Annotated in this window: 51 protein-coding genes (1 of these 51 running past the window's edge); 13 read left to right on the forward strand and 38 right to left on the reverse strand. The window is 66.1% G+C overall.

The window, feature by feature from the left end; all coding sequences use genetic code 11:
• Window positions 1-1,304, reverse strand: a 1,304-nt coding sequence (locus AB3X98_RS32745) for an ESPR-type extended signal peptide-containing protein (protein WP_368610372.1), incomplete at its 3' end; no start/stop codon positions are given.
• 576 nt (window positions 1,305-1,880) lie between these two features.
• On the opposite strand from AB3X98_RS32745, the gene AB3X98_RS32750 reads away from it, so the two are divergent.
• Window positions 1,881-2,066, forward strand: a complete 186-nt coding sequence (locus tag AB3X98_RS32750; RefSeq protein WP_368605680.1) for a hypothetical protein — start codon at window positions 1,881-1,883, stop codon at window positions 2,064-2,066.
• 65 nt (window positions 2,067-2,131) lie between these two features.
• Here the strand turns inward: AB3X98_RS32750 and AB3X98_RS32755 are convergent, their stop codons facing one another.
• The 9 genes from AB3X98_RS32755 to AB3X98_RS32795 form a co-directional block, all read right to left on the reverse strand.
• A complete protein-coding gene (locus AB3X98_RS32755) occupies window positions 2,132-2,554 on the reverse strand; it encodes a CopD family protein (RefSeq protein WP_368605681.1) in 423 nt (140 codons plus the stop codon).
• Window positions 2,555-2,629: 75 nt separating this feature from the next.
• On the reverse strand, window positions 2,630-3,901 hold the full coding sequence (locus tag AB3X98_RS32760) for a glutamate-5-semialdehyde dehydrogenase (RefSeq protein ID WP_368605702.1): 1,272 nt from the start codon (window positions 3,899-3,901) through the stop codon (window positions 2,630-2,632).
• Window positions 3,902-4,101: 200 nt separating this feature from the next.
• Entirely contained in the window at window positions 4,102-5,295 is a 1,194-nt protein-coding gene (gene holA / locus AB3X98_RS32765; protein ID WP_368605682.1) for a DNA polymerase III subunit delta, read from the reverse strand.
• Between the two features lie 43 nt (window positions 5,296-5,338).
• Complete coding sequence (gene lptE, locus AB3X98_RS32770) at window positions 5,339-5,902, reverse strand: LPS assembly lipoprotein LptE (protein ID WP_069268423.1); 564 nt, start codon at window positions 5,900-5,902, stop codon at window positions 5,339-5,341.
• 100 nt (window positions 5,903-6,002) lie between these two features.
• A complete protein-coding gene (gene leuS, locus AB3X98_RS32775; RefSeq protein WP_069268422.1) occupies window positions 6,003-8,597 on the reverse strand; it encodes a leucine--tRNA ligase in 2,595 nt (864 codons plus the stop codon).
• A 166-nt stretch (window positions 8,598-8,763) separates the two neighbouring features.
• Entirely contained in the window at window positions 8,764-9,195 is a 432-nt protein-coding gene (locus AB3X98_RS32780; protein ID WP_342950335.1) for a biopolymer transporter ExbD, read from the reverse strand.
• 12 nt (window positions 9,196-9,207) lie between these two features.
• Window positions 9,208-9,936 (reverse strand): MotA/TolQ/ExbB proton channel family protein, encoded by a 729-nt coding sequence (locus AB3X98_RS32785; RefSeq protein WP_368605683.1) that lies wholly within the window; start codon window positions 9,934-9,936, stop codon window positions 9,208-9,210.
• A 53-nt stretch (window positions 9,937-9,989) separates the two neighbouring features.
• Window positions 9,990-10,787 carry a 4-hydroxy-tetrahydrodipicolinate reductase gene (gene dapB / locus AB3X98_RS32790; protein WP_110385363.1) on the reverse strand — a complete coding sequence of 266 codons (798 nt, stop codon included), beginning with the start codon at window positions 10,785-10,787 and terminating at the stop codon, window positions 9,990-9,992.
• A 173-nt stretch (window positions 10,788-10,960) separates the two neighbouring features.
• A complete protein-coding gene (locus tag AB3X98_RS32795) occupies window positions 10,961-11,896 on the reverse strand; it encodes an outer membrane protein assembly factor BamE (RefSeq protein WP_342950334.1) in 936 nt (311 codons plus the stop codon).
• Between the two features lie 136 nt (window positions 11,897-12,032).
• On the opposite strand from AB3X98_RS32795, the gene fur reads away from it, so the two are divergent.
• Complete coding sequence (gene fur, locus AB3X98_RS32800) at window positions 12,033-12,461, forward strand: ferric iron uptake transcriptional regulator (protein WP_069268417.1); 429 nt, start codon at window positions 12,033-12,035, stop codon at window positions 12,459-12,461.
• A gap of 103 nt (window positions 12,462-12,564) precedes the next feature.
• On the opposite strand, the gene AB3X98_RS32805 is transcribed toward fur, so the two are convergent.
• From AB3X98_RS32805 to AB3X98_RS32815, 3 genes are read right to left on the reverse strand one after another with little or no spacing between them, the layout of a single operon-like run.
• Window positions 12,565-13,077, reverse strand: coding sequence for an ureidoglycolate lyase (locus AB3X98_RS32805; RefSeq protein ID WP_368605684.1), 513 nt, complete (start codon window positions 13,075-13,077; stop codon window positions 12,565-12,567).
• Between the two features lie 13 nt (window positions 13,078-13,090).
• Window positions 13,091-14,110, reverse strand: coding sequence for an allantoicase (gene alc, locus AB3X98_RS32810; protein WP_368605685.1), 1,020 nt, complete (start codon window positions 14,108-14,110; stop codon window positions 13,091-13,093).
• Between the two features lie 60 nt (window positions 14,111-14,170).
• A complete protein-coding gene (locus tag AB3X98_RS32815; RefSeq protein ID WP_368605686.1) occupies window positions 14,171-15,514 on the reverse strand; it encodes a C4-dicarboxylate transporter DctA in 1,344 nt (447 codons plus the stop codon).
• 265 nt (window positions 15,515-15,779) lie between these two features.
• On the opposite strand from AB3X98_RS32815, the gene AB3X98_RS32820 reads away from it, so the two are divergent.
• The gene (locus AB3X98_RS32820) at window positions 15,780-16,505 is read left to right on the forward strand and encodes a FadR/GntR family transcriptional regulator (protein WP_069268413.1); all 726 of its coding nucleotides are present in this window, start codon (window positions 15,780-15,782) and stop codon (window positions 16,503-16,505) included.
• 52 nt (window positions 16,506-16,557) lie between these two features.
• Here the strand turns inward: AB3X98_RS32820 and gap are convergent, their stop codons facing one another.
• Window positions 16,558-17,568, reverse strand: a complete 1,011-nt coding sequence (gene gap, locus AB3X98_RS32825) for a type I glyceraldehyde-3-phosphate dehydrogenase (protein WP_069269122.1) — start codon at window positions 17,566-17,568, stop codon at window positions 16,558-16,560.
• A gap of 137 nt (window positions 17,569-17,705) precedes the next feature.
• Window positions 17,706-19,748, reverse strand: coding sequence for a transketolase (gene tkt / locus AB3X98_RS32830; protein WP_069269123.1), 2,043 nt, complete (start codon window positions 19,746-19,748; stop codon window positions 17,706-17,708).
• Between the two features lie 379 nt (window positions 19,749-20,127).
• On the opposite strand from tkt, the gene speE reads away from it, so the two are divergent.
• From speE to AB3X98_RS32845, 3 genes are all read left to right on the forward strand, one after another.
• On the forward strand, window positions 20,128-20,991 hold the full coding sequence (gene speE / locus AB3X98_RS32835; RefSeq protein ID WP_368605687.1) for a polyamine aminopropyltransferase: 864 nt from the start codon (window positions 20,128-20,130) through the stop codon (window positions 20,989-20,991).
• A gap of 106 nt (window positions 20,992-21,097) precedes the next feature.
• Window positions 21,098-21,526 carry a glyoxalase/bleomycin resistance/extradiol dioxygenase family protein gene (locus tag AB3X98_RS32840; RefSeq protein ID WP_069269125.1) on the forward strand — a complete coding sequence of 143 codons (429 nt, stop codon included), beginning with the start codon at window positions 21,098-21,100 and terminating at the stop codon, window positions 21,524-21,526.
• Window positions 21,527-21,530: 4 nt separating this feature from the next.
• A complete protein-coding gene (locus AB3X98_RS32845) occupies window positions 21,531-22,271 on the forward strand; it encodes a 16S rRNA (uracil(1498)-N(3))-methyltransferase (RefSeq protein WP_368605688.1) in 741 nt (246 codons plus the stop codon).
• Between the two features lie 86 nt (window positions 22,272-22,357).
• On the opposite strand, the gene AB3X98_RS32850 is transcribed toward AB3X98_RS32845, so the two are convergent.
• From AB3X98_RS32850 to AB3X98_RS32860, 3 genes are all read right to left on the reverse strand, one after another.
• Window positions 22,358-22,915 (reverse strand): barstar family protein, encoded by a 558-nt coding sequence (locus tag AB3X98_RS32850; RefSeq protein ID WP_069269127.1) that lies wholly within the window; start codon window positions 22,913-22,915, stop codon window positions 22,358-22,360.
• A gap of 7 nt (window positions 22,916-22,922) precedes the next feature.
• Window positions 22,923-23,354 carry a ribonuclease gene (locus AB3X98_RS32855; RefSeq protein ID WP_083245699.1) on the reverse strand — a complete coding sequence of 144 codons (432 nt, stop codon included), beginning with the start codon at window positions 23,352-23,354 and terminating at the stop codon, window positions 22,923-22,925.
• 273 nt (window positions 23,355-23,627) lie between these two features.
• Window positions 23,628-25,922 (reverse strand): NADP-dependent malic enzyme, encoded by a 2,295-nt coding sequence (locus AB3X98_RS32860; protein ID WP_368605689.1) that lies wholly within the window; start codon window positions 25,920-25,922, stop codon window positions 23,628-23,630.
• A gap of 189 nt (window positions 25,923-26,111) precedes the next feature.
• Between AB3X98_RS32860 and thiL the strand changes: the two genes are divergently transcribed.
• The 5 genes from thiL to AB3X98_RS32885 are packed head-to-tail and all read left to right on the forward strand — an operon-like array spanning window position 26,112 to window position 32,158.
• Complete coding sequence (gene thiL, locus AB3X98_RS32865; protein ID WP_368605690.1) at window positions 26,112-27,101, forward strand: thiamine-phosphate kinase; 990 nt, start codon at window positions 26,112-26,114, stop codon at window positions 27,099-27,101.
• Entirely contained in the window at window positions 27,091-27,675 is a 585-nt protein-coding gene (locus AB3X98_RS32870) for a phosphatidylglycerophosphatase A (protein ID WP_368605691.1), read from the forward strand. Before thiL ends, AB3X98_RS32870 begins: the two co-directional genes overlap by 11 nt.
• Before the next feature lie 34 nt (window positions 27,676-27,709).
• Window positions 27,710-28,210, forward strand: coding sequence for a CinA family protein (locus AB3X98_RS32875; RefSeq protein ID WP_069269131.1), 501 nt, complete (start codon window positions 27,710-27,712; stop codon window positions 28,208-28,210).
• Window positions 28,211-28,265: 55 nt separating this feature from the next.
• Window positions 28,266-28,814, forward strand: coding sequence for a cupin domain-containing protein (locus AB3X98_RS32880; protein ID WP_368605692.1), 549 nt, complete (start codon window positions 28,266-28,268; stop codon window positions 28,812-28,814).
• 29 nt (window positions 28,815-28,843) lie between these two features.
• Complete coding sequence (locus AB3X98_RS32885; RefSeq protein WP_368605693.1) at window positions 28,844-32,158, forward strand: ATP-binding protein; 3,315 nt, start codon at window positions 28,844-28,846, stop codon at window positions 32,156-32,158.
• Window positions 32,159-32,256: 98 nt separating this feature from the next.
• Here AB3X98_RS32885 and pyrF read toward each other — a convergent pair whose 3' ends face one another.
• The 14 genes from pyrF to AB3X98_RS32955 form a co-directional block, all read right to left on the reverse strand.
• Window positions 32,257-33,072, reverse strand: coding sequence for an orotidine-5'-phosphate decarboxylase (pyrF, locus tag AB3X98_RS32890; RefSeq protein ID WP_368605694.1), 816 nt, complete (start codon window positions 33,070-33,072; stop codon window positions 32,257-32,259).
• Window positions 33,073-33,247: 175 nt separating this feature from the next.
• Window positions 33,248-34,324 (reverse strand): aldose 1-epimerase, encoded by a 1,077-nt coding sequence (locus tag AB3X98_RS32895; RefSeq protein ID WP_368605695.1) that lies wholly within the window; start codon window positions 34,322-34,324, stop codon window positions 33,248-33,250.
• 417 nt (window positions 34,325-34,741) lie between these two features.
• Complete coding sequence (locus AB3X98_RS32900) at window positions 34,742-35,662, reverse strand: SMP-30/gluconolactonase/LRE family protein (RefSeq protein ID WP_368605696.1); 921 nt, start codon at window positions 35,660-35,662, stop codon at window positions 34,742-34,744.
• A complete protein-coding gene (locus tag AB3X98_RS32905) occupies window positions 35,659-36,471 on the reverse strand; it encodes an SDR family NAD(P)-dependent oxidoreductase (RefSeq protein WP_368605697.1) in 813 nt (270 codons plus the stop codon). The genes AB3X98_RS32900 and AB3X98_RS32905 overlap by 4 nt, the downstream gene beginning before the upstream one ends.
• A 33-nt stretch (window positions 36,472-36,504) precedes the next feature.
• The gene (araH, locus tag AB3X98_RS32910) at window positions 36,505-37,533 is read right to left on the reverse strand and encodes an L-arabinose ABC transporter permease AraH (RefSeq protein WP_342949485.1); all 1,029 of its coding nucleotides are present in this window, start codon (window positions 37,531-37,533) and stop codon (window positions 36,505-36,507) included.
• Between the two features lie 23 nt (window positions 37,534-37,556).
• Entirely contained in the window at window positions 37,557-39,068 is a 1,512-nt protein-coding gene (gene araG, locus AB3X98_RS32915) for an L-arabinose ABC transporter ATP-binding protein AraG (protein WP_069269140.1), read from the reverse strand.
• 105 nt (window positions 39,069-39,173) lie between these two features.
• Entirely contained in the window at window positions 39,174-40,175 is a 1,002-nt protein-coding gene (locus tag AB3X98_RS32920) for an arabinose ABC transporter substrate-binding protein (protein ID WP_069269141.1), read from the reverse strand.
• Between the two features lie 152 nt (window positions 40,176-40,327).
• Complete coding sequence (locus tag AB3X98_RS32925) at window positions 40,328-41,107, reverse strand: SDR family oxidoreductase (RefSeq protein WP_368605698.1); 780 nt, start codon at window positions 41,105-41,107, stop codon at window positions 40,328-40,330.
• On the reverse strand, window positions 41,104-41,781 hold the full coding sequence (locus AB3X98_RS32930; protein ID WP_368610373.1) for a 2-dehydro-3-deoxy-6-phosphogalactonate aldolase: 678 nt from the start codon (window positions 41,779-41,781) through the stop codon (window positions 41,104-41,106). Before AB3X98_RS32930 ends, AB3X98_RS32925 begins: the two co-directional genes overlap by 4 nt.
• An 89-nt stretch (window positions 41,782-41,870) precedes the next feature.
• On the reverse strand, window positions 41,871-42,896 hold the full coding sequence (locus AB3X98_RS32935; protein ID WP_368605880.1) for a 2-dehydro-3-deoxygalactonokinase: 1,026 nt from the start codon (window positions 42,894-42,896) through the stop codon (window positions 41,871-41,873).
• The gene (locus tag AB3X98_RS32940) at window positions 42,893-43,840 is read right to left on the reverse strand and encodes an IclR family transcriptional regulator (RefSeq protein ID WP_368605879.1); all 948 of its coding nucleotides are present in this window, start codon (window positions 43,838-43,840) and stop codon (window positions 42,893-42,895) included. The genes AB3X98_RS32935 and AB3X98_RS32940 overlap by 4 nt, the downstream gene beginning before the upstream one ends.
• A gap of 500 nt (window positions 43,841-44,340) precedes the next feature.
• Window positions 44,341-44,730, reverse strand: a complete 390-nt coding sequence (locus AB3X98_RS32945; protein ID WP_069269146.1) for a RidA family protein — start codon at window positions 44,728-44,730, stop codon at window positions 44,341-44,343.
• 84 nt (window positions 44,731-44,814) lie between these two features.
• Window positions 44,815-46,296: an amidohydrolase family protein gene (locus AB3X98_RS32950; protein WP_069269147.1), complete on the reverse strand. Its 1,482-nt coding sequence runs from the start codon at window positions 46,294-46,296 to the stop codon at window positions 44,815-44,817.
• A 34-nt stretch (window positions 46,297-46,330) separates the two neighbouring features.
• A complete protein-coding gene (locus tag AB3X98_RS32955; protein ID WP_368605878.1) occupies window positions 46,331-47,263 on the reverse strand; it encodes a MurR/RpiR family transcriptional regulator in 933 nt (310 codons plus the stop codon).
• A gap of 127 nt (window positions 47,264-47,390) precedes the next feature.
• Between AB3X98_RS32955 and AB3X98_RS32960 the strand changes: the two genes are divergently transcribed.
• Entirely contained in the window at window positions 47,391-48,671 is a 1,281-nt protein-coding gene (locus tag AB3X98_RS32960; RefSeq protein WP_368605877.1) for an amino acid deaminase, read from the forward strand.
• Window positions 48,672-48,694: 23 nt separating this feature from the next.
• Here the strand turns inward: AB3X98_RS32960 and AB3X98_RS32965 are convergent, their stop codons facing one another.
• Window positions 48,695-49,171 (reverse strand): MarR family transcriptional regulator, encoded by a 477-nt coding sequence (locus AB3X98_RS32965; protein ID WP_342949490.1) that lies wholly within the window; start codon window positions 49,169-49,171, stop codon window positions 48,695-48,697.
• A 74-nt stretch (window positions 49,172-49,245) separates the two neighbouring features.
• Entirely contained in the window at window positions 49,246-50,841 is a 1,596-nt protein-coding gene (locus AB3X98_RS32970) for an MDR family MFS transporter (RefSeq protein ID WP_368605876.1), read from the reverse strand.
• Between the two features lie 123 nt (window positions 50,842-50,964).
• Between AB3X98_RS32970 and AB3X98_RS32975 the strand changes: the two genes are divergently transcribed.
• Window positions 50,965-51,840 carry an EcsC family protein gene (locus AB3X98_RS32975; RefSeq protein ID WP_342949492.1) on the forward strand — a complete coding sequence of 292 codons (876 nt, stop codon included), beginning with the start codon at window positions 50,965-50,967 and terminating at the stop codon, window positions 51,838-51,840.
• Here AB3X98_RS32975 and AB3X98_RS32980 read toward each other — a convergent pair.
• The 4 genes from AB3X98_RS32980 to AB3X98_RS32995 form a co-directional block, all read right to left on the reverse strand.
• Entirely contained in the window at window positions 51,810-52,778 is a 969-nt protein-coding gene (locus tag AB3X98_RS32980) for an alpha/beta hydrolase (RefSeq protein WP_368605875.1), read from the reverse strand. The two genes, AB3X98_RS32975 and AB3X98_RS32980, sit on opposite strands and share 31 nt — an antisense overlap.
• Before the next feature lie 143 nt (window positions 52,779-52,921).
• Complete coding sequence (locus AB3X98_RS32985; RefSeq protein WP_069269154.1) at window positions 52,922-53,356, reverse strand: CHRD domain-containing protein; 435 nt, start codon at window positions 53,354-53,356, stop codon at window positions 52,922-52,924.
• Window positions 53,353-53,703, reverse strand: coding sequence for a hypothetical protein (locus tag AB3X98_RS32990; RefSeq protein WP_342949494.1), 351 nt, complete (start codon window positions 53,701-53,703; stop codon window positions 53,353-53,355). Before AB3X98_RS32990 ends, AB3X98_RS32985 begins: the two co-directional genes overlap by 4 nt.
• Before the next feature lie 240 nt (window positions 53,704-53,943).
• Window positions 53,944-57,671 carry the 3' portion of a transporter substrate-binding domain-containing protein gene (locus AB3X98_RS32995; RefSeq protein ID WP_368605874.1) on the reverse strand. 838 nt of this gene lie beyond the right edge of the window, so 3,728 of the gene's 4,566 nt are visible here — the last part of the coding sequence; its start codon lies off the right edge, out of view; its stop codon occupies window positions 53,944-53,946.

The raw sequence follows: 57,671 nt of genomic DNA on the forward strand, positions 1-57,671 counted from the left end.
ATGTTCGTGATGTCGCCTTGCAGGTTCGTGATGTCGGTCGTGTTCTGTGTCACGCGGGCATCCAGGTTCGTAATCGCCCCACCTACGCTGTTGTAGGTGTCTCCACCCACGTTATACGTCGGGTTCGAGATCGAGCCATCGCTGTTCACCGTCGAGCCGCCGCCGAACGAATCCGCCGTCGAACTGGCCAGGTTGTACAGCTGAGAGCCGTTCACCGCGTCGAAGCTCGTCGCCGAGACTGCGCCCGCCGCCACGTTGTGCAAGGCCACCGGCGTGGTCGCATCCGTGCCGCCCAGCGTCACCGAGTCGTGCGTCGACGTGTCGTACATCACCGCATCGGCCAGCTGGCCGTTGATGTTCGTGACGTCGCCCTGCAGGTTGCTGATGTCGGTTGTGTTCTGCGTGACCTGCTGGTTGGTCGCGAACAGTTCCGAGCCATTCACCGCGTCGGTCGACGCAGCCGTCAGTTGGCCTGCCGCGACGTTGGTGAGCGTGCGCTCCTTGCCCGCCGAGCCCACCGAGATCGTGCTCTTCGCGTTCGTGCCTGCGAACGAATAGCTATTGCCGCCGATCGTCACGCCCGCCGTGTTCACCACGGTCGCTGTGGTCGCACCACCGCCCAGCGCCACGTCGTTTGCATTGGTCGCGACGGCACTCCTGCCTATCGCCACCGAGCCATCACCGACTGTCGTGGAGTAGCTGCCGATGGCAACCGATTTGTCGCCAGTCGCAGTTGTCGACGCGCCCATCGCGACCGACGCATAGCCCAACGCCTTGTTGTAACTGCCCATTGCGGCAGAAAAATCCCCGCTTGCTACTGTCAGGTAACCCAGCGCGCTGCTGGCGGTGCCGGCTGCCGTTCCGAGCGAACCCACCACGGTTCCAAACGCGCCCGTAGCGGTGGCGCCGAAGCCAACCACACCCGCATTCTGGCCACTGGCAAGCGTGTATTGGCCGATTGCCATTGTTCCCGCGCCTGTTGCGCTGGCACTGGCGCCGATAGCAAGGTTGTACTCCCGCAGATGGCGACCATCCCCTGGAATCAAATACGTACTTGATGTGTCAGCCGCATAGGCGTTCGATCCAATCGCAAGGTTCGAGTCAATGCCACTGTCGTTCGGAGCGGTGTTGCCACTCCCGCCGGCGACATAGGCGTGCGCCTGACTGGCCACGCCCAGCACCGCGACGGCAATGACCATCGCCTTCACGTTGCCCTTGCCCTTGCGCTTGCCTTTTGCGTTTTCCGCCGCTGCAACCCAAGTTCTTGTGATCTCGTTCCAGACTGATTTGTATGTCCTGTTCATTCCTGGCCCTGGTGAATCGAGGGAGTACCGACCGAGTGATACCCGCAGGCGTCACAACCCGATGCGCGCGGCAATCTGTCGGCAATTTCCTTCTATAAAGAAAATCATCTGGCCCATTAAAGCCAACGATCTGCGTCGAACACACCATGGCTCGATAATTCCGACAACTGAGGGATTCCCTACAGCTTTATCGGACCAATATGCGATTACAGGAGCAACTTTACGAATTCGAAGTCACAGGGAGAATAAGAGAACTCTTAAAGCAAAAAGGTCGATGAAAAAGGGCCGAGGCACACAATCAGAAAAGGCAATAGCAACAGTTCGCAGGAGTCAGCGATGTTCTCAAAGGTCGAGATAAGAACCGCAGAGTCAGCAGGAAATTTCCATTTATTTTCGCCAATTACACGGAATCGAATTACAGAAAAACAGCCCTTGTCTTTATATGAAAAAAATCTCCTACGCCTTTTAAGAAATCCTACAAATCAATCCCAATTGCATCCGCAATTGTCAGGTATTTTTCAATAAATATTAAACTTCAGGCTATCCGCCGGGATTTATCGGATACCGGGGGCGCACGTGCTGAGCGACGCGGGTTTGCAGGTGCTCGACAATATCGCCGTGGCGAGCGGCATCAACGGTTACACACCTGCGGCAGGCCTGGAGGCGATCGAGTATCGCTTCACTGACGTGCTCGTGAAGCAGGCGTACAGCGGGCGTGTCGTAGCGGCCCGCATGCGCCGCGAGACAGCGGGCGCTATCTGACGGCGCCCGCGCGCGGGAAAAAGCTGAATTACGGGCCGCAGTGGCGGCGTGAGTGCGTCAGTGATTCAGAACGGCTTGATGACAGCCAGCGCCACCGCAGCCAGCATGCCGAGCACGGGAAGCTCGTTGAACATGCGATACCACTTGTCGGAGCGGCGGTTTTCGCCGCGCTCGAAGGTCTTGAGCAAACGTCCGCAGTACGCGTGATAGACGATGAGCAGCAACACCACGCCCACTTTCGCGTGGATCCAGCCCTGGCCGCGCCCAATGCCCACCACGAGCCACAGCCACAGTCCGCATAGCAGCGCGGGCACGGCGATCATCGTCATGAAGCGGTAGAGCTTGCGCGCCATGATGAGCAGACGCTTGACGGCCGCAGGCTCGGTTTCCATCGCGAGATTCACGAAGATGCGCGGCAGGTAGAACAGGCCCGCGAACCACGAGGCGATCAGCACGATGTGTAACGTCTTGACCCAGAGCATCGACATTATTTTTTCTTCTTCGTGAGCGATTGTGCAACGAGGCGGGGCGCTACGCCGTGCGCCGCCCCGTGCGATGCGTGACTATTGACGGCCTTCGCCGTGGCCGAGCACGACGTACTTCAACGAGGTCAGCCCTTCCAGGCCGACCGGGCCGCGCGCATGCAGCTTGTCGTTCGAAATGCCGATCTCCGCACCGAGGCCGAACTCGAAGCCGTCGGCGAAGCGCGTCGAGGCGTTCACCATCACGCTCGCCGAGTCGACTTCGCGCAGGAAGCGCATGGCGCGGTCGTGGTCTTCGGTGACGATCGCGTCGGTGTGGTGCGAGCCGTAGGCGTTGATGTGCTCGATCGCGTCGTCGAGCGTGTCGACCACCTTCACCGCCAGCACCGGCGCAAGATACTCGGTACGCCAGTCCTCTTCGGTCGCGTCCACGAGCGGACCTACGCCCGCGTCGGCGAGAATCGCGCGCGCCGCAGCATCCACGCGCAGTTCGACTTCCTTCTCGCGATACAGGCGGCCAAGCGGCGGCAGCACGTCGTGCGCAATGCCGCGCGCCACGAGCAGCGTCTCCATCGTGTTGCAGGTGCCGTAGCGGTGCGTCTTGGCGTTGTCGCACACGGTCAGCGCCTTCGCGAGATCGGCGCGGTCGTCCACGTACACATGGCAGATGCCGTCCAGGTGCTTGATCATCGGCACGCGCGCCTCTGCCATCAGGCGCTCGATCAGGCTCTTGCCGCCGCGCGGAACGATCACATCCACGAATTCCGTCATCGTGATGAGCTTGCCCACGGCCGCGCGGTCGGCAGTCTCGACCACTTGCACCGCATCCTGCGGCAATCCCGCCGCAGCCAGCCCTTCGCCGATCAGCTTCGCGAGCGCCGTATTGCATTCGAGCGCCTCGGAGCCGCCGCGCAGAATCGTCGCGTTGCCCGACTTCAGGCACAACGCGGCCGCGTCGATCGTCACGTTCGGCCGCGATTCGTAGATGATGCCGATCACGCCCAGCGGCACGCGCATCTGCCCCACCTGAATGCCGCTCGGGCGGAACTTGAGGTTGCTGATTTCGCCGATGGGGTCGGGCAGCGCCATCACCTGGCGCAGGCCTTCCACCATCGTCTTGAGCGCCTTGTCCGACAGCGCGAGGCGGTCGATGAACGCCGCGTCGTGGCCCTTTTCCTTCGCACGTGCGAGGTCGCGTGCGTTCGCATCCTTCAACTGCTGCGCGTCACGCTCGATGGCTTGCGCCACTGCTTCGAGCGCCGCGTTCTTCGCGGCCGTCGTGGCTCGTGCCATCGCGCGCGAAGCGTTGCGTGCGCGGCGGCCGAGGTCGGTCATGTACTGGTCGATATCCATAGTGTCTTTCGTCATGCGGCGCGTGAGGCGCAGTCAGATGAGCTGCCCAGGCGCGGTTCGATTCAAAGCGGTTCAGGCCGATTTTAAGGCCAGCCGCCAAGGTTTGCTGGACGTGGCCGGGCGGCCCGGCAGGTGCACCGGCCGCGCGGCGCGGCATGAGGCAGGCGCCGACGCGCCGGTTCAGGCAAGCGCGGAACGCTTTATCCCGGCCGGCGCGACGGCCCTGCGGTGCGCGGTCGGGCCGCGGCCGCTGCGGCGGCTGCCGCGGCTGGGCCAGCTGGCTGAGCACCCGGCTGCGCGCGTGGTGGCGCTCCAGCGGCGCGCGCCTGCGGTGCGCCTTCGCGTGGCGCGGCCACGGTCATGGCGAGTTCGAAAAGGCCGTCCCAGGCATCGGGTGGCAGCGCATTGCGCCAGTCCGCGCGCGATTGACCCGAAAGCCCCTTGACCTGGCGGTCGAGACGCGCCGCGAGCGCGAGACCGCGCTCCAGCGTCGCTTCGCTCAGGCGCGACAGCGCCGGCCCGATGAGCCGCTCGCGCGGCCCCCACACGCGATTCTCGCGCAGCAGCATGGCGAGCGGCTTGCCCGCCGCCACGCCGCGCTTGATGCGCAACAGCGTGCGGATTTCCTCGACCACGGCCCACAGCACCAGCACCGACGCCTCGCCTTCGCCCTGCAGCCCGTCGAGCATGCGCGCGAGACGGCCAACGTCGCCTGTGAGCATCGCTTCGTTGAGCTTGAATACGTCGTAGCGCGCGACGTTGAGCACGGCGTCGTGAATCTGCTCGAAGCTCAGCACGCCTTGCGGATAAAGCAGCCCAAGCTTCTGAATTTCCTGATGCGCCGCCAGCAGGTTGCCCTCCACACGCTCTGCCACGAATTGCAGCGCGCGCCGGCCGTCCTCGCCTGGCGCCACGCGCTGGCCTTGCAGCGCCAGACGCTGGCCGATCCAGTTCGGCAGTGCCGTGCGCTCGACGGGATCGATCTTCAGCGCGACGCCGCTGTCAGCCAGCGCCGTGAACCATGCAGACTTCTGCGTGGCGGCGTCTAGGCGCGGCAGCGTAACGAGCATCAGCACGTCGGGATTCGAGGCAGCGGCGAGCGTCTTGAGCGCGTCCGCGCCTTCCTTGCCGGGCTTGCCCGACGGAATACGCAACTCCACCAGCTGGCGGTCGCCAAATAGCGACATCGACTGGCTCGCGCCGAGGAGCGAGCTCCAGTCGAAGCCGCGCTCGACGGTGAACACCGAACGGTCGGTGAAGCCCGCCGCGCGCGCAGCCGCACGGATGCGGTCGCACGCCTCCTGGGCGAGCAGGTGTTCGTCGCCATAGACGACGTACAGGCCGGCCAGCCCTCGCGCGAGGTGCGGTTCGAGTGCGTCGGGTCGCAGTTGCATGGCGCTCGGTCGAAGGTCGCTCAGTAGATGGAAACCGCGCGCATTACAGCGGCGGCGGCGGCAGCGGTGCGCGCGGCGCGACACCCGGCACGACCTGATCGGGCGTCGGGTTGATCGTTCTGAGCACGGCAAGGCGCCGCATGAGCTGGTCGACGGCGTCGTTCTGCATGTCGGTGAACAGCAGATCGGCTTCCTGCGTCTTGGCGGTCGAGAACTGATCGCTGTACGTCATCGCGCGATTCAGCGAAATGGCGCTCGGCTGGATCAGCACGCTGCCATCCGGTCTGGTCAGCGTATAGTTCAGCGAATAGTTGACCTGATATTCCACGACTGCGCCGAGTGAATTGAGCGTGAGCGTGCTGAAGCTGCGCCCTTCGGATATGTGCAGCACGGCGTCGGCGTTGGCCACCGAGTCGACCACCACCGAATCGCTGCCGCCTTCGACCATACGCGAGAGGCGCCCGACGAGCGGCGGCGGCGCGCCGACGACCGCGAGGCGCTTGAAGGCGAAGTTCTCCTCGCCGCGCAGCTGGAAGCCGCACGCCGAGAGGGCCAGCGCGCTGCCCGCCACGAGCGGGAACAACCTGAGAAACGATCTGCGAATCACATGGACTCCCTGGGTTCGCGACAGAGTCGCCGGTGTCGGCTGAGCGGCGCCGCGCGGTGCTGCACGCGCTACGCCGCTCACATGGCCTTGGTTTGTCTCGTTAGACCACGACGTTCACGAGGCGGCCCGGCACGACGATGATCTTCTTCGGTGCACGGCCTTCCGCGAACTTGACGAACATCTCGTGCGCAAGTGCAGCCGCCTCGATCGCGTCCTTCGGTGCGTCCTTGGCCACCGTCACGGCGCCGCGCACCTTGCCGTTCACCTGCAGCACGAGTTCGATTTCGGCCTGCTCCAGCGCCTTTTCGTCGACCTTCGGCCACGGTGCATCGAGCAGCGTGCCGTATTCATCGCCGTAGCCGAGCGCCTTCCAGAGTTCGAAGGCGATGTGCGGCACGACCGGGTACAGCACGCGCAACAGCACGCCGAACGTTTCGCGCTGCACGCCCGCACCCGCACCCTTGGCGCCGTCGATGGCGTTGAGCATCTTCATCGCCGCCGATACGACGGTGTTGTACTGCAGGCGCTGGTAGTCGAAGTCGGCCTGCTTGAGCACGCTGTAGACTTCGCGGCGCAGCGCCTTTTCGACGTCCGTGAGCGCCGCCGCGTCGAACGAGGCACGCGACTGGATCGCTTCGGCGTTCGCGTGGCCAAAGGCCCACACGCGGCGCAGGAAGCGGCTCGCGCCTTCCACACCCGCGCCCGACCATTCGAGCTGCTGCTCGGGAGGCGCCGCGAACATCGTGAACAGACGCGCCGTGTCTGCGCCGTACTGGTCGATCAGCACCTGCGGGTCGACGCCGTTGTTCTTCGACTTCGACATCTTCTCCACGCCGCCCAGCACCACGGCCTGGCCGTCGCTGTTGAGCGTCGCGCCGATCGGGCGGCCCTTGTCGTCGTGCGTGACGGTCACGTCGGCCGGGTTGTACCAGGTCTTCTTGCCCGCAGCGTCTTCGCGATAGAACGTTTCGTTGAGCACCATGCCCTGCGTGAGCAGGTTCTTCGCCGGCTCGCCGAACTTCACGAGGCCGAGGTCGCGCGAGACCTTCGCCCAGAAGCGCGAGTACAAGAGGTGAAGGATCGCGTGCTCGATGCCGCCGATGTACTGGTCCATCGGCATCCAGTAGTCGGTGCGCTCGTCGACCATGTTCACGGCATCCGGCGCAGCGTAGCGGTAGAAGTACCACGACGAGTCGACGAAGGTGTCCATCGTGTCGGTTTCGCGCTTCGCGTCGGCGCCGCAGGTCGGACACTTGCAGTTCAGGAAGGCTTCCGACTTCGCGAGCGGGTTGCCCGTGCCGTCCGGCACGAGGTCTTCCGGCAGCACGACCGGCAGGTCCTTTTCGGGCACCGGCACGTCGCCGCAGCTCGGGCAGTGGATGATCGGGATCGGCGTGCCCCAGTAGCGCTGGCGCGAAATGCCCCAGTCGCGCAGGCGCCACGTGACCTGCTTGTCGCCGAGATCGAGCGCCTTGAGGTCGGCCGCGACGGCGTCCACGGCCGCCGTGTAGGCGAGGCCATCGTATTTCCCGCTGTTCACGCAAACGGCGCGTTCCTTGTCGCCGTACCATTCCTGCCAGCCGTCGAGCGAGTAGGTCTCGCCTTCTGCGGCGATGACCTGCTTGATCGGCAGGTTGTACTTCTGCGCGAACGCGAAATCGCGCTCGTCGTGGCCCGGCACGCCCATCACGGCGCCTTCGCCATAGCTCATAAGCACGTAGTTGCCGATCCACACCGGCACCTGCTCGTGCGTGAGCGGGTGCGTCACGGTAAAGCCCGTGGGCACGCCCTTCTTTTCCATCGTCGCGACGTCGGCTTCCGCCACGCCGCCGCGCTTGCATTCGTCGATGAACGCCTGCAACTCCGGCTTGCCTTGCGCGAGACGCGTGGCGAGCGGATGCTCGGCCGCGATCGCCGCAAAGGTCACGCCCATGATCGTGTCGGCGCGCGTGGTGAACACACGCAGCAGCTTCTTCTCGCCATCCAGCTCGTACGGGAAGCCGAAGTTCACACCGAAGCTCTTGCCGATCCAGTTCTGCTGCATGATCTTCACGCGCTCGGGCCAGCCGAGGCCGTCGAGGTCGTTCAGCAGTTCGTCGGCGTACTGCGTGATGCGCAGGTAGTACATCGGGATTTCGCGCTTTTCCACCAGCGCGCCCGAGCGCCAGCCGCGCCCGTCGATCACCTGCTCGTTGGCGAGCACCGTCTGATCGACCGGGTCCCAGTTCACCGTGCCGGTCTTCTTGTAGGCGATGCCCTTCTCGAGCATCTTCAGGAAGAACCACTGGTTCCACTTGTAGTAGTCGGGCTTGCAGGTGGCGATTTCACGCGACCAGTCGATGGCGAGACCCATCGACTGCATCTGGCCCTTCATGTATTCGATGTTGTCGTACGTCCACCTGGCCGGCGGCACGCTGTTGGCCATCGCGGCGTTTTCGGCGGGCATGCCGAACGCGTCCCAGCCCATCGGCATCAACGTGTTGTAGCCGTTCATGCGCAGGTAACGGTACATCACGTCGTTGATCGTGTAGTTCCGCACGTGGCCCATGTGCAGCTTGCCCGACGGATACGGCAGCATCGAGACGCAGTAGAACTTGGGCTTGTCGGTCTTCTCGGCCGTCCGGTAAGCGTCGGTGGCGCGCCATTCGCCTTGCGCGGCGGATTCGACGTCGGAGGGAACGTATTTTTCGAGCATGGTGTGGATGGTGAACGCTGGAAACGGGCCGTTTCGGTGCCGGATGCACCGGGCCGGCCGTTCACGATACCGGCAGATTGCGGCGGTTTCGCTGGGCCCGTTTTTAAAGGAAACGTTGATTATACCGTTGACTGGCGCGCGCTCAGCGGCGTGCGCAGTGGCGTCTTCAGTGAGCGCCGGCGGGCGGCTCGGTCACGAAGCCTAAGCGCGTGAGACCGGCCTGCTGCGCGGCACCCATCACCTGCGCGATCACGTCGTAGCGCGTCTCGCGCGCGGCGCGCAGTTGCAGCTCGGGCTGCTGCGACTCGGGCTCTTTGCCCGCTGCCGTGAAGCGCGCGCGCAGTTCGTCCAGCGTGATGGGCTGGGCGTTCCAGTAGAGCTTGCCGGCGGCGTCGATGGAAAGCGTGACGGTCTGCGCCGTTTGCTGCGCGGGCTCGGCGGCGACCTTCGGCAAATCGAGCCGGATCGCGTGTGAGAAGAGCGGCGCCGTGATGATGAAGATGACGAGCAGCACGAGCATGACGTCGATGAGCGGCGTCATGTTGATTTCCGACATCGGTGCCGTATCGCGCTTCTTTTCGAGTCCGCCGAATGCCATACGCGTTGCCTCCTACGACTCGGCGCGCGCGCCTTCGCGCATCGCGCCGTGCGCACCTTCGCGGCGCAGCGGCGCGCCTTCGGGCGCACAGGCATAGGCGTGCAGATCGTGGGCGAAGCCGTCGAGATCGTCGCAGAGCTGGCGCACGAGGCGACCCAGCACGTTGTAGGCGAGCACCGCAGGAATCGCGACGACGAGACCGAAGGCCGTCATGATGAGCGCCTCGCCCACCGGGCCGGCCACGTTCTCGATCATCGCCTGGCCGCTCGCGGCAATGCTGCCGAGCGCGTGGTAGATGCCCCAGACGGTGCCGAGCAGACCGACGAACGGCGCCGTGCTGCCCACCGAGGCGAGCAGGACCTGGCCGAATTCGAGGCGCCGCTGCGACGCCTGCAGCGCACCGCGCAGCGCCCGCAGGACGCGCTCGCCGCGATCCGCGCGCGCGAGCATCACGCCGGGCGCGTCGGCTTCCTCGGCGGCGAGCGCCGCCTGAGCCAGCGGCAGGAACACGCGCTCGCGGTCGACCGGACGCATGGCGGCAACGCCGTCCGCGAGCGTGCGCGCCTGCCAGAAGCGCGCAATGGCGCGTGGCCCCTGGCGCTTCGCGCGCAGCAGGATCCAGCTCTTGATGATGAGGAAACACCAGCTCGCGACCGACATGGCGAGCAATACCCACGCAACCGCGTGGGTGACCGCGTCGCCCGTCTGCAGATAGTGAATGACTCCGGAACTCGCTGCCATCGGACCTCGCTCACTGTCGGTCCGGCGCAGGCGCCGGACCGTAGGGGAAACGCTCAGCGCAGGCCGAGCACGTCCTGCATATCGTACAGGCCATGGGCCTTGTCCTGCAGAAAGCGCGCGGCGCGCACGCTGCCCTGCGCATAGGACAGGCGGCTCGAGGACTTGTGCGTAATCTCGATGCGCTCGCCAATGCCCGCGAACAGTACCGTATGATCGCCGACGATGTCGCCGCCGCGAATCGCCGAAAACCCGATCGTCGAGGGGTCGCGCTCGCCCGTGACGCCTTCGCGGCCATACACGGCGCATTCGTCGAGATTGCGACCGAGTGCGTGCGCCACGGCCTCGCCCATCGCAAGCGCGGTGCCCGAGGGCGCATCGACCTTGTGGCGATGGTGCGCCTCGATGATCTCGATGTCGTACCCGGTCTCGAAAAAGCGCGCCGCATATTCGAGCAGCTTGAGCGTGACGTTCACGCCCACGCTCATGTTGGCCGCGAACACGATGCCGACCTTTTGCGCGGCCGCGCCGAGTTGCGCCTTTTGCTGGGCGTCGAAGCCGGTCGTGCCGATCACCATCTTCACGCCGTGGCGCTGCGCCGCCTCGAGGTGCACGAGGGTGCCTTCGGGGCGCGTGAAGTCGATCAGGCAGTCGCTTTGCGCGAAGACCTGCTCGATGTCGTCGGTGATGCGCACGCCGGTGTCCTTGCCGAGGAACGCGCCGGCGTCCTGGCCGACGGCGGCCGAGCCCTTGCGCACGAGCGCGCCGGAGAGCGTGACATCGGGCGAATTCAGGACGGTTTCGATGAGCATGCGGCCCATGCGGCCCGATGCCCCCGCGATTGCGATTTTCATGAGTCTTCCTGCCATTGTGTCGCGGGCCGCGGTGCCGGGTGCTACCAGGCGCCACGCAGCGCCGCCGCCAAAAAACGCGGCGGCCGGTGGTGGTGACACCCCGGCCGCCGGATCGAGGCGTGGCGCGCCTCGCGCACCACGCCCTGCTTGTGTTACCGGCTGGGTCAGCCGGGTCAGTTGCTCGGAGCCGCAGCAGCCCCCGAGGCCGGCACCGTGGGTGGCGCGGCGAGCGACGAATCCCGTGCGGGGCCTGACGGCGCCGCATTGGTATCGCCTGTGCCTTGCGCGCCGGCGGTCGGGCCAACCGGGTTGCTCGGCGGCACGCCCTGGATTTGCGGCTGCGGCTGACGATGCAGCTGAACCTGCGAGGGCATCGTGCCGACGTTCTGCGGCAGCGCCGACGACTGCGGATTGCCCGCGCGCACCGACGGCGTGAAGCCCGACGGGGTTTGCACGGCTTCCGTGGCGCGGTTCGCGGCGGCGGCCGCCTGTGCGTTGGCGTCCTGCGGCAGTGCGTTGGTCGCGGTGCCGAGTTCGGACGACGGCGTGCGCGCCGTGTCGCCAACCGTCGGGCCGGTCGCGCTCGAAGCCTGCGCGGGCGCGCCTGCTGCAGCCGCCACCGGCGCCGAAGCGCCCGAGGCCGGCGCGGCCGCGACGGCCTTCTTGCCGGTGCGGTCGCCGTCGATTTCGGCGAGCAATTCGAGGTTCGAGGGCAGGTCTTCGCCACCCGACCAGCTCGCTACGCGGTCGCCTTCGAACAGCACGACGAAGTCACGCTGCTGGACCACGGCGGTCGAGCCGCGCTTGAAATAGAAGATGTAGTCCCAGCGGTTCGCATGGAACATGTCGGTGAGGAGCGGCGTGCCGAGCAGCTGCTTGACCTCGGCGCGCGACATGCCCACCTTCATCTGCGCTGCGGCTTCCGCCGAGACAAAATTGCCTTGCACGATGGTAATGCGGTAAGGCGTAATGCTCTGGGCGACGCGCTGCGTCACGCTGTCGTATGTTTTACAGCCGGCGAGCGCCGCGAACGCGGCCGCAGCCAGCAGGGTGCACGCCAGGCGGCCGCCGTGCATGCGCCGGCCGATCGTTGTGAATTCTGGAATCATTTCCCTCACCGTGCGGGCTTTTCGCGAAGCCGCGCGTATTCTGTAGAAGATCGTTCGAAGTTCTGGCGAAAATGCCCGGAACGGCAAAAACGCATTAACATAACAACCTAGCATTGTACTCCAGGGACTTATCGTCATGACCAATCCAACCGATCTCAAGAACATCGGCCTCAAGGCGACGCTGCCTCGCCTCAAGATCCTGGAGATTTTTCAGCACAGCCCCGTGCGCCATCTGACCGCCGAAGACGTCTACCGGAACCTGCTGAACGAGGAGCTCGACATCGGCCTCGCCACGGTCTACCGGGTTCTCACCCAGTTCGAGCAGGCCGGGTTGCTCACGCGCAGCAACTTCGAATCGGGCAAGGCGGTGTTCGAGCTGAACGAGGGTAGTCACCACGACCACCTCGTGTGCCTCGACTGCGGCATCGTTGAAGAATTCTTCGACCCCGAAATCGAAAAGCGCCAGCAAATGATCGCCACGGAGCGCGGCTTCAAGCTCCAGGAGCACGCCCTCGCGCTCTACGGCGCATGCACGAAGGAAAACTGCCCGCACCGCAAGCACTGACCGCCGCTTGCGGCTTGCGGGCTGCAGAAAAGGAAACGCCACGGCAGATCTGCCGTGGCGTTTTCGTTTGGGGAGCCGGTATTGGCGAAAAACGGGCCGGACCTCAGGCGGGCACGAGCGGCGTGTCGGCTTGCGCGAGCCGCCAAGGCCGCGCGAGCGCGATCTCGTCGCAGTTCGGCTGCGTGCCGCCGCGATCGATCACGACGAAGTCACTCACGCGCCCGAACGCGAGCAACGGGTGATGCCAGACGCCTTTGGCGTAGTTGACGCCCTGCCCGCGCCCGGCCCAGAACGCCCGCAAGCCGGCCGGATCGAACTCGCCCGCGGGCGCGACCACCACCGCGTAGTCCGCTTCGCCGAGCGGCACGAACGCCTGGCTGCCTAGCGGATGCCGCTCCATCATCGCAATCTCGACGGGCCACGTACGCGGCTGGGCGCGAAACACGCTGACGATGGGCCGGCCGCCCGCCTCGTTCACGTCGATGGCGGCGAGATCGTGAAAGCGCTCGGTCGTGCCGCCGTTGATCGGAAAATGACGCGCGCCTTCGAGTTCGATGACGTCGCCGAACGGCGCGAACGCCTGTCGCGTCAAGGGTTCCATGTGCAGGATCTGCATCGCGGCTCCTCGCTTAAGCCAGTTCGCCCCACAAGCGCAGGCGCGAGACGCCGCCGTCCGGGAAGATGTTGAAACGCACGTGCGTGACCGGGCCGAGCGCCGCGATCCTGCTCTCGAACACGTGCTGCTTGTCCATTTCGAGCTTCTGCTCGGCGAGCAGTTCCGGCCAGAACATCGCCTGGGTGACGAGCGAGTCGTCGGTACCGCCCGTCACGGTCGCCGCCTGCAGCGAGCAGCGGTCCGGGTAGTTGCCCTTGAAGTGCGCCGTGTCCACTTCGACCTTGCGGATGATGCCGGGCCGCGCGAGCGCCACGATCGCCCAGTCGTTGCCCGGCTCCCGGCGGCGGCGCGTTTCCCAGCCGTCGCCCATGTTCACGCCGCGGCCGGGCATCAGGATCGTGGAAGCGAGCCCGAAGTGCTGGTTGTTGGCCGCGACCAGATAAGCGCCGTTTTCGATCGCCGCGAGATCGATGAGGCTGCCGCGCTCCACCGTGTTCCAGTCGCGCCGGGGCTGACCGTACACGCGCAGACGCGCGAGGCCGCCGTCGGGATAGAGATTCACGCGCAAATGCGTGAACGCGCGCGTATCGCTCACTTCGACATAGTGGTGCTGGTTGCCCTGCAAGCTCGTCGCCGGGACGATGGTCTGCCAGTCGGCGTTGTCACTGGGGGTTTCGTCGTCGCCCAACTGCGCGTAGCACGCCTCGATCGAAGCCGCCGGCGGGAAGTTGCCCGTGAAGTGGCTCGTGTCGAGATCGAGGCCGTAAATCACGCCCGGGCGCGCGAGGCGCACGATGCAGAAGTCGTGGCCCGTCGTGCGCTTGCGGCGCGTTTCCCAGCCGTCCATCCACTTGCCGTGGTCGTCGTACTTGCCGGGGATGAAGACCGCCGGCTGCGGATCGAGCATGCGCTCCTTCGGCGCGAAGAACTCGTCGCTCGCGTGGAGCGCGCGGGCGCCCAGACGCGGATCGGCGAGGTTCATGTAGCGGCGCGTGAAGGCGGGGGCATTGGGGTCGAGAGTCGGAATGGCCATGATGGTGTCGTTCGCTTGGGTTGTTCAGTTGATCGAAGGAAAACGAATGCCGAGTGATGGTCAGGCGTGCGCGTGCTTGCCGCCGAGCGCACCGTCTTCGCCAAGCGCCGTATCTGCGTCGCTGTCGCCTGCCGGCACGTAGAGAAAGCCTTCGTCGAGGTTCAGCACACGCCTGGCGCGCGCCTTGTCGATGTCGTGCTCCCACACTGCGACCACCACCGTCGCGACGCAGTTGCCGATCAGGTTGGTGAGCGCGCGAGCGATGCCGACGAACCAGTCCACCGGCAGGATCAGCACCAGGCCGAGCACGGGAATCGCGGGAATGGCGGAGAGCGTGGCGGCGAGAATCACGATCGCCGAGCCGGGAATGCCGTGCGCGCCCTTCGAAGTGATGAGCGACACCAGCACGACCACGACGAGGTCGTGCATCGACAGCGGCGTGTTGGTTGCCTGCGCGATGAAGATCACGGCGAGCGTGAGGTAGATCGAAAAGCCGTCGAGATTGAACGAGTAGCCCGTCGGGATAACGAGACCCACCGTGGAATCCTTCACGCCCATCCATTCGAGCTTGCGCATGATCTGCGGCAGCACGGCGTCGGACGAAGCGGTGCCGAGCACGATCGAGAGTTCTTCGCGCAGGTAGCGGATCAGCTTGAACACGTTGAAGCCCGCCAGCCGCATGACAATGCCGAGCACGACCGCAACGAACACGACGCAGCTCGCGTAGAACACGATCACGAGCAGCCCGAGTTGCTTGAGCGAAGCGACGCCGTAGGTGCCGGTCGTGAACGCGATCGCGCCGAGCACGCCGAGCGGCGCGAGCTTGATGATGAAGCCCATCACGCGGAAGAAAACCTGCGAGAGTTCGTCGATGAGGCTGTTCACGCGCTGCGCCTTCGGGCCGAGCAGCGAGAGCGCGCTGCCGAACAACACCGAGAAAACGAGGATTTGCAGGATGTCGCCCTTCGCGAAGGCGTCGAAGGCGGTGTCGGGAATGATCTTCAGCAGGAAGCCCGCGGTGTCCTGCAGGCTCCTGGCGTGTTCCGTGTAGGTCGCAAGCGAGGCCGCATCGAGCGAGTGCAGATCGACGTTCATGCCCGCGCCCGGACGCGTGACATACGCGAGCACGGCGCCGATCACGAGTGCGACGGAGGTCATCGCCTCGAAGTACACCACCGACTTCAGGCCGACGCGGCCCACCTTCTTCAGGTCGCCCGCGTGTGCCATGCCGCTCACGACCACGCAGAACACGATCGGCCCGATCACCATCTTGATGAGCTTGAGAAAGCCGTCGCCGAACGGGCGCAGCGATTGAGCGAAATGCGGAAACACCGCGCCTACGACGATGCCTAGTACGAGGGCGATCACTACGCGGCCAAACAGCGAATTGAAGAACTTCGTCACGACTGTCTCCTACTGAGCAGGGGTGGAGCAAGCAACTGTTCTGACTGGTCTGACCAGCACTGTTATGGCGGATAGTAGGAAGCCGATATACCGGAGTCAAGGTTGGCAAGCGCGGTGTTTACCCTTGCGCGGTCTGACCAGTTTGCGGGCCGGAGCGCCACGCCTTGTCCCACGGCGCACGGGCGTTGACGCGATGCACCATGCGGGTGCTCCGGACGGGACTACAATACCGGTCAGACCACGCGAAAGCTGCCCGCGCCATCCGATGAAGAACGTTCCGCACACCGTCACCGACGCCGCCATCGCCACGATCCGCGAACGGATCGAGGGCGGCCTGTATCCGGTCGGCAGCCTGCTGCCCGCGCAGCGGCAGCTTTCCGAGGAACTGGCGATCAGCCGCGCATCGTTGCGCGAAGCGCTATCGACGCTCGAAGCGCTCGGCATGCTGTCGATCCGCGCGGGCAAGGGTGTGTATGTGACGAGCGCGCAGGCCACCAACGCTCACCCGTGGCGCTTCGCCGATCAGTCGTCGCTGCCCGACACCTACCAGATGCGCTATGCGCTCGAAGGCTTCGCCGCGCGCATGGCGGCGCTCGCCATCGGCGATGCCGACGTGGCGTGGCTCGAAGCGAACACCGAGGCGCTGCACAGCGCCCTCGCCTGCGACGAACTCGACGAAGCCGCGCAGCTCGACTTCGAGTTCCACATGCGTATCGTGAATCTCGCGGGCAATGCGGCGATCGAATCGATCCTGCGCAGCAGCGCCGACATCATGAAAGAGAGCCAGCGCATGCCGTTCTACCGGCGCGAGCGCGTGCTCTCCACGCATCGCGAACACGGCCTGATCGTGGTGGCGCTGAAGGCGCGCGACTCGGCGGCGGCCGGCGAGGCGATCGAGGCGCACATCGCCAATGCGGCACAGCGCGCGGGCGTGTACTTCCCCACGCCGCCCGCGTTCGCTGCCGCCTCCCAGAGCGCCATCGAAAAATAAGGACGAAAAAAAACCGCCCGATGGGCGGTTTTTCAAGCAGCGCAGAGCGTGCTTACTTCGCGTTCGCGAGCGCCACAGCCGTGTCCAGCATGCGGTTCGAGAAGCCCCACTCGTTGTCGTACCAGCTCGACACCTTCACGAGACGGCCCGAGACCTTCGTGAGCGTGGCGTCGAACGTCGACGACGCCGGGTTGTGGTTGAAGTCGATCGACACCAGCGGCGCGTCGTTGTAGCCCAGGATGCCCTTGAGCGCGCCTTCCGACGCTTCCTTCATGATGGCGTTGACTTCTTCGACCGTCGTGTCGCGCTTGGCGATGAACGACAGGTCGACGATCGAGACGTTGATGGTCGGGACGCGGATCGCGTAGCCGTCCAGCTTGCCGTTCAGTTCCGGCAGCACGAGGCCGACAGCCGAAGCCGCGCCCGTCTTCGTCGGGATCTGGCTGTGCGTGGCCGAGCGCGCGCGGCGCAGGTCTTCGTGGTACACGTCGGTCAGAACCTGGTCGTTCGTGTACGCGTGGATCGTCGTCATCAGGCCGGTTTCGAGGCCGATCTTGTCGTTCAGCGGCTTGACGAGCGGTGCCAGGCAGTTGGTCGTGCACGATGCGTTCGAGATGACCGTGTGTTCGGCCTTCAGCACGTTGTGGTTCACGCCGTAGACGATGGTCGCGTCGACGTCCTTACCGCCCGGCGCCGAGATGATCACCTTCTTCGCGCCGCCCTTCAGGTGCGCGCTGGCCTTTTCCTTGGTCGTGAAGAAGCCCGTGCACTCCATCACGACGTCGACGCCCAGCTCGCCCCACGGCAGTTCGGCCGGGTTGCGGTTGGCCAGCACGCGGATACGGTCACCGTTGACGACGAGGTAGTCGCCGTCGACCTTCACTTCACCCGGGAACTTGCCGTGTGCCGTGTCGTACTGCGTCAGATGCGCATTGGTCTTCGCGTCACCCAGGTCGTTGATCGCAACGATCTGGATGTCGTGCTTCTTGCCGTTCTCGTAGAACGCGCGAAGCGTGTTACGGCCGATGCGGCCGTAGCCATTGATAGCGACGCGAATGGTCATGGTTTATCTCCTAAGGGCTGAAAAATTCTGAAACCAGTGCTGCGCTGGCGCCGACTCCGGGCTGCGGCGGCCCGGCGGGACGCTCAAGGCAGCGGGCCCGCCAGATCTTGCCGATCAGGCGGGCCCGTTACGCATGCTTAGTTGTCGAGCGCGGCCTTGGCCGTCGCGACGACATGATCGACCGTGAAGCCGAAGTGCTTGAACAGCACGCCAGCCGGGGCCGATTCGCCGAACGTGTCGATGCCGACCACGCCGCCTTCAAGGCCCACGTACTTGCGCCAGAAGTCGGTCACACCGGCTTCGATCGCGACGCGGCGCACGCCCTTGGGCAGCACGCGCTCACGGTAGTCGGCGTCCTGCTTGTCGAACACATTGGTCGACGGCATGGACACCACGCGGGCGCCGATACCTTCGCGCTGCAGCGCTTCGACGGCCTTCATCGCCAGTTCGACTTCCGAGCCCGTGGCGATCAGGATGATCTTGCGGCTCGGGATGTCGTCGTTCCAGTCCTTGAGGACGTAGCCGCCCTTGGCGATGTTCGCGATTTGCGCGTCCGTGCGCTCGTTGAACTGCAGGTTCTGACGGCTGAAGATCAGCGACGAAGGACCGTGATGCGAGATCGACTCGGTCCAGGCCACCGCGGTTTCCACGGTGTCGGCCGGACGCCAGAGCGTCATGTTCGGGATCAGGCGCAGGCTTGCGACCTGTTCGATCGACTGGTGCGTCGGGCCGTCTTCGCCGAGACCGATCGAGTCGTGCGTGAATACGAAGATCGACGGGCATTTCATCAGCGCGGCCACGCGCAGCGCGTTGCGGCTGTAGTCCGAGAACGTGAGGAACGTGCCGCCGAACGCCTTGTAGCCGCCGTGCAGGTTAAGGCCGTTGAGCGCCGCACTCATGCCGAACTCGCGCACGCCGTAGTTGATGTGGTTGCCCCACTGGATGCCGGTCTCGCCGGCCTTGGCGGCGCGCACGGGCTTCGAAGCCTTCCAGTTGGTGAGGTTCGAGCCGGTCAGGTCGGCCGAGCCGCCCAGCAGTTCGGGCAGTGCGGCGGCGAGGCCTTCGATGGCCTGCTGCGAAGCCTTGCGCGTGGCGACCGTTTCCTTGCGCGAATCCGCGCCGGCGACGATCGCGGCGGCCTTCTGCGCCCAGTCCGCGGGCAGCTTGTGCGCCATGCGGCGCTCGAACTCGGCGGCTTCGGTCGGGTACTTCGACTTGTACGCGGCGAACTGCTCGTTCCATGCCGCTTCGAACTTCGCACCGGCGTCCTTCGCGTCCCAGTCTGCGTAGACTTCCTGCGGCAGCGTGAACGGCTCCCACTTCCAGCCCGCCGCTTCGCGCCACTTGGCGATTTCTTCGGCGCCAAGCGCCGCGCCGTGCACGTCGTGGCCGCCCTGCTTGGTGGGCGCACCCTTGCCGATGATGGTCTTGCAGCAGATCAGCGTGGGCTTGTCCGAGGCCTTGGCCTTCTGGATAGCCGCGTCGACCGCGTCCACGTCATGGCCGTCCACGTGCGGGATCACGTTCCAGCCGTAGGCTTCGAAGCGCTCCGGCGTGTTGTCGTGGAACCAGTTGACGACGTCGCCGTCGATCGAAATGCCGTTGTCGTCGTACAGCGCGATCAGCTTGTTCAGCTTGAGCGTGCCGGCGAGCGAGCAGGCTTCGTGCGAGATGCCTTCCATCAGGCAGCCGTCGCCGAGGAACACATACGTGTGGTGATCGACGATCTTCGCGTCGGCCTTGTTGAATTCCGCAGCGAGCAGCGCTTCGGCCAGCGCCATGCCGACCGAGTTCGCCAGCCCCTGGCCGAGCGGGCCCGTGGTCGTCTCGACACCCGGCGTGATGCCGAACTCGGGGTGACCCGGCGTCTTCGAGTGCAGCTGACGGAAGTTCTTCAGTTCCGCCATCGGCAGGTCGTAGCCCGTCAGGTGCAGCAGCGAGTACAACAGCATCGAGCCGTGGCCGTTCGACAGCACGAAGCGATCGCGGTCACTCCAGAGCGGGTTCGTCGGGTTATGGCGCAGATGGCGCGACCACAGTGCAACGGCGATCTCGGCCATGCCCATGGGCATGCCGGGGTGACCGGAGTTCGCTTGCTGAACGGCGTCCATCGACAGCGCACGAATGGCGTTGGCCATCAACTGGGTGGTAGCGGGGGAGGCGGAGGACGAGGTCGTCATGTCGAGTCCGGAAGTGTGCAAAAAGCGGCGTGGGCGGCGCAGGTCGCGAACAGCGCAAATTGCGAGGGCAAACTGCGGCGCACACAGCAGCGCGGGAGTCCGGAAGCTCGGCAAATCGCCCGCTCAGGCGCACATGCGGCGCCAGGAGACGCGAAACGGCCGGAGCAAACGGAGAGGGCTGCAAAGCGGAATATTCTAGCAGATCATGGGGATGAACCCTGGCCGTAAGGCGCGCGGTATGCGCCGAGCGCGCCGTCGTCCTCGCGTTGGCCTCTGGCGCGGCCCGGGTCCGGTTCACACCCCTATAATGGCTCTGTTGGCCCTATTTACTGCGGGATTTTCGCGTGCTCAGGCGCAACGGCAACACACCTCGACTTCCGTGACCGACTCCCTCCTCTTCCATCCTGCGGCAGACGCGCTCTACGGTTTTCCTGGCGCGCGCCGCCTCGCCGCGGCCGATACGCCGTGGCAGCGCATCGAGGTCTGGGACACGCCGCAACTGGGCTGCCTGTTCACGCTGGACGGCCGCCCGATGACCTCCGCCGGCGACGAGTTCATCTATCACGAATGCATGACGCACCCGGCCGCGCTCACGCATCCCGCGCCGCGCGCGGCGCTCGTGCTGGGCGGCGGCGACGGCGGCGCGGCGCGCCAGTTGCTGCGCCACCCGGACATCGAGCGCATCGTCGTGGCCGAACTGGACCCGGACGTCGTGCGCCTGACGGGCGACTATCTGCCCGAGGTGCGCGGCGACGCCTTCGAAGATCCGCGGGTGGAACTCGTGATCGGCGACGCGGCCGCGTTTGTCGCCTCCGCGCAGGCGCGCTTCGACCTCGTCGTATTCGATCTGACTCCGCCTGACTCGCCGGCTGCGGGCCTCTATACCCCGACGTTCTATGCGGCGCTCAAGCGCGTGATGAGCGCCGACGCGCTCGTCTCGCTCCATCTGGGCTCGCCGTTCCATCATGCGCAGCGCGTGGGCGCGCTGCTCGGCGGACTGCGCGCGGCCTTCGCCGTCGTGCGACCGCTTGCCGCCTACGTGCCGCTCTACGGTTCACTGTGGCTCATGGCGATCGCGAGCGACACGCTCGACCCCGCCGGAGTCGACGAGTCCACGTTGCAGGCGCGCGCCGCCGGGCGGCAACTCGAAGGCTTGCGCTACTACGACCCGCGACTGCACGTGGCGCTGTTAAAGGGTTCATGCACGGCCCGCGATAAACTAGGCAAATTCCTGCCGCTCTAGGGCTCCTGCCCGTGGAGAACGGCCGGTCCCATAGCGCTTTTGTCCCGCGCGCCCTCGCCCGGAGCGGCACGGCGCATCATCCGAACCGCGAATCTGGAGAGACTCGATGACCGCACCCCGTCCTGCCGGCGTGCCATGGCTGACCCCGTATCTGACAGTACGCGACGCGCGCGCGTCGATGGACTTCTATCGGGCAGCACTCGGTTTTGCGGTACGCGACAGCGTGGAGGACGACGGCGCGATCATGCACGTGGAAATGACTTACCACGATCAGTTGATCGTCATGTTCGCGCCGGAGGGCGCGTTCGGCTCGACCGCGCGCACGCCCAAAAGCGCACAGACTGTCGCGCCGCAATCTTTTTATCTGTATGTCGACGATGTCGACGCGGTTTATGCGCGGGCGCTCGAAGCCGGCGCGAAATCGCTGAGCGAGCCGCAGGACCAGTTCTGGGGGGACCGTTTCGCGCAGGTCGAAGACCTAGACGGTTACCGCTGGGCGCTTGCTCGGCACTTGTCCCGATTCAATGAAAAATAGTTCTATGCCCCGCTTTTTCGTCGGCAACGCGCTGCGATCCGACGAGGTCGTCACCCTTCCCGACGAAGTCACGCGCCACGTCCAGGTGCTGCGCCTGCAGCCCGGCGATGCCATCGTGCTGTTTGACGGTCTTGGCGGCGAGTACAGCGCCGAAATTGTCGGCATGGAGCGCCGCGACACGCAGGCGCGCATCGGCCCTCGCCGCGACTTTGAAGCCGAGCCGCCTTACCGCGTCACGCTCGCCCAGGGCATTGCCGGCAACGACAAGATGGACTGGCTGATCGAAAAGGCCGTCGAACTGGGCGCGACGAACTTCGTGCCGCTCACCGCAGCGCGCAGCGTCGTGCGGCTTTCCGGCGAGCGCGCCGTGCGCCGCCAGGCGCACTGGCAGCGCATTGTGCAGGCCTCGTGCGAACAATGCGGACGCAACCGCCTGCCCGACGTCGCGCCCGCGCGTGACATCGCCACATGGCTGGACTCCTTGCCCGGGCGCCCCCGCGAAGGCGAACTGCGCCTGCTGCTCTCGCCGCGCGCGAACGTCGCGTTCTCGACCTTGCCGGTCGAGCCGCCTTCGGGCGAAGTGACGGTGCTGATCGGGCCTGAGGGGGGATTTTCGTCGCAGGAAGAGGAGGCGGCGCTCGACCGCGGCTTCCTCGCCGTGGGGCTCGGGCCGCGCGTGCTGCGCACCGAAACGGCAGGCATCGCCGTGCTCGCGGCGCTCGCCGCACGCTGGGGCGGCTGGTAAGCGCAGCGGGTAAAAATGACAAAGCCCGCCGGAAGGCGGGCTTGCGATTTTCTGTCGCATGCGCGCGACGGAACGTAAGCCGAAGGTCAGGCGAACGAATAAAAAACGCGGAACGGCACCTTGCGCTCGGCCCAGTATTCCGAAGCCTCGCGAAATACATCGAGCAGCGTTTCCCGCCCGTCCTTGTCGAACTTCTGGGCAATCGGCAGTCCTTCCAGCACGATCACGAAACCGGGCTGCTCGCCGGCTTTCTGCACCAGATCGGTCAGGCAGTCGTACAAACCGTCGTAGTTCTTGCCGAAATGCTTCGGAAACAGAAACGAGGTGGCAATCGTCTCGAGTACTTCCTGCCTGGTTTGCGCATTCGCGCAGAACGCATAGAGGAAATGCTGCTGCAGCCGCTGGGCTTCGTCCGAGAGATCCTGAATGCGAAACGCCCGGATCGACTGGACAATATTCGGCTGCACGGTCGAAAACAGGCTCATGGCCCCCTCGTTCGATGAAAGCCCCGCCTCATCCTGGCGCGCCTCGCTGTCGTGCTTCAACTGCATGACGCGCTGGAACAGGTTGCCCTCCCCGGACGCGAACAGATCGCTCGCGACCCGGGGGTCGTGCGCGTAAACGTTATCGCTCATGCCGCTCATCCCGGTGTCAATCAATAATTCGCCTGAAACTGGCGTAGTGGTCGTCGGAGTAGTAACAGTTGTCGGTCCGCTTGCGTGGACCACCGCAAACGATGCGCTTGGCACCGCGGTTGTGCGCGCCCGGCGTCGGGACCGTGTACTCGTGATAGTAGCCCCGCCGCTGCGGTGGCAATATCCGCTCAAAATTCCCGAAAACGACGCCGTCCTTCTCGAAAGGGAACGGGCCGCCCGCCGCAATCAGGCTCAACGTGCCTACCGCCTCACGCGGAAGTTCGTTGACCGAAATGCTGCCGACCGGATTACCCGCCTCTTCCGGCTGACTCGTGCGCGCCTGAGCGCCACCTGCCGCGAACGCTGCGGTTGCGACCAGCGCCACCGCTGCGGCGCGCCGCAAGCCAGACAAACCGCCGCCGAAACAATGAGTTAGACGAGGCGCCATCACCTGGTTCCCGCTTCCCTGGTTACGTGTTCGACGACCATGAAAGGTGTAAGGGTATCGCTAATGATGCCTGGAAGCAACGTTAGTCAGGCGAGGACGACCACAGCTTGACTCCCCACGAGGGTCAAACTGGTAAATTTTACAATCTCATTTCGCGCGATTTTGCTCGCTCGAGCCGGGTCTCGCGCTCAAAAAAAATCGGCGTGCTCACAGGAGCACACCGATTTTCAGGTCCGCGTCACCGGGCGTCCCCGGCGACTCGCAGGACTGCGCTTAACGTGCCGCGTTCACGTCCGCGACGAGCAGCGCCGTCATGTTGACAATGCGACGCACCGTGGCGGAAGCCGTCAGGACGTGCACCGGCTTGGCTGCGCCGAGCAGGATCGGCCCGATGGCGATGTTGTTGCCTGCCGCCGTCTTGAGCAGGTTGTAGGAGATGTTCGCCGCGTCGATATTCGGCATGATCAGCAGATTCGCTTCGCCTTCGAGCGTCGACTCCGGCAGGATCTCCTTGCGCAGGTTCGCGTCGATCGCCACGTCGCCGTGCATTTCGCCGTCCACCTGCAGGTCCGGCGCGCGCTCCTGGAGGATCTCGAGCAGGTCGCGCATCTTCTGGGCGCTCGGCGCGTTGCTCGAACCGAAGTTCGAGTGCGAGCACAGCGCGATCTTCGGCTCGATGCCGAAGCGGCGCACTTCCTCGGCCGCCATGATGGTGATTTCCGCGAGCTGCTCCGGCGTCGGGTCGACGTTGACGTGCGTGTCGGCGACGAAAATCTGCCGGTTCGGCAGCACGAGCGCGTTCATTGCCGCGTAGACGTTGCAGCCGGACCTCTTGCCGATCACCTGGTCGATGAAGTGCAGGTGGCGGTGCGTCGTGCTGACCGTGCCGCAGATCATGCCGTCGGCTTCGCCCTTTTCCACGAGCATCGAGCCGATCAGCGTGGTGCGGCGGCGCATTTCGAGTTTCGCCATTTGCTGCGTGATGCCCTTGCGCGCCATGAGCTTCGCATAGGTCTGCCAGAACTCGCGGTAGCGCTCGTCATGGTCGGTGTTCACGACCGTATAGTCCTGGCCGGCGTGCAGGCGCAGGCCGTAGCGTGCGATACGCTGCTCGATCACCGACGGACGGCCGATCAGGATGGGCTTCGCGAGCTTTTCGTCGACCACGATCTGCACCGCGCGCAGGATGCGCTCCTCTTCGCCCTCGGCGAACACGATGCGCTTCTTCTCCGGCTCCACGGCGCGCGCGAGCTGGAAGATCGGCTTCATGGTCGTGCCGCTGTGGTAGACGAATTGCTGGAGGTGCTGCTCGTAGGCGTCCATGTCCTCGATCGGACGGGTCGCGACGCCCGAGTCCATTGCCGCCCTGGCCACAGCCGGCGCGATCTTGACGATCAGGCGCGGGTCGAAGGGCTTCGGGATCAGATACTCGGGCCCGAACTGCAGATCCTGGATGCCGTAGGCCGTGGCCACGACATCGCTTTGCTCCTGGCGCGCCAGTTCCGCAATCGCGTTCACCGCGGCGATTTCCATTTCGCGCGTGATGGTGGTCGCGCCCGCGTCGAGCGCGCCGCGGAAGATGAACGGAAAGCACAGGACGTTGTTCACCTGGTTCGGGTAATCCGTGCGGCCCGTGGCGAGCACGGCGTCCGGACGCACTTCGAGCGCGAGCTCCGGCAGGATTTCCGGCGTCGGATTGGCGAGCGCGAGAATGAGCGGCTTGGCCGCCATCTGCTTGACCATGTCCTGCTTGAGCACGCCGCCAGCCGAAAGGCCGAGGAAAATGTCGGCGCCTTCGATCACTTCGGCAAGCGTGCGCGCGTGGGTTTCCCGCGCGAATCGCTCCTTGTCGGGGTCCATCAACTCGGTGCGGCCCTTGTAGACCACGCCCGCCAGGTCGGTCACGACGATGTTTTCGAGCGGCAGGCCGAGGTCGACGAGCAGGTCCAGACACGCCAGTGCGGCGGCGCCCGCGCCCGAGGCGACCAGCTTCACGTCCTTGATGTCCTTGCCCACGACCTTCAGGCCGTTCGTGAAGGCGGCCGCCACTACGATGGCCGTGCCGTGCTGGTCGTCGTGGAAGACCGGAATCTTCATGCGCTTGCGCGCTTCGCGTTCGACGATGAAGCACTCGGGCGCCTTGATGTCTTCGAGATTGATGCCGCCGAACGTGGGTTCGAGCGCGGCGATCACGTCGACGAGCTTGTGCGGGTCCGACTCGTTGAGTTCGATGTCGAACACGTCGATGCCCGCGAACTTCTTGAAGAGCACCGCCTTGCCTTCCATCACCGGCTTCGAGGCGAGCGGTCCGATGTTGCCGAGGCCGAGCACGGCCGTGCCGTTCGACACGACGCCCACGAGGTTGCTGCGCGCCGTGAAGCGTGCGGCGTTGAGCGGATTTTCGACAATCGCCTCGCACGCGAACGCGACGCCCGGCGAGTACGCGAGCGAAAGATCACGCTGATTGATCATCTGCTTGGTCGGCGCGATCGCGATCTTCCCGGGCGTAGGGAACTCGTGATAATCGAGGGCGGCTTCGCGAAGCTTGTTCGTAGCGGGATTCGACATGGGGAGGCAGGACGTGGGTGCGGATTAGAATGACAACTCGAACGCTAAGTTTGACCGATTGTAGCGCCAATCCCTGGCAGCATTCCTTTCAGTTCGGGCGCAAGTCCGGCGACCGCGATGGGGGGAAAAGCCATGCCAGGGTGCCCTATGCGGCGACGGCCATATCCCAACTGACATAACCCTTTCGTCATGCTTTCCGAGTTCTCCCTGATCGACCGATATTTTGCGCGTCGAGCGCGCACGAACACGCAACGCGCCACGCTGGGCATCGGCGACGACTGCGCGCTCATCGTGCCCGCCGCGGGCGAAATGCTGGCCGTCTCGACCGACATGCTGGTGGAAGGCCGCCACTTCTTCCCCGACATCGATCCGCATGCGCTCGGCCACAAGGCGCTCGCCGTGAATCTCTCCGACCTCGCCGCGATGGGTGCGCAGCCGCTCGGCTTCACGCTCGCGTTCGCGCTCCCCAAGGCGGACGAGGACTGGCTAGCCGCTTTCAGCGCGGGCCTCTTCGAGCTGGCCGACCGCTTCGACTGCGAGTTGATCGGCGGCGATACCACGGCAGGGCCGCTGAACTTGTGCCTGACAGTGTTCGGCTCCGTGCGTCAGGATGCCGCACTTCGGCGCGACGCCGCCCACGCGGGTGACGACATCTGGGTCTCCGGCACGCCTGGCGACGCGCGCGCGGGTCTCGGCATGATGCGCGGCGAATGGCCGGTGCGCGAGCAGGATGCCGCGCCGTTGCGCCGGGCGCTCGAATACCCCGAACCGCGCGTGGCGCTGGGCCTCGCGCTGCGCGGCGTGGCCCGCGCGGCGCTCGACGTATCGGACGGTCTGGCCGGCGACCTGCGCCATATCCTGGAACGCTCGCACCTCGCCGCGACGATCGACGTCGACGCCTTGCCGCTCTCGCCTGCGCTCGCGCGCCTGCCGCGCGACGTGCAGCTGCAATGCGCGCTCGCGGGGGGCGACGACTACGAACTGTGTTTCACGGCGGCGCCCGCGCGGCGCGACGCGGTCGAGGCGGCCGCGCAACAGGCGGGGGTGCGCGTCACGCGCATCGGTACAATGACTTCCCGCACTTCGCCGCAAGCCGCCCCCGAGATCGCCTGGCGCGACGCGGGCGGCACGCCGCTCAATCTGACGTTGCAAGGTTTCGATCACTTCCATGCAGACTGATCCCACGCCCTCGCCCGCCGGTCAGCCGGCTCCTCCGGCAGGCTCGGCAAGCAACGCCGCCGCACCCGGCACGGGCGCTCAGGCCACTCGCCCGCGCCGCGCCGACGCGCCGTTCATGCTCACCCATCCGCTGCACATCGTTTCGCTCGGCTTCGGCTCGGGACTCTCGCGCCTCGCGCCCGGCACGGCCGGCACGCTGTTCGCCTGGGCGTCCTTCGAGGTGCTCAACCGCTATCTGACGGTGACGGAGTGGGGACTGCTGATCTTCTTCGGCTTCTTTGCGGGCATCTGGATCACGGCCTTCACGGCGAAGAAGCTGCGCACGGACGATCCCTCGGCCATCGTCTGGGACGAGATCGTGGCGTTCTGGCTCGTGCTGCTCATGATCACGCCCGTCGCTTTCGAGGGCCGGCTGTGGGCCTTCGTCGTCTTCCGGTTTTTCGACATGGTGAAGCCGCCGCCCATCCGCTATTTCGACCGGCGCTTCCAGGGCGGCCTCGGCATCATGCTCGACGACATCGTCGCCGCATTCTTTACGCTGCTCGTCATCGCGCTCTGGCGCATGTCGGTGTAGCGCCACCTCGCCGCCAACCCAACGGATTGCTGCAATGGCTACCGATTCCGTCGTCCACCAACTCGCCATCCGCGTCGGCAACAAGCTGCGCGACGGGCGGCTCATGCTCGCGAGCGCCGAATCCTGCACGGGCGGCATGGTCGCCACCGCCATCACCGACATATCCGGCAGCAGCGTCTGGTTCGAACGCGGTTTCGTCACCTACTCGAACCAGGCGAAAACCGAGATGATCGGCGTGCCGCCCGAACTCATCGAAAAGCACGGCGCGGTGAGCGAGCCGGTCGCGCGCGCGATGGCTGAAGGCGCGCTCAGCAACAGCCGGGCACAAGTTTCGCTCTCCATCACCGGCGTCGCTGGACCGGGCGGCGGCACGCCGGAAAAACCGGTCGGCATGGTGTCGTTCGGCTGGAGCAACCGGCTCCATACGAGCGTCGAGACGCTGGTCTTCAAGGGCGACCGCGAACAGATCCGCGTGCAGGCCGCCGCGCACGCGTTGCGCGGGCTGCTCGCGTTCATCGACGAACAGGAACGCTAAAACCGGCCCGCGCCTCGCTGGAGCGCCGGCCGGGCCCACCAAGGAGGCCCATGCCATGACAGCCGCGAATACCGCAGTCGAAGCATTGATCCGCCGCTTCGGGCTCGAACCGCATCCCGAAGGCGGCTACTACAGCGAAACGTATCGAGCCGACAAGCTCGTGCGGCGCGACGGCGCAGCCGCCGCAGAGGGCACGCGCGCAGCCTCGACGGCCATCTACTTCCTGCTGGCCGAAGGCGCCTATTCGGCATGGCACCGCATCCGCTCAGACGAGCTCTGGCACTTCTATGCGGGCTCCCCCCTCGAGATTCATTCGATCGATGAACGCGGCGTGCTCTCCACGCGCAAGCTCGGCCACGCGCTCGACCATCCGGGCACCGTGTTCCAGGCGGTGGTGCCGGCCGGACACTGGTTCGCGGCACGCTGCTGCGATCCTTCGACCTATGCGCTCGTGGGCTGCACGGTGGCGCCCGGGTTCGAGTTCAGCGAATTCGAGATCGCCGATGTGAACGCGCTCGCCGATAAATACCCGCTGCATCGATCGATCGTCGAATTGTTCCGCAAACCGGCATCCGTTGCGGCTGCAGCCGCGAAGAAAGATTAGGCGCGCGGGGTCCGGGGACGCGGATGCGCATGATGCCCAGCTTCGGCCGCCGCCATGGCGCCCCGCCCACTTCGCCGTACGCCGCGCTCGAGGCGCTCCAGCGCAACCTCAGGCGTGAACGGCGCGTCTTCGCACTGCTCACCGGCCTGCTGATCCTTGCAGCGCTGTGCATGGCCGCCGCCGCGCTCGGCGGCATCGGGTTCAGCGCGCTGCGCGCGCAGGCGCTGGAAGCGAACACCCTCAGTGCGAAGGCCAACGCGCGGCTCGACCGGCTGTACACCCTGCTCGGCAGTGCGGGAGTCGTCCTCGTGCTCGAGACCGCCTCGACATCGAAGGCACCGTTGAGCGCCGAGCCAACATCCCGCTGCGCGACGACCTTCGAAGGCATGGACGGGTCGCCCGATCTGAGGGCGGTGTGCGAGCACATGGCTGGGGTGCTCGAGCGCGTCTCGTCCGCCGTTCCCATCATGTTGCTGCGCGCCGACGGCAGCGCGGCCTATAGCCGTGGTGTCGCCCTCGAGGGGTCGCATTTGCGGCCGACCGAAGCCGCGCGCACGCTGGCCGATGCCGCGCTCCTGCAGATCACGACCCGCGGCCTGGATCCGGTCGCGGCAGCCAGAGGGATCAAGGTCGCCTGGTTCCGCCCACCCGAAGCGCTGGGCTTCCCGCCCGATCTCGTGCTCGGTGCGTTGCCGGTGCTCAGGAACGGTACGCTCTACGCGTTCACGATCACGAGCGTCGATCTCGACTCGCTCCTCATCGCCGCCAGCACCAGCGTCCCGTCGATCACCCCCACGCTGTTCGGCGCCGACGGCATCATGCTTGCCGGCCCGCTGCCGCCTGCTGACGCGCAGTCTCTCGACCGACGCCTTGCGAACCTTGCCCCCGGCAACTTCCACGTACTCCCGCGCTTCGGCGTCGCCTTGCGCGAAGCGCCGCTCGTGCATGGCTTCGGACACTTCATGGTGGCGCTGTCGTGGGGCGAACTCTTCGCGATCACGCACACGCCCGTCATCATCGTCCTGATGCTGACGGCCGCCCTCATCGCCTTGCTCACCCTGCTGTCGCGCTACTGGAATCGCCGGGTGCTGACGCGTACCTACGACGAAGCCACGCGCGCGCTCGAAGGCGAGTTGCTCAATCATCTGCTCGTGCACGCCACGCCGGTGGGTCTGTGCATCGTCCGGCGCAGCAACTTCGAGATCGTCGTGGCGAACCAGATGGTGCGCGATGTTCTCGGGATAGACGCGCACGCCACGCGCTTGCCGAACGCACTGTGTGTCGCGTTCGAGCAGCACGGGCCATGGCCCGGACCCGCGAAACACGATGACGAGACCACGGTGTATGAGTTGCCGTATTCGCTGGAGCGGCCCGGCAAGGAAGCGCTCCATCTCGCCATCACCTATGCGCCGGCCACGATGCACCACGAAGCCGTCCTGTTCTGCGCGATAGCCGACATGTCGGAGCGCTACGAAGCCGAGCGCCTGCTGCGCGAAGCCAAGCGCATGAGCGACGAAGCCGCGCGCGCCAAGGTGAGCTTCTTCGCGGCGATGAGCCATGAGATCCGCACGCCGCTCGCTTCGCTCGTCGGCAATATCGAACTCGTCGCGCGCGGGCCGCTCGCGCCGGAACAGAGCGCGCGCGTGCAGGCCATGCAAAACTCCTCGGCTGAACTGCTGCAGATCGTGAGCGATGTGCTCGATTTTTCGAAAATCGACGTCGGTCAGATGAAGCTCGTCGAAGAACCTGGCTCGATTGCGGCACTCCTTGTCCGCATCGCGCTCGGCCATGCACCGCTCGCCGTGCGCCAGCACCTGCCGTTCTATCTCGTGATGGATCGGGCCATTCCGGCGCGGGTTCGCTTCGACGCCGTGCGCGTCGCGCAGATCGCCAACAATCTGCTCAGCAATGCGTTCAAGTTCACCCGCTCCGGGAAGATCGTCCTGCGTGCGCGCTGGAGCGAAGGTACGCTTGCGATCAGCGTGAGCGATTCCGGCGACGGCATCCCCGAAGACCTCAAGCCACACCTGTTCCAGCCCTTCACACAAGGCGACGCCCATCGACTGACGCAAGCGCGCGGCACCGGCCTCGGGCTTTCGATCTGCGCCCGGCTCGCCCAGTTGATGCACGGCCGCGTCGAACTCGACAGCGCGCTCGGCGTCGGGACGCGCGTGGCGGTGACGCTGCCACTGCACCCCGAAGGCGAAGCCACGGCTGGCGATGAATGGACGCTACCCGATGCGCATCCCGCCATCCTGTGCCGCGCGCCGGAGAATCGCGAGTGGCTGGCCAATCTGTTCGACAGCCGCAGCAGCATGCCGACCTTCCTGAGCCTCGAAGCGCCACCGCGTGACGGCACGTTCGACTACCTGCTCGTAACCGACGAATTCACCGGCGACGACATCGCTTCGCTATGGCCTGATCAAGCGAAAATCATATGGCTGCGACAGGACGGACCACTCGTCCCGCTCGAACTCGACGGCGGCGCACTCGTGGTGAGCCTGTACAGTCTCGCGGGCATACGCGCCGCGACGCAGAAGCGGATTCGCAGCCGTGTGGCAGCAGCGCAAGCACAGCAACCCGCAGCGGACCAGCCCGCGACAGATGAGAATTTCGCATCGCTGACTGCGCTGATCGCCGAGGACAACCGGCTCAATCGCGCACTGCTGCGCGACCAGTTGCGCATACTCGGCGCCACCGTCATCGAGGCGAAGGACGGCGAGGAGGCGCTGGCGCGACTCGACGAGCGGCCAGTGGACCTCATCCTCACGGATCTGAACATGCCGGGCATGAACGGCTACGCGCTGCTGGACGCCGTACGCGCAAAGCGCCCTCATCTACCGGTCTACGCGGTGAGTTCGGATGCGCTGCCTGAGCAGATCGCGCAGGGGCGCGCGTTGGGCTTTAGCGACTATCTCACCAAGCCGGTCGCGCTTGCGGAACTCGTCCGCGTGCTGGCCGTCGTGTCGGCGCAGATCAGCGTCGCGGCGAGCGCGACACTCGCAGAGGATTCCGAATCAGATCCACAAGCCCGGCCGCCCCGTTTCCCGCCGCTGCCTGCCGCGCTCGCCGATATTTTCATCGCGCAGGTGGATCACGATATCGTCGATTACGCGCAGATCGCCTCGCAGCGCGACTTCGCGCGGTTGAACGACTGGGCGCATCGCGTGTCCGGCGGACTGGCGGTGCTGGGTCCTTCGAGGATCAATGAAGCCTGCATGGAGTTACGCGCGACGATGCGCGATGCGGGCGGATGGACTGAGGAGGTCGGCGGACTGGCGGCCGCCGTGGCGGCGGAACTCGAAGCACTGCGGGCGCTCGCGCGGCGCTCGCATTCGGGTTAGCCGCGCGGGCGTCGTCAACGTGACGCCCGCTCGCAAAGGCGGTGACGGTAAAGGCGCGAGCGCTCAGGAGCGTCTACCTGTCACCGCGGAAACCCGTCTCAACGATACGCGTTGATCCGGTCGCGCGTTTCTTTCGCGGCCGTTGCAGCCGCCTGCGCGTAGTCCTCGCCCTTGCTCGCGTAGATGATCGCGCGCGACGAGTTGATGAGCATGCCCGTGCCGTTCGCCGTGCGGCCCGCCTTCACGGTCGCCTCGACGTCGCCGCCCTGCGCGCCGATGCCGGGAATCAGCAGCGGCATGTCGCCTACGATGCCGCGCACGGTTTCGATTTCCTTCGGGAACGTCGCGCCCACCACGAGGCCGAGTTCGCCGCTCGCGTTCCATTTGTTCGCGGCAAGGTCCGCCACCACCTGATACAGCGGCTTGCCGCCGGTCTCGAGGAACTGCAGGTCCGAGCCGCCGGGGTTCGACGTACGGCACAGCACGATCACGCCCTTGCCCTTATGCGCGAGCCACGGCTCGATCGAATCGAAGCCCATATACGGGTTGACCGTGACTGCGTCTGCCTTGAAGCGCTCGAAGGCCTCGCGCGCGTACTGCTCGGCGGTACTGCCGATATCGCCGCGCTTGGCGTCGAGGATCACGGGCAGGCCCGGGTGCTTCTCGTGGATGTGCGCGATCAGCGCTTCGAGCTGGTCTTCGGCGCGGTGCGCGGCGAAGTAGGCGATCTGCGGCTTGAACGAGCACGCGTATGCCGCGGTGGCGTCGACGATCTCGCGGCAAAACTCGAAGATCGCGTCGCTGCGGCCGGCCAGCGCGGCGGGAAACTTCGTGGGCTCAGGGTCGAGGCCCACGCACAACAGCGAGCCGGTGCGCTGCCACGCGGCGCCGAGGGTCTGGATGAAGGAAGTCATGGTGGTTGCTCGCGGCGAGCCAATAAGGGAAAACGGCGCGTATTTTACCCGCCCCGGAAGATGAGGCCGCGCCGCGGCGCCCGAATCGGCCTGCGGCCGGCGCTTCCGCGAGATGAATCGCCGCGAGTGCGTAGCGCGCGTGGTCGACGCGCGCTACGCCCAACTCACGACCATCTTAGGTCCGTGCGCGCGGGCCCTTCCCGCCTCTCGCGCCCGTGCGGCCGCGCGCGCCGGCGCGGTGCGGGCTCGCTGACGCGCGCATGTCCATGCGCTCCACGGTGAAGGAAAAGCGCCGCACGAGCCGCTCGCCGTGCGCGAGCACGGTCATGCCGTGCGCATCGCCGCCGCCAGTCAGATTCACGGCGTTGATCGGATGATCGACGGGTTCGAAGCAGAAGAAGTCTGCGCCGGGAGGCGTGTAGAGCACGTAGTAGTCGGTGTTCGCGCAAATCGAGAGCGAGAGCCTGCGGCGCTCCCACACCACCGCCGCGCGTCCGCTCCAGCCGCTGAACGCATGATTGACGAGTTGCGCAGGCAGCGGATAGGCCACGCCGAACTGCCAAGCGGGCGGCGCGGGCACATGGCGCACCGGCAGCCAGTCCTGGCCCGAGAGCCACAGGCCGCTCGCCGGGGCCGACAGCTCGGTGCTCGTGTCGCGCGCAAGAAACGGATGCACGCCAAGGCCGAACGGCAGCGCCTCGCGGCCCGTATTCTCCACTTCCAGCGTCATCGCGAGCGTCGCACCGTCGAGCGCATAGGTGAGCGCCGCGCGGTACGAATACGGCTCGCCATCGCTGCGGTCGAGCACGAGGCGCACGTTCTCGCGATCGGCGCTTTCGATGCTCCAGGGCGCGAGCCAGCCGTCACCATGGATCGGCAGCGGTTCGCTAGCGCGATTGCGCGGCACTTCGATATCGCGGCCGCCAAAGTGAAAACGCCCTGCGCCGATGCGGTTCGAGTACGGCAGCAGCGGGTAGCACGCGAGTTCGTTCGGGTCCATGCGCGCGCTCACGCGCTCGCAACGACGAAACACGGGCTCGAACGCGCCTTCGCTGCGCCAGTCGAATCGCGTGATTCCGCCGCCCAGTTGGGGCGCGACGTCGAGCCTCAGATACGCGTTCGCGAGCGTCACGCACGCCACGTCGCTCGAGCCCGCCGCGCCGATCGCAACCGCGGAGGTGCTCGGCCCCGGCAAAACCGGATGCGTGGCGGCTTCGAGCCGCGCGCGGCGCGCGGCGGCCGCTGGTGACACGACCGGTGACACAACCGGTGACACAGACGGAGCGGAGGTAGCGGTGGGCGACGCGCTTGCAGCAGCGGCGCCTGCGGAAACGGTGGAACGGGTAGGTCGACGCACAGCGGAATTCGCGACGTTCATAAGATGCTCCTCGAGAGGCATGTTTGATTGCCGCCGCAAAAGGCGGCTCACCGGTGGCCTGTCGACACCGCGCCTATGCGCGGGCCTGTGGCCGCTTCTTGTGTTCGCCCTTCTAGTGGTACTGGCAAAGCCAACTGCACACTATCGATCGACTGCATCTGTTGCCGAACTACAACGACTGGCCGTCTCTTCATGCCGCCTGCCCGCAGCGGCGCTTCGCACTATGCGTGCGCATGTATCGTCTGATGAAAATCCACGCGCGCCTTTGTGCAAGCGCCCGATACCCCGGACTCAAGCGCGCCTGCGCCTCTGAAACCGCGGTTCTTCAAGGCCCTGGCGGCCAATTCGAACCGAAAACACGCCGCCCGCATGCGGCTCGCGCGCGAGGGCCTCCGCCTCCATTTCCTCGCGCGCGCTCGTGACATAAAGCGTGTCCAGAAGCGCACCGCCGAGCGTAACGCAGCTTGGCTGCGCTGTGGGAATCTTTACGCGTTCGGTTTCGACGCCATCGGCGCCATAACGCACCACGCGCTCGCCGCCCCACTGCGCGTTCCAGAGGCCGCCTTGCGCGTCGACGGTCGAGCCGTCCGGCACGCCGGTGTCGTCGGTGAGCGTGACGAAAGTGCGCTCGTTTGCAATCGTTCCGTCTGCGCCGTAGTCGCACGCGCGAATCTCGCGCGTGAGCGTGTCGCAGTAATACATGGTCGATCCGTCCGGGCTGAACGCGATGCTGTTCGAGATCGCGGGCGCGGGCAGCGGCAGACGTTCGAGCGTGAGATCGTGGTTCAGGCGATAGAAACCGCCGATCGCCTGCCTCGGCGTTCCTTCGTATTTCGTGCCGAATACGAAGCGGCCCTGGCGGTCGCAGCGTCCGTCGTTCAGGCGCGTCGGCACGCCGGGTTCGACTTCGACGATGGTTTCAATCGCGCCCGTCTCCAGGTCGAAGAACGCCAGCTGCGAAGCGAGGCCGAGGAGCAGCGTGCGCTCGTCTTCGCACAGCGCGAAGCACGCGAGGCGCTCGGGCATCTCCCACGTGACGTGTTTGGCGCCGGACGCATTCGCGTCGTAGCGTTGCAGGCTTTTGCCCGAAATATCGACCCAGTAGAGCCGGCCGCTGCGCGCGCACCACGTCGCGCCTTCGCCCAGCTCGCATTTCGCGTGGACGAGCAGTTCGGCCACCGCTTCGTTCGAAGCGCTTTCCTTTGCGCTCATGCCCAGCCTCCGTCAACGACGATGTCCTGCGACGTGATCATGCGGCTGTCGTCGGCGCCGAGGAAGAGCGCCATGCGCGCGAGGTCTGCGGGCAGCAGCTCCGCGTCGATGCACTGGCCGCGCTTGATGGACTCGCGGCCTTCGTCGGTGAGCCACAGGCGCCGCTGCTTCTCGGTCATCACCCACCCCGGCACGAGCGAATTCACGCGGATGCCGTACGGGCCGAGGTCTCTCGCGAGACCGCGCGTGAGACCCTGCACCGCCGACTTGCTCATCGTATAGACCGGCATTTCCGACTGCTTGAGCATCCAGCTGATCGAGCCCAGATTGATGATCGAGCCCGCGCGTGCGGCCTTCATGTCCTGGGCCACCGCCTGCGCGGCGAATAGCTGATGGCGCAGGTTCACGGCCACGCCGGCGTCGAACGACTCCGGCGTGACTTCGGCCAGCGTGTGGCGTTTGTCGTTGGCCGCGTTGTTCACGAGCACCTGAATCGGCCCGAACGCCGCCTTCACATCGGCGATGGCGGCGCGCAACGCCGAGATATCGGCGAGATCGACGTTGGCGAAGAGCGGCTTGTGGCGCGAATCGCCGAGTTCGTCGGCGAGCGCCTGGCCCGCGCTCGCGTCGATGTCGAAGAACGCCACGCGTGCGCCCTGCGCGGCGAAGTGCTCGACGAACGACGCGCCGATGCCGGTCGCGCCGCCCGTGATCAGCACCACGCGGTCGGTCAGGCTCGGATAGCGCGCGTAGTTTTCGTGCGCGTGGCGCGCGAGCGCGTTAGCGGGCGAATTTGCGTTGGACGACATCGTTTTGGTTTCCTTATGAAACTGTCAGCGAACTCAATCGCGAGCGCCGCGATTCTTGAGCTGGTCGAGCAGCACCGCCGCGAGCAGGATCGCGCCGCGCACGAGGTACTGGTAGAACGCGTCGATGTTGAGCAGGTTCATGACGTTTTCGACCGTACCCATGATCAGCACGCCGATCACCACGCCCGAGATGGTCGCGCGGCCGCCCAGCAGCGACACGCCGCCCAGCACGCACGCCGAAATCACGTTCAGCTCGAAGCCTTCGGCCGCATTCGGCTGACCCGACGTGATACGCGAGGCGAGAATCACGCCCGCGAGCGCCGTGACCGCGCCCTGGATCAGGAAGATCCACACGCGCGTGCGCTCGACCTTGATACCGGCGAGACGCGACGCTTCCGGATTTCCGCCGATGGCGAGCGTATTGCGCCCGTACACCGTCTGATTGAGCATCACGCCGAACACGATGAAGCAGACGAGCGTGACCCAGATCGGCAGTTGCACGCCGAAGAGCGAGGCCGTGCCCATGGCGATGAACGTGTCCGACGACACGCCCACGGCCTGGCCGTGCGAGGCGATGAAGCCGAGGCCGCGCACGATTTCCATCGTGGCGAGCGTGGTGATCAGCGCGTTGATGCGCAGATACGCGATCACCGCGCCATTCACGAAGCCGATCGCGGCACCCGCCGCAACAGCGGCGACGATGGCGATGAACGTGTTGTTCGTCGCGTTGAGCACCATCGCACAGAGCACGCCCGCGAACGCGACGATCGAGCCCACGGAAAGGTCGAAGTCGCGCGACGCGAGACAGAACATCATCGTGCAGGCCACCATGCCGATCTGCGAGACCGACAGTGCGAGGCCGAGCATGTTCTCGATCGAGAAGAAGTGATCGACGGTCAGCGACATCACGATGAACATGACCGCGAAGATCACGATCAGGCTGTACTCGGTGATCTGCTGCCACCACTTCTGCTTGTCGGTGGGACTCGGAATCAGCGCGTCGGCGACGCTCTTGGCGGCACTGTTGGCAGACTCCGCCGCCAGGTTTTCTCTTGCTTGCATTTCAGTCACTCCTCCCCATCCACTCATGCAGCCTTGGCCTGCGTGCGCTTGGGCAGCGCGAGGTCAAGCACCGCGTGTTCGCTCGCCGCGCTGCGCGGCAACTCGCCCGAAATGCGGCCTTCGCGCATCACCACGATGCGATCCGACACGCCGAGCACTTCCGGCAACTCCGACGACACCATCACGATCGCGCAGCCGCGCGCGGCGAGCTGGTAGATCACGTTATAGATTTCATGCTTCGCGCCGACGTCGATGCCGCGCGTCGGTTCGTCGAGAATCACGACCTTCAGGTCGGGCTCGGCGAGCCAGCGCGAAAGAATCGCTTTCTGCTGGTTGCCGCCCGAGAGAAAGCGGATTTTCTGGCGGCGGCTCGGCGTCTTGATCTTCAGCAGCTTGATGAAGCGGTCCGCCGTTTCCGCTTCCTTCTTGCGGTCGAGGAACATGCCCGCGCGCAAAAAATGGCGACGGCAGCTGATGTTGATGTTCTCCGACACCGTCGCCATCGCAACGATGCCCTGCTCCTTGCGGTCTTCCGGGCACAGCACGATGCCGTGGCGAATCGCGTCGCTCGCGCTTTTCACGCGAATGGTCTTGCCGTCCAGCTCGATCTCGCCCGCGCGCCGCTTGTGCGTGCCGTAGATGAGCTGCATCAGCTCGCTGCGCCCCGCGCCCACGAGCCCGAAGAAGCCGACGATCTCGCCCGACTTCACCTCGAAGCTCGCCGCTTCGTTGAGCGGATGCCCTTGCACGCCGCGTACGGCGAAACGCACGTTGCCGTGCTCGCGCGGCGAATAGTTGTAGATGTCGCTGATCTCGCGGCCCACCATTTCGGCCACGAGCGTTTCGCGCTTCACCGCTTCGAGCTTCTCGTGCGAGGCGACCTTGCGGCCGTCACGGAAGATCGTGCAGGCATTGCACAGCTCGTAGATCTCGTCCATGCGGTGCGAGATGTAGATGAGCGCGCGATTGTCGGCCCGCAGCTCGCGCACGAGCTTGAACAGCACTTCGGTCTCGCGGTGCGAGAGCGAGCTGGTCGGCTCGTCGAGCGCGATCACGCGCGCGTTGCGCAGCAGCGCCTTGCAGATTTCCACCATCTGGCGCTGCGCGATCGAGAGCTTGCGCAGTTTCGCGGCCGGATCGAGATCGACGCCCATCGCGGCAAGGCGTTCGCGCACGAACTTGCGCGCCTCGCCGCGCTTCACCCAGCCGAGCGCATTGGGCAACGCGCCGAGCAGCAGGTTTTCCGCGACGGTCAGGTCGGGCACGTACTGCAGTTCCTGGTGAATCACCGCGATGCCCGCGCCGATCGAGGCCGCCGCATCGGCGAAGTGCACCTCGTTGCCGTCCATCAGGATGCGGCCGGAATCGGGCTGATACTCGCCGCCGAGAATCTTGAGAAGCGTGGACTTGCCCGCCCCGTTCTCGCCCATCAGGCCATGGACTTCCCCTGCATTCACCTCGAACGACACGCCGTCGAGCGCGCGCACGCCTGGGAACACCTTGCCGATATTGTCAAAACGCAGTGTCGCTGACACTTCGGTTTCCTCTCATTCGATACGCTGCGGGCGCGGCCTTCATGCCTTTCGGGCCTGCTGGCCGCCCCGCAGCGGGAAACACCCTAAACCACTACTATCCAGCGCTTACTTCGACGCGAGACCCATCTGCTGACGCACGCTCTCCACGTTGTCGCGCGTGGCCAGCATGCCGGTCGTCAGCGTGAGCAGCGGCGGTTCCTTGCCTTGCGTGATCCACGAGTACATCAGGTCCGAGGTTTCCTCGCCGTGGCGCTTCGGGCTGATGATGACGGTGCCATAGAAGCCCGTCGGCTGCGGCTTCTTGAACTCGTTGAGCGCCGAGTCCGAACCGCCGATGCCGATGCCGATCATGTTGTCGGCCTTGAAGCCGCGGCCTTCCGCTGCGCGCACGGCGCCGAGCACGGCTTCGTCGTTCAGGCCGTATGCCACCCAGTGCTTGTACTGCGGGTTCTTGGTGAGCGCGATGTTGGCGGCGTTGAAGGCGTTTTCCGTGTCGGTCTTCGCTTGCGGCGCCTGGACGATGTTCGCCTTCGGGAAGCCCGCGGCCACGAGCGCGTCGGTCGCGCCCGACGTGCGGTCATGCGCCGTCGGCAACTGCTCGTAGGTCACGTCGATGGCGCCGACGTCCTTCATGTCCCAGCCGCGCTTCTTGATCTCGGCGGCGATGCCGTCGCCCACCTGCTTGCCGATGTTGTACGCCGAGATGCCCATGTGCGGCACCGACTCGATCGGCTTGCCCGCGCCGTCGACGAGACGGTCGTCTACCGTCATCATCTTGAGCTTGTCGGCCTTCGCCTTGGCGACGATGCCCGGTCCGAGCTTCACGTCAGGCGTGCAGATGATGAAGCCCTGCGCCTTTTGTGCGGCCAGGTTGTCGATCGCGCTCATCACCTTCTCACCCGAGGGCGCGCCGATCTTCACCAGCGTGAAGCCCTTCTCCTTCGCGGCCGCTTCCGCGAACTTCCATTCGTCCTGGAACCACGGCTCTTCGGGCTGCTTCACGAGGAAGCCGATCTTCACCTGGTCGGCGGCCTGCGCGACGGGCGCTTGCGCGAACATGGCAGTGGCGGCTGCAGCCACCAGCGTCAGAAAGATGCGTCGTTGCATGTTGCTAGTCTCCTGTCTTCTTCAGTCACGGGAAGGGTATCGGCCGCCTCTTCTTTTACCCGTCGATGCGCGCGGCCAGCGCCTCGGCGGATTCCTGCACATTCGTTCCAAGCTCGTTTTCCATCGTGCTGCGAATTACTTTTTCAACGCGCTCATTCGTGATGGAGCGCCGTGCGGCCGCCATCGATCGTGATACAGCTTGCGTTGATGAACGGCGCTTCGTCCGAGGCGAGGAACACCGCCGTCATCGCGACTTCCTCCGGTCGGCCAATGCGTTTCATCGGCGGCAACTCGAGCGTCGCCTTGCGCGCGGCTTCCGGGTCGGGCTGCGCGTTCCACCAGTCGTGCGTGAGCTGCGTTTCGATGTAACCCGGCGCGATGGCGTTCACGCGCACGTTCTTCGGCGCGTACTCGATGCCGAGTGCGCGCGTGAGCCCGATGACGCCGTGCTTCGCCACCGGGTAAGGGAAGCAGCCCGGAATGATCTGGAACGCGTGCGTCGAGGCGATGTTGATGATGCTGCCCGCACACCGCTCGACCATGCCCGGCAGCACCGCGCGGCAGCCGTTCCACACGCCGTCCAGATCGACGGCGAAGCAGCGGCGCCAGTCGTCGTCGGTCATCGTGAGCGGGTCGGCGAACACGTTGATGCCGGCGTTGTTCACGAGCACGTCGACCGGGCCGAACGCGCGTTGCGCTTCTTGCACGGCGGCGCGCACCGAGGCGGGCTGCGTCACGTCGGTTTGCACGGCGAGCGTTCGCGCGCCTTCATATGCGTTCGCAATCTCGCGCGCCGTTGCACCGGCCGTCGCGCCATCGAGCTCCGCGAGCACGACGGCGGCGCCCTCGGCCGCGAACGCGCGCGCGATCGCCGCGCCGATGCCGCGTCCGGCGCCGGTTATGAGCGCGACCTTGCCCGCGAGGCGATTCACTTTTGCGCTCCTCGCGCAGCTTTCCAGCCTTCGATGAAGGCCAGTGCGTTCGCACGCGTGGCCGCCGCGTCCTGGCCCGGCTTGTAGAGCGCGGAGCCGAGGCCGAAGCCGCTCGCGCCCGCGGCCAGCTGCGGGCCCATGTTGTCCGGCTTCACGCCGCCCACGGGCAGCAGCGGCACGATCGACGGAATCACGGCGCGCCATGCCTTCGTCACAGCCGGGCCGAGCTGCTCGGCGGGGAACATCTTGAGCGCGTCGGCGCCGTGCTTGAGCGCCGCGAACGCTTCGGTCGGCGTGGCGACGCCGGGCACGCACGCGAGGCCCTGGAGCTTGGCGGCGAGGATCACGTCGGTGTCGGCGTGTGGCATCACGATCAGTTCGCCGCCCGCTTCCCGCACGTCGCGCACGCGCTCGGTGGTGAGTACGGTGCCTGCGCCGATCATCGCGTCGTCGGGCAGCGCCTCGCGCAATGCCGCGATGCTGTCGAGCGGCTGCGGCGAATTGAGCGGCACCTCGATCAATCGGAAGCCCGCGTCGTAGAGCGCGCGGCCATGCTCGGCGGCCTCGGCGGGCTTGATGCCGCGCACGATCGCGACCATGCCGCAGGCGCCGAACGCGGCGACGAAGCCGGCGTGCGGCATGTACGGGGCGGGCAGATTCAGTTCGGGTTCCATGTCGGCTTCCTGTTGCCTGGCTTCCTGTTGCCTGGCTTCGTGTCTGGTTCGGTTCAGCGGGTTCGATTCATCGGCCCATCGGCGCGCACTTAGCGCGGCGTGACGAGGCCGGCCTGCACGGCGATGCGCCAAAGCCCGTGTTCGGTCGCCTGGCGCACGAGATGCGCGCCGCTGCATCCGAATGCGGCAAGCGCCATGCGGTAACGCTCGCTCAGCGCCTCGGCGCCGATCAGCTGCGGCGCGCAGCCGGCGAGCGCCACGTCGCGCCGCGCCAGCGCCGCTTCGAGGCCCGCCAGCTCATGGCCGATCACGAGGCCCGAGAGATAGTCGGGCTGCTCGTCGGCGGCGAGCTGGGCCGTGAGGCCGAGCGTGCGCGTGCTGAACGCGGTGGCCAGCAGTCCCACGCAGCCCTGCTCGCGCGCCACGCTCACGCCGCGCAGAAACGCCGCGGTGTCGGGCTCGACGGGATGCTTCATCGTGCGGCCGAGGATCGTATGCGCGCACAGCGCCGCGTAGACCTCACCCGTCATGAAGGTATAGAAGCGCGCAATGCGCTCGCCCTCCACCACCACCCATTTCGCGTGCGTGCCGGGCAGTCCGACTAGCGCCGTTTGCGGCTCGGCGTCGTCACCCGCTGCGCCGAGCGCGCCAAAGATTTGCGTTTCCTCGCCGCGCATCACGTTGGGCAGCGCACCCGGCTCCAGCACGCCCGGGACCACGGCGACTTCGGCGCCGCATGCGGCGCGCACGCGCACGATGCCGGCCACCAGCGCCTGAGCGCTCGCGGGCGTTTCGACATACGGTGCCTGCACCCAGCCCTGGGCGCTGCCGACCATCCCCGCGGCCAGCACGGGCAGCGAGGGGGCTTGCGCGAGCCACACGCCGCACGCTTCGTCGAAGGCGGCGTCGAAGCCGCCTTCTTCGGCGGGCACGGGCAGGTTCATGATTCCCGCCGTCGAAACGCGCGTGGCGATCACCTGGCCCGCCGCATCGAACAGATACGCACGCAGCGAGGTCGTGCCCCAGTCGAGCGCGATGAGCGCGGCTTCGCGAGCGATCGCGGCGTCGCCGGCATCGATCGCCGCGCCGCTTACAGGCTTCTCGCGTGCTTTCATCGACGAATCCTGCGCGTGGTGGGCTGCGGCGCGCGCCAGCCCAGTTCCTGCGAAATCGCGCGTGCCTCGCGCTGCACGACGGGAATCAGTTCGTCCATGCGCTCGAGCGGCATGTAGGGAATCGTGCTCGCCACGGAAAGCGCCGCCACGATCGCGCCGGAAGCGTCGCGCACGGGCGCCGCCACGCAGCGGATCGAAATTTCGTTCTCCTCCAGATCGAACGTGTACCCGCCCGCCGAATAAGTCGCCATGCGCTTGAGGAAGGTATCGGGTTCGAGGCTGTGATCGGGACGGAAGCTCACGCCGGCGAGCGTGCGGCGCGAAGCGTCGAACAGGTCGCGCCACGATTGCGGCGCGAGGTCGAGCATCATCGCCTTGCCGATGCCCGTCGACGCGAGCGGCATGCGGTGCCCCACCCGCGAGCGCATTTCGAGGCCCCGCTGGCCGGGAATCTTGTCGATGTACAGCACGTCGTCGCCGTCGCGCACGCCGAGGTGGATGGTGTCGAGCGTTTCGTCGGCGAGCGCCTGCAGATGCGGGCGCGCAACGGCCGTGAGCGGCATCTGCTCGAGTGCGATGGTGCCGAGTTCGATGAGCTTCGGCCCGAGCAGGTAGCCGCCCTGCACCTGGCGCAGATAGCGCGCCTGCACGAGGCTCGAAACGAGACGGTGCGTGGTGCTGCGCGTCGTGCCGAGCACCGCGCCGAACGAGCGCAGGTCGCGTACGCCGGCGGCGGCCGCTTCGAGGATCGCGAGGCCGCGCAGGAGCGTCTGGGTGCCGGCCTGCTGCATCGAGCCGTCGAGCAACGTGCTCGCGACGCCGATTTCATCGGCGGCGGGGCGGGCTTTCGGCTGCGCTTGCGCGGAGGTTGCCGCGGCGTTTTTTGCGGGCGCGGCCTCGTCGGGGAGATTCGCGGCGAGTGTGGAAGACATCGCTTTGTTCATGGCGAGGGCGATGAAAAGAGACGATCGAAAGGCGCGTGCCGTCAGGCGGCGCGCGAACCGTGCTTCGGGAGACGACCCGCCGCGCGGGCGGCCGGGACTCGGACAGGTAGCGGCGGGCGGCGCGTGGCCGCGCAAAGCGCTGGCTGAAGCATGGCGAACGTCTCCTTTGCGGTCCGGTTCGCTCCGCGTGTTACGCGTGCGCCGGATTTATCTGGGTCTGCCGACGATGTCTGCCGCGCTGTGACAGTCGCGGCTTATCGGATGGACTGATTGTAGGCAGGTTTTTTCGAGTTCTCCAATATGTGATTGGGTCGCTCATATATTGGGAAAATGGACACATGGGAGTGCCATCTGCCGAATGCCTAATGAGGGACAGAACTCAGCACGGAAAAGCCCGTCGGCATGACCAGCAAGAAAAAACGGCTGCCGGATGATTCCGGCAGCCGTTTCGTGCGGCACTCAATGAGGCTTTCGCGTATCGCTCGCCAACAGCCGCGCCCTTACTTCCCCGCCGGCGCCTTGTAAGCCACGCAGTCGACTTCGACCTTGCAGTCCACCACCATGCTCGACTGCACACAGGCGCGTGCGGGCGGATGCTCGCCGAAGTACTCGCGGAACACCTTGTTGAACGAGGTGAAGTCACGCGCGTCGTCGAGCCACACGCCGCAGCGCACCACGTGCTCCGCGCCATAGCCCGCTTCCTTCAGGATCGCGAAAAGATTCTGGATGGCCTTGTGCGACTGCTCGACGATCCCGCCGCTGATCACTTCGCCGCCTTCCATCGGCGTTTGGCCCGAGACGTACAGCCAGCCGTCGGCTTCCACGGCGCGCGCGAACGGCAGATGCTGTCCGCCCTGGCCCTTGCCGCCTTCCGCTCCAATTCGTTTCATCGTTTGCTCCTTTGAGATCGTGCGGCGCGCGCAGCTTTTTGGGCCGCGTACGCCGGGGGTCGAAATTCGATAGATAAAGCCGGTTTAGAAGGCCATTGCCTCGGCCTGCGCCTCGCGTTTGCCGCGCGCGACGAAGTGGCCCGCGCGCTCGCCCGTGGGTTGCCCGTCGCGATACGAAAGCACGCCGTTCACCCATACCGCGTCGATGCCCTCGGCCACCTGCTGCGGCTTCTCGAACGTCGCCGCATCGCGCACGCGCGTCGGGTCGAACAGCACGAGGTCGGCGTGCCAGCCCACATGCACCTCGCCGCGCTGCGAAAGGCCGAAGCGCCGTGCCGAAAGGCCCGTCATCTTGCGCACCGCTTCTTCGAGCGGCAGCAAGGCCGCGTCGCGCGCGTAATGGCCGAGCACGCGCGGAAATGCGCCCCACAGGCGCGGATGCGGCAGCGGATCGTTGGGCAGTCCATCCGAGCCGACCATCGTGGCCGGATGCGAAAGAATGCGGCGCACGTCGTCTTCGGACATGTTGTGGTACACGGCGCCCGCCGGCTGCAGACGCTTGCCCGCTTCCTGCTGCGACACGCCCCACCCGGCCGCGATGTCCTTGATGAGCTTGCCCGCCTGCTCCGGGTGCGGCGTGGACCACGTGATGGTGATGTCGATGTCGCCCGTCACCTGCTTGAGATCCAGCGTCGACGAGCTGCGGCTATACGGATAGCAGTCGCACCCGACCGGCTGATACTTGCGCGCGCTTTCGAGCGACGCGAGCACCTCCGTGCTGCGCCCCCAGTTGGTGGGCCCCGCGCACTTCAGATGCGAGATCACCACCGGCACGCGCGCATGCTGGCCGATGTGGTACGCCTCGTTCATCGCTTCGAGAATCGCGTCGAACTCCGTGCGCATGTGCGTCGTGTAGAGCGCGCCGGCGGCGGCGAGCGGCTGGGCAAGCGAGGCGACCTCTTCGGTCGAAGCCTCGAAGGCCGAGCCGTACGCGAGGCCCGTGGAAAGGCCGAGCGCGCCGTGCGCGAGCGCGTCTTCGAGCTGCGCGCGCATCGCCGCGATCTCGTCGCCGGTGGCGGCGCGCTTCAGGTCGTTCATGTGGTTGTTGCGCAGCGCCGTATGGCCAATCAACGCGCCGACGTTCACGGCGGGTCGCGCCGCGTTGACGGCGTCGACGTACGCGGAGAACGTCGGATAGCTGAACGCGTCGCGCTCGCCGAGCAGGTTCATCGGGTCTGGCGGATCGCCCTTTAACGTCACCGGCGAGGCGCTGATCCCGCAGTTGCCGACCACCACCGTCGTCACGCCCTGGCTGATCTTGGGCAGCATTTGCGGCGCGCGGATCACGTGCGTGTCGTCGTGCGTATGGACGTCGATGAAACCGGGCGCGAGCGCGCGCCCATTGGCCTCGATCACCTCTTCCGCGAGCCAGTTCGACAGGTTGCCGATCGCGACGATGCGTCCGTCGCGCAACGCCACGTCGCGCTCGACGGGCGGCGCGCCGGTGCCGTCATACAGCATCGCGCCGACGATCAGCGTGTCGGCGGCTTCGGGGTGCGAATGCATACGCGTCTCCTCAGGATGGCTCTTGGGTGGACGCTCAGTCACCGAGCGGCTGGCGTTCGCCGCCGCCGCGATGCGCGTCCAGCGTGTGTTTCATGCGGCGCAGCAACTCGCGGCTTTCTTCGGGTTGCGCGAGCGCCAGTTCGGTCACGAGCACGTCGAGTGCCATCATCATCGCGTAACGCGACGACGACGGCTTGTAGATGAAATCGGTCTCGCTCGCGACGATCGGCACGAGCCAGTCGGCGAGCGCAGCGAGCGGCGAAGCCGGCGCGGTGAGCGCGACGAGCTTCGCGCCGTAGTCGCGCGCGATGCGGCACGCGTCGACGAGTTCGGGCACGCGCCCTGTTACGGAAAGCGCGACGACGACGTCTTCGGGCGAAAGCGTGCTCGCCACCATGCGCTGCAGCAGGCTGTCCTGGTACGAAGCCACCGGGCGGCCCAGGCGCACGAGGCGAAAGCGCATTTCGTCGGCGAGCGCACTCGAGCCGCCGCCCATGCCGAACACGTAGATCATGCGGGCCTGCGCCAGCGCCGCGGCGGCTTGCGCAAACGGCGCCTGGCACAGCAGCTCGTGGTTGCGCGCGAGCGCCGTGTGAATTTCGTCGTAGACGCGCGTGGCGAGCGGTTCGGCTTCGCCGTTCGCGTCGGCGGCGCGCGGCTTGCCCGCGCCTTCGGAAGCGCCAGTTGCCGCACCGCGCAGGAAGCGATCGCCCACGGCGGCCGCCTGGGCGAGCCGCAGCTTGAGTTCGCGCACGTCGTGGCAGCCCACCGCCTTCGCAAAGCGCGTGACGGAGGCGATGCTCACGCCCGCGCGCTGCGCCAGCTCACCGATGCTCGCCCGCGCGGCGCTGGCAAGATCGTCGAGAATGAGCGCAGCCACGTCGCGCTCGGCGGGACGCAATTCGGGCACGCATTGCGCGATACGCGCGACGATGTCGAAGCGGGCCGGATCGGCGGCGGTGTTCATTGCAGGGAGTCTGTTAATAAATAACAATTCACGAAGCGATGTTACTTTGTGTACTATCTCCGAGTCAACGCCGGTCCTGAAGATGCCGGTGTAGCGGAGCCGCATGAAGCATATGGAGCGAAGGGAAATGAAAGTTACAAACTATCAGAGTGCAACGATCGACCCGAACAGCAAGGGCCTTGGCAACGTACCGGGCGCGAGCGTGCCGCTCGGGGACGCCGGGCGCCTCGAATGGAATTTACTCGAAGAGGACGTGAGCCTGCCCGCTGCGGTTCTGTATGCCGACCGCGTCGAGCACAACCTCAAGTGGATGCAGGACTTCGTCACGCGCTATGGCGTGAAGCTCGCGCCGCACGGCAAGACGACGATGGCGCCGCAGCTCTTTCGCCGCCAGATCGACACCGGCGCGTGGGGTATCACGCTCGCCACGGCGCACCAGACGCGCGCCGCCTACCGCGGCGGCATCTCGCGCGTGCTGATGGCGAACCAGCTCGTGGGCCGCCGCAACATGGCGATCATCGCCGAACTGCTCAGCGACGCGACCTTCGAGTTCTTCTGCCTCGTCGATTCGGTCGAAGGCGTGGAGCATCTGGGCGAGTTCTTCCGCGCAGCGGGCCGCACGCTGCAGGTGCTGCTCGAACTGGGCGTGCCGCGCGGCCGCACGGGCGTGCGCGACACCGACACGCGCAACGCCGTACTCGCGGCAATCGCGCGCTATCCCGACTCGCTCAAGCTGGCGGGCGTGGAAATCTACGAGGGCATCCTCAAGGAAGAAAGCGAAGTGCGCACCTTCCTGCGCGACGCGCTGAACGTCACCCAGGAACTGGCCGCCGCGGGCCGCTTCGCGCGCACGCCCGCGCTGCTTTCGGGCGCGGGCTCGGCCTGGTACGACATCGTCGCGGAAGAGTTCGCGCCCGCCACGCAGGCGGGCGCGATCGACGTGGTGCTGCGCCCCGGCTGCTACGTGACGCACGACGTGGGTGTCTACAAGCAGGCTCAGTCGCAGATCCTCACGCGCAACCCCGTGGCGCGCGAAATGGGCGTGGCACTGCTGCCCGCGCTACAGCTCTGGGCCTATGTGCAGTCGATTCCGGAGCCCGGCCGCGCCATCATCGGCTTCGGCAAGCGCGACGCCGCGTTCGACGCGGGCTTTCCGGAGCCGTCGCGCCACTATCGCCCCGCGAACGGCGGCGCGCCGCGCGAAGTGGCGGCAAGCGAAGGCTGGGAAGTGTTCCAGATGATGGATCAGCACGCCTACCTGAAGATTCCAGCGGGCGCGGACCTCAAGGTCGGCGACATGATCGCGTTCGATATCTCGCACCCCTGCCTCACGTTCGACAAGTGGCGTCAGGTGCTGATGGTCGATGCGAAATATCGCGTGACGGAAGTGATCGAAACGTTCTTCTGAGCGCGGCGCGCATCGGTGCAGGCTCAGCCCGCTTCGGGCTCGGCCTGCGGAGCCTGCGCGAGCGCGGCCGCCGCCATAGCGGCCTCGCCGATGCGCGCCTCCATCATCCCCAACGCGCTCGACAGCGCCGCGAGCGCATCGTCGGGCAGCGACATCGTCACGTCCAGGAACGCGTTGCGGCGCGGCAGCCCCTCTTCGGTCACGGCGCGGCCGGCGTCGGTCAGCGTCACGTTGGTGATGCGGTTGTCGCGCTCGTCGGCGCGGCGCGCGATCCAGCCGAGCGCCTCCAGCGCTTTCAATTGGCGCGTGAGCGCGCCCGGGTCGACACGCAGCCGCTCGACGAGCCGCTTTTGCGACGACTCGCCGTCCTGCTCGTAAAGCGCGAGCAGAATGCGCCAGCGCGGCAGCGGATGGCCGACCTGCGCCTCGAACGCCGACATGAACGTCCGGTAGGTCCGACCAAACTGCTGCATGACGGCGATGCGATCCTGAATTTCCATGCTTTGTCTTCCTGCCGGCATCATCGCCGCGCGTTTGCCGGGTCCGTGCCGGTGCCCGCCAGGGGCGGAACGTCTCAATCCGCGTGAATCACGGGCTCCAACTTGCGCTGCAGCTTGACGGGCGGCACGCGCCGGGTTTGCCAGATCGACACCACCGCGATCGCCGCCGCCACGGCAATGCCCAGGTGAATCGCGCCCACGAGGGCCTCGCGCGCGGCTTCGAGCAGCGGCGCGCCATTATGCCCGGCGTGCGCGAGATCGGCGATCAGTGAAGCCTGCGCGTCGCGGTTGATGAGGATCTGCGGGTCGGCGAGCTGCGGCAGCCAGTGCGTGGCGTGGTCGGCATCCAGCGCGCGTTGCACGCCGCTCGAGTAGAGCTGCGTGACCATCGTGCCGGTGAGCGCCGTGCCGATCATGCCGCCGATCATCCGCAGCGACTGCAACAGCGCGGTGGCGATGCCCAGATGCTCGCGCCCAGCGGTCTGCTGCGCGAACACCGTGAGGTTCGGCATGACGAAGCCCAAGCCGATGCCAGCCACGATCATGAACGTCATGAGCAGGCCGCGCGGCGTGTTGCGGGTGGCGAGCGCAACGGCGAAGCAGGCCACTGCGAGCATTGCGAAGCCGATGTAGAGCATCAGGCTCGGGTTGCGGATGCGCGAGACGATGCGCCCGTTCGCGATACTGCCGATCGTGATGAACACCACGAGCGGCGTGATGACGACGCCCGCTTCCTTCGGCGTCATGCCGAAGCCGCCCTGGAACAGGAGCGGCGCGTAGAAGAGCAACGAAAACATCGTGAAGCCGCCCAGCACGGCGAGCGTGAAAAGCGCATTCAGGCTCGCGTTGCGGAACATGTCGACGGGCAGGATGGCTTGCGGGCAGCGCCGCTCCCATTGCCAGAGCACCCAGCCAGCCGCCAGCGCGAGGGCGAGCAGGCCGATGGCCGAAGCGGTGAGACCGCGCCCCGGCAGACGTTCCACGAAAAGTTGCAGGCTGCCGAGCGCGACCGCGATGAGGAGCGCACCTGGCCAGTCGAGCCGCATGCGCGCCTCGTGCGCGACGTGGCGCAGATGCGGCAGATACTTCCAGACGAAAAACAGCGAAAGCAGGCCAACGGGCAGATTCACGTAAAACACGGAACGCCAGCCGTAGTACTGCGTGAGAAAGCCGCCGAGCGACGGCCCGACCGCGTTGGCGATACCGAATGCGGAACTCATGAGCACCTGCCAGCGCAGGCGCACGACCGAGTCGGGGAAGAGATCGGGAATGCAGGCGAACGCCGTGCCGACCAGCATACCGCCGCCGATGCCTTGCAGCCCGCGCGCGATCACGAGGAACAGCATGCTGTTGGCCGCGCCGCACAGCACGGATGCGGCGGTGAAGACGACGATCGACGCGATCACGAACGGCTTGCGCCCGTAATAGTCGCCGAGCCGCCCGAAAATGGGGACAGTGATGACCGAGGTGAGCAGATAGGATGTGGCGACCCACGCATAAAGCTCGAAGCCGCGCAGTTCGGCGACGATGGTCGGCAGCGCGGTGCCGACGACGGTCTGATCGAGCGCGACGAGCATCGTCACGAACGAGACGCCGAGCATCGCGAGCAGCGACTCCCGGAACGGCAGAACCTGCCCGCTCGAATGGTGGGCGGCGGTATGAACGGCCATTTTTTGATCCAGCAACGGTTGACGCGTCAAAGATCGACCATCATAGCACGGTCCGATCCACTACACTGGGGCGTCGAACGGCGGCGATGCCCTCGCCGTCGTCGCTGAAAATCCGGGAGCGCCATGGAACCCACGACCGAACCGACCGCCGCAGATCCGGCCCGCACGGGCGCCATCGCGGCCTTCACAGAGGCCGATCTCGACGCGCTGCGGCGCGCCAAACATGAGCTCGAAACGCCGCCACTCGGCATGAAGCTCGCAGCGATCGTGGGTGCGCCGGTAGAAAAGCTGATCGCGCGGCTACCCGGCGTCGCGAACGACAAGGTGACCGAGGCGACGCAAGCCGCGCTGCGCAAGTGTCTGCAGCTCGCGCTGAAGACGCTCGGCAAGCAAAGCGCCCTCTCCACGGCCCAAGCGCGCACGAGCGCGAAGCCGAGCAACCTGCTGCACAAGTTCGCGGTGGCGACCACGGGCGCGGCAGGCGGCGCGTTCGGCCTGTTCGCGCTGCCGGTCGAGCTGCCCGTCACCACCACGCTGATGTTTCGCTCGATCTGCGACATCGCGCGTAGCGAAGGCGAGAATCTGGCCAGCACCGACACGCAGCTGCAATGTCTGACCGTGTTCGGCATGGGCGGCCGCTCGGCCGCCGACGACGAGGCCGACTTCGGCTATTTCATCGCGCGCGGCGCGCTCGCGAAGGCGGTATCGGCGGCGTCGTCGGAAATGGCAACGAAGGGCTTCGCCGCACACGGCTCAACCGCGCTCCTCAAGCTCATGCAGACCGTGGCCGCGCGCTTCTCCGTGCAGGTGAGCGAGCAGGTCGCGGCGAAATCGATACCCGCCATCGGCGCGGTGCTCGGCGCCATGGTCAACACCGTGTTCATCGATCATTTCCAGCAGGTGGCGCATGGGCACTTCACCGTGCGCCGGCTCGAGCGCCGCTACGGCGAAGCCGCCGTGCACGCGGCCTATGACGCGATCGATGTCTCGCTCGATTGAGGCGGCTGCGGTTTCTCGTCGCCGCGCGCCGGCACGGGCGTCACGCGGCGCACGAAGCGCGCGGCGACGTCGAGCGTGCGGCGCGCTTCGGGCATGAACGGCGCATAGATCGGCCAGATATGCGGCATGCCGCTGGCAATCTCGCACTCCACCGACACACCGTCGGCGCGCGCGCGCTCGGCGACGCGGCGCGTGTCATCGAGCAGCGTTTCGGAGCTGCCCACGAAGAGGCTGAGCGGCGGCAAGCCGCGAAAGTCGGCATACAGCGGCGACACGTAGGGATCGGTCGCACTGGCCGCGCCGAGGTAAAACGGCGCGATGCGCTCGAATACCGCGCCGCTGAACATGGGATCGCGCCCGTCGTTCTCGCGTATCGAAGCGCCCGTCGCCGCAAGATCGGTCCACGGTGAAAAGAGCACGGCGCCGGCGGGAAGCGCGTCGCCTGCGTCGCGCAAGGCGACGAGCGTCGCAAGCGCAAGTCCGCCGCCAGCCGAATCGCCGCCAATCACGATCGAGCCGGGCTGCGTTCCTTGCGCCAGCAAATGGCGGTACGCGGCCATTGCGTCCTCGAGCGCGGCGGGAAAAGGATGCTCGGGCGCGAGGCGATAGTCGAGCGAGAAGACGTCGGCGCCGGCGCGCTTGCCCAGACCGAACGAGATCGCGCGCTGCGAACGCGGCGAGCAGAAGTAGTAGCCGCCGCCATGCAGATAAAGGAGCGTGCGATGCGCGGGCGAGCGCTCGCGGAAGAGCCACTCGCCGCGCATCGGAACATCGGAGGCGTCGTACTGCTCGCGCAGGCGCCAGCCGCTCGGCACGCCCGGCGTCCAGATGCGCCTCGCCGTCAGCATGCGCACGCGCGCGACGTTGATCGACTTGCGCGTTTGCGGCCGGAAGGTGCGGCGCAAGAACCTGCAGATCAGCCTGCTTTGCCAGCTCATCGGCTCAGCCCCTCCGCAGCCCTCAAACTGGCCTCGACCAGCACTCGGCGGCGGTCGGTCGATGGCGTCCCGCAATCAGACTTCGATCGCGGGAATGCGCGGCGCGCACGGTGCGGAGAGTGAGGCGAACGATCGAGGGCCGGTCAATTGGCGGGCAGCACCTGACCGCGAATCTCGCCTGACGGGTTCTGCGCCGTATGAATGTTGAAATACCACTGTCCGCCCATCAGCTGGGTGACCTGCTGCTCGTTGAGCGTGGCGGAGCCCTTGATCGGACTCGCCAGTTCGCCCTTCGGAATCGGTACCTGCACGTTGGCGTTCTGTCCGACCGGCGCCGGGCCGTGGAAGTGCGCGGCGGCAGCCGGGCCGGAGAGGCCTTCATAGGTGATCGTCCAGTTCAGCGTTTTCGTGGACGTGTCGAAGGTGGCGTTGAGCATGCCGTGACCCTGGCTCACGCGCGGCGGGACTTCGCTGGACGGTTCGAGATCGGCCTTAAGGGCAACGGTGTCGGCATACGCGGCGCTGGAGGCAAGGACACACAGAGCGAGAGCGAGCTGCAGCGGACGAAGCAAATTCATGGAATTTCTCCTGTTTTTGTGGCGCGCTGCGCCAGAAGGCGCAAAACCGCGCTCTCACATGCTAGAGCAAATCGGCTGGGCGCGTCCGCTGCGCCGATGTCGGCCCAACGTAAGCTGCGTGCAATAAAAAATGCGCCGCAAGCGACGCCTTGCAACCCAGGTACTCCCTTCCTGCCATCGGGTATTGCCACCGAATGCCTGGAAGCGATGGCGAAGAACCGTTCGAGGTGCATGGACGCAACACCGAATTGATTTGCATAGCGAAGTGTCTTGGCGCCATCGTTTGACGAACCACCATTTGACAACGCGCACGTTCCGGCAAAAACACGCTCGTTCATCGATTTCACGGTCGAACCATTTCGCCGCCATGACACCGCGGCAGCAAGCGCGATTACCTGCACTTCCTGTAATAGTTAATTGATCGAAATTGTCTCGATTTCTCGTCGCACGGCGTCTAAGCTACCCAGTGCGAGAAGTGACTCTTCATCGAAGGGTCTCCAAGCTTGAACGCGGCTTCGGCCGCGTTTTTTTTCGCCTGTTTTTCCGCTCTATTGCCCTGCGCCCGTCGATTTCCTGATGTACATCATTCACGCGAGCAGCGCGACCTGCTGCTCGATTCCGACCAGCATCGCCTGGCAAGTGCGGATGAGCGCATAGCCTTCCTCACGCAGTTGACCGGCAGTGTGACCGTTCATATGACCGCGAAACGTCTCGAGCTCCGCGAGCAGCGCAGGGTACTGCAGCACGCCCACCGCACCGGCAAGCCGGTGATGCCATTCGCGCAGGCCCGCGACATCGGCTTGTTCGAGGAGCGGCGGCAAGGCATCCAGGTCGTCGCGCATCGCCGAAACGAACGAGCCGAGCAACGTCTTCACGGTCGCCTCGCCGCCCCAAACCTGGATCATATGCGCGAGATCCAGCGGCTCGAACGCCCGCGCGTTTGCAGGCTTTTCCGCGAGCTTTCCGTCGCGTCCCGGTGAAGGCGACCCGGAAGCCCGCGACGCTGCTTGCCCCGCCCGTTGTCCGTTCGCGCCTGCCTCGCGCACGACTTCGTCCTGCACGGTGCGTTGTATGCCCTCCACGCCGAACCAGCGCGCGAGATGCTCGCGCAGCGTGGCCACGCGCGTGGGCTTGACGAGGCAATCGTCCATGCCCGCTTCGCTGCATTGACTCAGGTTCTCGGGCGCCGTATTGGCCGTGATGCCGAGTATCGGCAAGCGCCGCGCGCCGTGCGCCTTCTGCTCCATTTGGCGTACGCGCCGGGCGAGATCGTAGCCCGATACGTTCGGCATATGACAGTCGGTGATCAGGCAGCCGTATTCGCATTCGGCCAGCGCTTCGAGCGCCTTCGCACCGTCGTCGACGACGTCGCAAGCGAACCCGATCAACGCCAGTTGATGGCGGATCAACTCCTGATTCACGGGATGGTCCTCTGCCACGAGGATGAGACGGCTAGCAGCGCGTTCCTGCTCGCGATCGGGCGCCGGGAGTGTGGTTTCGACATCGGCGGCAGGACGCGACGGGCTGGCAGCCTTGACCGGCAGCCCCGCCAGCGCCAGCGCGCAAACGGCGCTCAAGCCCCGCCAGGATAACGGGTTGACGCTCACGCGCACGCCGCTCTCGACGACGCGATAACCGCTTGGCTTCGGGTTGTCCGTCAGACAAAGCACAGGCACACCGGGTTTGCCCAACTGCTCGGCCAGCGCTTCCGACACGAACACCAGATCGGCCTTGTCCGCGCTTACGGCGCGGGCGAGGTCCGCTGGCGCGGCGCGACGCATTTCCATACCGAGCGCCGAGCCAAAATGCATCAATGCGGCGGCGATGCTCGCGTCCTCGCACGCCACGAGCGCGCGCTTGCCGCGCAGCCCGGCGGCCGTGCCGCTACGCACTTCCACGGGCAATTCGATATGCAGCGTCAGACAGGTGCCGCGATCGACTTCGCTGTTCAGTTCGAGCGTGCCGCCCATCAGCGCCGCGAGCTTGCGGCAGATCGTGAGGCCGAGCCCCGTGCCGCCGAAGCGTCGCGTGGTCGAAGTCTCGGCCTGCACGAACGGCTCGAAGAGCTGCGCCTGCGCTTCGGGCGCAATGCCGATGCCAGTGTCGGCCACCGCGATCGACAGCCGCTGGCAGGCAGGCGCGCCTCCGCGGACGCCGATATCGCACGCGCGAAAGTGCACGCTCACTTCGCCTGCCGGTGTGAACTTGATCGCATTGCTGAGGAGATTGAAGAGGATCTGCCGTAGCCGCACACTATCGCCGCGCAACTGCACCGCGACGTCCGGCTCCACATCCACGCGCACCTTCAGCCCCTTCTCGTGCGCACGCGCGGCCAGCAGCCCAACGGCGTTGTCGACGAGTTCGCGCACGTCGAACGGCTGCGAGTCGATGACGAGATGGCCGGCCTGGATCTTCGAGTAGTCGAGCAGGTCGTCGAGGATTTGCAGCAGCGCCCCCGCCGATTCGTGCACCATGTCGACCATCTGCGCCTGGTCCGGGTTCAGAGGCGTACGTTCGAGCACCTCGACGAGACCCAGCACGCCGTTCATCGGCGTGCGGATCTCGTGGCTCATCATGGCGAGAAAATCGTCCTTCGCACGAGAGGCCGCCTCTGCGATATCGCGCGCATGCTCGAGTTCGTCGGCCCGCGCGTGCTCGACGCTCGCATCCAGCGCATAGCCGCTCCAGACGATCGCGCCGTCTTCGGCACGGCGCGGCGCGAACTCTGCGCGCACCCACACGAACCCGGCCGCGCCCTGAAAGCGGAACTCGGCGTGCACGGGTACGAACCGGCGCGCGGAGCGTTCGAGCCGCGATGCAAGGCGCGCGCGGTCTTGTCGCCCCACCCGCGAGAGATCGACCGAATACGCGCGGCGCAGCTCCTCGACGGTATCGCCGAGGAGCTGCTGCGTGTCGCCGCCAATGTACGGAAACGAGTAGCGGCCATCGGGCGAGCGGCGCAACTGGAATACGATCGCGGGCAGCGAACCCGTCACCTCCGAAAGAAGCCGCTCCGATTCGCGCTCGCGCAACTCGGCGCGGCGAATGTCGGTGACATCGATCATCGTGCCGAGCACGCAGAACGGCGCGCCTTGCAGGTCGCGGCACAGGCGTGTCCAAAAAATGCCATGACGTGTCTCCCCGAGCGCGTCCTCGAACGTCAGTTCGACACGCTGGCTCTCCCCCTCGACGATCGTGAGCCGGTAGAGATCGTCCATGCGGCGGCTGTTTTCGGGCCCCCACGCCATCACGGCCGAACCTGTGCGCCCCAGCACCCTGGCGCGCGCGAGGCCCGTCGATTCTTCGTAGGCGCGATTGATCGCGAGATAGCGGTTTTCGAGATCCCGTGCACCGAGCGGATACGGGATCATCTCCATCATCGTGTCCTGCAGTTCCACCTGGCGCGCGAGCACCTGCTCCGCGCGCCGCCGCCGGTGCATTTCTCGCTGGAGCAGCACGTAGGCGCGCAGCGTGACGAGCAACAGCACGCCGAACACGATCAGGAGCGGCAGCAGCCGCAGCGCGTTCACGCTCCAGCCCCCGGCCCGAGTGGCGACGGCAGCGGTCCAGCGATTGCGGATGCGCTGCTGTTCGACGGGCGGCATCGCGTCGAGCGCGCGATTGATGAGCCGCGCGAGCGGGGCAAGGTCGCAGCGCACGGCAAATGCCGTCGAATCGTCGACACCCACCGCTCCCAGCACCTTCAGCGTGTCGAGATAGGTGCCGCTGAGCGGCTCGTCGAGCGCGGCCGCGTTGCCCACCAGCACGTCGGCCTCGTGGCGACCGATCATTGCGAGCCCCGCGTCGAGGCTGGCGGCGCGCACGAGCTGCGTACCCGGCAACGCCTGCATGGCCGGCGTGTGCGGCGCCAGCACGATGCGGCGGCCCGCAAAGTCGGCAAGCGAGCGCGCCATCGGCTCGTCGCGGCGCCCCACCATGACGAGCGGATAGTGCTCGAACGCTTCCGTGTACGCTACGCCTGTGCCGAACACGCCATCGCCGACCGAGGTTGCGGCGAGCGCGATCTCGCCACGCTGCATTGCGTCCCCGGTGCTCGTCCAGGGAGAAATCGGCACGCGCTCGAAGGTAACGCCGAGGGTACGCCCCAGATAGCCGAGATAGTCGACGGCCATGCCCGCCGGCTCTCCAGCTTTGTTCGTGAAGCTGAACGGGAGCCAGCCGCTGTCGTAGCCCACTTTCAGCGGCGACAAGGCGCGCAGCCACGCGCGCTCGTCAGCGCCCAGGCTGAACCCGGGCGGCGACGCCTGTGCTGGCGCGTCGCCTTCGAACCAGCGCGCCCGCTCGGCCGCCGCCG

The organism is Paraburkholderia sp. BR14312, from assembly GCF_040948675.1.
GTDB lineage: Bacteria > Pseudomonadota > Gammaproteobacteria > Burkholderiales > Burkholderiaceae > Paraburkholderia > Paraburkholderia nodosa_A.

Coding starts and splice junctions, on each gene's coding strand:
- AB3X98_RS32755 (WP_368605681.1), bottom strand. CDS start 2,554: ATGTCGATGCTCTGGGTCAAGACGTTACACATCGTGCTGATCGCCTCG.
- AB3X98_RS32760 (WP_368605702.1), bottom strand. CDS start 3,901: ATGGATATCGACCAGTACATGACCGACCTCGGCCGCCGCGCACGCAAC.
- holA (WP_368605682.1), bottom strand. CDS start 5,295: ATGCAACTGCGACCCGACGCACTCGAACCGCACCTCGCGCGAGGGCTG.
- leuS (WP_069268422.1), bottom strand. CDS start 8,597: ATGCTCGAAAAATACGTTCCCTCCGACGTCGAATCCGCCGCGCAAGGC.
- AB3X98_RS32780 (WP_342950335.1), bottom strand. CDS start 9,195: ATGGCATTCGGCGGACTCGAAAAGAAGCGCGATACGGCACCGATGTCG.
- AB3X98_RS32785 (WP_368605683.1), bottom strand. CDS start 9,936: ATGGCAGCGAGTTCCGGAGTCATTCACTATCTGCAGACGGGCGACGCG.
- dapB (WP_110385363.1), bottom strand. CDS start 10,787: ATGAAAATCGCAATCGCGGGGGCATCGGGCCGCATGGGCCGCATGCTC.
- AB3X98_RS32795 (WP_342950334.1), bottom strand. CDS start 11,896: ATGATTCCAGAATTCACAACGATCGGCCGGCGCATGCACGGCGGCCGC.
- fur (WP_069268417.1), top strand. CDS start 12,033: ATGACCAATCCAACCGATCTCAAGAACATCGGCCTCAAGGCGACGCTG.
- AB3X98_RS32805 (WP_368605684.1), bottom strand. CDS start 13,077: ATGCAGATCCTGCACATGGAACCCTTGACGCGACAGGCGTTCGCGCCG.
- alc (WP_368605685.1), bottom strand. CDS start 14,110: ATGGCCATTCCGACTCTCGACCCCAATGCCCCCGCCTTCACGCGCCGC.
- AB3X98_RS32820 (WP_069268413.1), top strand. CDS start 15,780: ATGAAGAACGTTCCGCACACCGTCACCGACGCCGCCATCGCCACGATC.
- gap (WP_069269122.1), bottom strand. CDS start 17,568: ATGACCATTCGCGTCGCTATCAATGGCTACGGCCGCATCGGCCGTAAC.
- tkt (WP_069269123.1), bottom strand. CDS start 19,748: ATGACGACCTCGTCCTCCGCCTCCCCCGCTACCACCCAGTTGATGGCC.
- AB3X98_RS32840 (WP_069269125.1), top strand. CDS start 21,098: ATGACCGCACCCCGTCCTGCCGGCGTGCCATGGCTGACCCCGTATCTG.
- AB3X98_RS32845 (WP_368605688.1), top strand. CDS start 21,531: ATGCCCCGCTTTTTCGTCGGCAACGCGCTGCGATCCGACGAGGTCGTC.
- AB3X98_RS32850 (WP_069269127.1), bottom strand. CDS start 22,915: ATGAGCGGCATGAGCGATAACGTTTACGCGCACGACCCCCGGGTCGCG.
- AB3X98_RS32855 (WP_083245699.1), bottom strand. CDS start 23,354: ATGGCGCCTCGTCTAACTCATTGTTTCGGCGGCGGTTTGTCTGGCTTG.
- AB3X98_RS32860 (WP_368605689.1), bottom strand. CDS start 25,922: ATGTCGAATCCCGCTACGAACAAGCTTCGCGAAGCCGCCCTCGATTAT.
- thiL (WP_368605690.1), top strand. CDS start 26,112: ATGCTTTCCGAGTTCTCCCTGATCGACCGATATTTTGCGCGTCGAGCG.
- AB3X98_RS32870 (WP_368605691.1), top strand. CDS start 27,091: ATGCAGACTGATCCCACGCCCTCGCCCGCCGGTCAGCCGGCTCCTCCG.
- AB3X98_RS32875 (WP_069269131.1), top strand. CDS start 27,710: ATGGCTACCGATTCCGTCGTCCACCAACTCGCCATCCGCGTCGGCAAC.
- AB3X98_RS32880 (WP_368605692.1), top strand. CDS start 28,266: ATGACAGCCGCGAATACCGCAGTCGAAGCATTGATCCGCCGCTTCGGG.
- AB3X98_RS32885 (WP_368605693.1), top strand. CDS start 28,844: ATGATGCCCAGCTTCGGCCGCCGCCATGGCGCCCCGCCCACTTCGCCG.
- pyrF (WP_368605694.1), bottom strand. CDS start 33,072: ATGACTTCCTTCATCCAGACCCTCGGCGCCGCGTGGCAGCGCACCGGC.
- AB3X98_RS32900 (WP_368605696.1), bottom strand. CDS start 35,662: ATGAGCGCAAAGGAAAGCGCTTCGAACGAAGCGGTGGCCGAACTGCTC.
- AB3X98_RS32905 (WP_368605697.1), bottom strand. CDS start 36,471: ATGTCGTCCAACGCAAATTCGCCCGCTAACGCGCTCGCGCGCCACGCG.
- araH (WP_342949485.1), bottom strand. CDS start 37,533: ATGCAAGCAAGAGAAAACCTGGCGGCGGAGTCTGCCAACAGTGCCGCC.
- AB3X98_RS32920 (WP_069269141.1), bottom strand. CDS start 40,175: ATGCAACGACGCATCTTTCTGACGCTGGTGGCTGCAGCCGCCACTGCC.
- AB3X98_RS32930 (WP_368610373.1), bottom strand. CDS start 41,781: ATGGAACCCGAACTGAATCTGCCCGCCCCGTACATGCCGCACGCCGGC.
- AB3X98_RS32935 (WP_368605880.1), bottom strand. CDS start 42,896: ATGAAAGCACGCGAGAAGCCTGTAAGCGGCGCGGCGATCGATGCCGGC.
- AB3X98_RS32940 (WP_368605879.1), bottom strand. CDS start 43,840: ATGAACAAAGCGATGTCTTCCACACTCGCCGCGAATCTCCCCGACGAG.
- AB3X98_RS32945 (WP_069269146.1), bottom strand. CDS start 44,730: ATGAAACGAATTGGAGCGGAAGGCGGCAAGGGCCAGGGCGGACAGCAT.
- AB3X98_RS32950 (WP_069269147.1), bottom strand. CDS start 46,296: ATGCATTCGCACCCCGAAGCCGCCGACACGCTGATCGTCGGCGCGATG.
- AB3X98_RS32955 (WP_368605878.1), bottom strand. CDS start 47,263: ATGAACACCGCCGCCGATCCGGCCCGCTTCGACATCGTCGCGCGTATC.
- AB3X98_RS32960 (WP_368605877.1), top strand. CDS start 47,391: ATGAAAGTTACAAACTATCAGAGTGCAACGATCGACCCGAACAGCAAG.
- AB3X98_RS32965 (WP_342949490.1), bottom strand. CDS start 49,171: ATGGAAATTCAGGATCGCATCGCCGTCATGCAGCAGTTTGGTCGGACC.
- AB3X98_RS32970 (WP_368605876.1), bottom strand. CDS start 50,841: ATGGCCGTTCATACCGCCGCCCACCATTCGAGCGGGCAGGTTCTGCCG.
- AB3X98_RS32975 (WP_342949492.1), top strand. CDS start 50,965: ATGGAACCCACGACCGAACCGACCGCCGCAGATCCGGCCCGCACGGGC.
- AB3X98_RS32980 (WP_368605875.1), bottom strand. CDS start 52,778: ATGAGCTGGCAAAGCAGGCTGATCTGCAGGTTCTTGCGCCGCACCTTC.
- AB3X98_RS32985 (WP_069269154.1), bottom strand. CDS start 53,356: ATGAATTTGCTTCGTCCGCTGCAGCTCGCTCTCGCTCTGTGTGTCCTT.